Annotated in this window: 50 protein-coding genes and 1 pseudogene; 34 read left to right on the top strand and 17 right to left on the bottom strand. The window is 73.1% G+C overall.

The window, feature by feature from the left end:
• Both AB0C35_RS41310 and AB0C35_RS41305 read left to right on the top strand, forming a co-directional pair.
• Positions 1 to 219, top strand: a pseudogene (locus AB0C35_RS41310) (hypothetical protein); the annotation flags it as partial.
• A gap of 9 nt (positions 220 to 228) precedes the next feature.
• On the top strand, positions 229 to 801 hold the full coding sequence (locus AB0C35_RS41305; protein WP_358468463.1) for a GNAT family N-acetyltransferase: 573 nt from the start codon (positions 229 to 231) through the stop codon (positions 799 to 801).
• 18 nt (positions 802 to 819) lie between these two features.
• Here AB0C35_RS41305 and AB0C35_RS41300 read toward each other — a convergent pair whose 3' ends face one another.
• Positions 820 to 2604, bottom strand: a complete 1785-nt coding sequence (locus AB0C35_RS41300; RefSeq protein ID WP_358468460.1) for an FAD-dependent oxidoreductase — start codon at positions 2602 to 2604, stop codon at positions 820 to 822.
• A 39-nt stretch (positions 2605 to 2643) separates the two neighbouring features.
• Positions 2644 to 3735 carry a hypothetical protein gene (locus AB0C35_RS41295; protein WP_358468457.1) on the bottom strand — a complete coding sequence of 364 codons (1092 nt, stop codon included), beginning with the start codon at positions 3733 to 3735 and terminating at the stop codon, positions 2644 to 2646.
• A 143-nt stretch (positions 3736 to 3878) separates the two neighbouring features.
• Here AB0C35_RS41295 and AB0C35_RS41290 point away from each other — a divergent pair, with 143 nt between their 5' ends.
• The 7 genes from AB0C35_RS41290 to AB0C35_RS41260 all read left to right on the top strand — a co-directional run bounded on the left by AB0C35_RS41290 (position 3879) and on the right by AB0C35_RS41260 (position 13216).
• A complete protein-coding gene (locus AB0C35_RS41290) occupies positions 3879 to 4514 on the top strand; it encodes a TetR/AcrR family transcriptional regulator (protein WP_358468454.1) in 636 nt (211 codons plus the stop codon).
• A 78-nt stretch (positions 4515 to 4592) separates the two neighbouring features.
• The gene (locus AB0C35_RS41285) at positions 4593 to 5669 is read left to right on the top strand and encodes a TIGR03857 family LLM class F420-dependent oxidoreductase (RefSeq protein WP_358468451.1); all 1077 of its coding nucleotides are present in this window, start codon (positions 4593 to 4595) and stop codon (positions 5667 to 5669) included.
• Entirely contained in the window at positions 5666 to 6685 is a 1020-nt protein-coding gene (locus AB0C35_RS41280) for an oxidoreductase family protein (RefSeq protein WP_358468448.1), read from the top strand. The genes AB0C35_RS41285 and AB0C35_RS41280 overlap by 4 nt, the downstream gene beginning before the upstream one ends.
• Positions 6686 to 6859: 174 nt before the next feature.
• A complete protein-coding gene (locus AB0C35_RS41275) occupies positions 6860 to 8596 on the top strand; it encodes an ATP-binding protein (RefSeq protein ID WP_358468445.1) in 1737 nt (578 codons plus the stop codon).
• Between the two features lie 17 nt (positions 8597 to 8613).
• The gene (gene sbcD, locus AB0C35_RS41270) at positions 8614 to 9786 is read left to right on the top strand and encodes an exonuclease subunit SbcD (RefSeq protein WP_358468442.1); all 1173 of its coding nucleotides are present in this window, start codon (positions 8614 to 8616) and stop codon (positions 9784 to 9786) included.
• Complete coding sequence (locus AB0C35_RS41265; RefSeq protein WP_358468440.1) at positions 9786 to 12233, top strand: SMC family ATPase; 2448 nt, start codon at positions 9786 to 9788, stop codon at positions 12231 to 12233. Before sbcD ends, AB0C35_RS41265 begins: the two co-directional genes overlap by 1 nt.
• The gene (locus tag AB0C35_RS41260) at positions 12230 to 13216 is read left to right on the top strand and encodes a hypothetical protein (RefSeq protein ID WP_358468437.1); all 987 of its coding nucleotides are present in this window, start codon (positions 12230 to 12232) and stop codon (positions 13214 to 13216) included. Before AB0C35_RS41265 ends, AB0C35_RS41260 begins: the two co-directional genes overlap by 4 nt.
• 96 nt (positions 13217 to 13312) lie before the next feature.
• Here AB0C35_RS41260 and AB0C35_RS41255 read toward each other — a convergent pair whose 3' ends face one another.
• Both AB0C35_RS41255 and dacB read right to left on the bottom strand, forming a co-directional pair.
• Positions 13313 to 14890 carry a hypothetical protein gene (locus AB0C35_RS41255; RefSeq protein WP_358468434.1) on the bottom strand — a complete coding sequence of 526 codons (1578 nt, stop codon included), beginning with the start codon at positions 14888 to 14890 and terminating at the stop codon, positions 13313 to 13315.
• An 82-nt stretch (positions 14891 to 14972) separates the two neighbouring features.
• Entirely contained in the window at positions 14973 to 16496 is a 1524-nt protein-coding gene (dacB, locus tag AB0C35_RS41250; protein ID WP_358468431.1) for a D-alanyl-D-alanine carboxypeptidase/D-alanyl-D-alanine-endopeptidase, read from the bottom strand.
• A 194-nt stretch (positions 16497 to 16690) separates the two neighbouring features.
• On the opposite strand from dacB, the gene AB0C35_RS41245 reads away from it, so the two are divergent.
• The 5 genes from AB0C35_RS41245 to AB0C35_RS41225 are packed head-to-tail and all read left to right on the top strand — an operon-like array spanning position 16691 to position 23271.
• The gene (locus tag AB0C35_RS41245; RefSeq protein ID WP_358468428.1) at positions 16691 to 18379 is read left to right on the top strand and encodes an ATP-binding cassette domain-containing protein; all 1689 of its coding nucleotides are present in this window, start codon (positions 16691 to 16693) and stop codon (positions 18377 to 18379) included.
• Positions 18376 to 19266 (top strand): branched-chain amino acid ABC transporter permease, encoded by an 891-nt coding sequence (locus AB0C35_RS41240; RefSeq protein ID WP_358468425.1) that lies wholly within the window; start codon positions 18376 to 18378, stop codon positions 19264 to 19266. Before AB0C35_RS41245 ends, AB0C35_RS41240 begins: the two co-directional genes overlap by 4 nt.
• Positions 19259 to 20413, top strand: coding sequence for a branched-chain amino acid ABC transporter permease (locus AB0C35_RS41235; RefSeq protein WP_358468422.1), 1155 nt, complete (start codon positions 19259 to 19261; stop codon positions 20411 to 20413). The genes AB0C35_RS41240 and AB0C35_RS41235 overlap by 8 nt, the downstream gene beginning before the upstream one ends.
• Complete coding sequence (locus AB0C35_RS41230; protein WP_358468419.1) at positions 20410 to 21654, top strand: ABC transporter substrate-binding protein; 1245 nt, start codon at positions 20410 to 20412, stop codon at positions 21652 to 21654. The genes AB0C35_RS41235 and AB0C35_RS41230 overlap by 4 nt, the downstream gene beginning before the upstream one ends.
• Before the next feature lie 12 nt (positions 21655 to 21666).
• Positions 21667 to 23271 (top strand): class I adenylate-forming enzyme family protein, encoded by a 1605-nt coding sequence (locus tag AB0C35_RS41225; protein ID WP_358468416.1) that lies wholly within the window; start codon positions 21667 to 21669, stop codon positions 23269 to 23271.
• On the opposite strand, the gene AB0C35_RS41220 is transcribed toward AB0C35_RS41225, so the two are convergent.
• Positions 23268 to 24008: an aquaporin gene (locus tag AB0C35_RS41220; RefSeq protein WP_358468413.1), complete on the bottom strand. Its 741-nt coding sequence runs from the start codon at positions 24006 to 24008 to the stop codon at positions 23268 to 23270. The two genes, AB0C35_RS41225 and AB0C35_RS41220, sit on opposite strands and share 4 nt — an antisense overlap.
• 150 nt (positions 24009 to 24158) lie before the next feature.
• On the opposite strand from AB0C35_RS41220, the gene AB0C35_RS41215 reads away from it, so the two are divergent.
• Complete coding sequence (locus AB0C35_RS41215) at positions 24159 to 25106, top strand: universal stress protein (RefSeq protein WP_358468410.1); 948 nt, start codon at positions 24159 to 24161, stop codon at positions 25104 to 25106.
• 33 nt (positions 25107 to 25139) lie between these two features.
• Here AB0C35_RS41215 and AB0C35_RS41210 read toward each other — a convergent pair whose 3' ends face one another.
• On the bottom strand, positions 25140 to 25988 hold the full coding sequence (locus AB0C35_RS41210) for an SAM-dependent methyltransferase (protein WP_358468407.1): 849 nt from the start codon (positions 25986 to 25988) through the stop codon (positions 25140 to 25142).
• Positions 25989 to 26080: 92 nt separating this feature from the next.
• Positions 26081 to 26671, bottom strand: coding sequence for a TetR family transcriptional regulator C-terminal domain-containing protein (locus tag AB0C35_RS41205; RefSeq protein ID WP_358468404.1), 591 nt, complete (start codon positions 26669 to 26671; stop codon positions 26081 to 26083).
• 139 nt (positions 26672 to 26810) lie between these two features.
• Between AB0C35_RS41205 and AB0C35_RS41200 the strand changes: the two genes are divergently transcribed.
• The gene (locus AB0C35_RS41200; RefSeq protein WP_358468401.1) at positions 26811 to 27179 is read left to right on the top strand and encodes an STAS domain-containing protein; all 369 of its coding nucleotides are present in this window, start codon (positions 26811 to 26813) and stop codon (positions 27177 to 27179) included.
• Positions 27180 to 27249: 70 nt separating this feature from the next.
• Here AB0C35_RS41200 and dmpG read toward each other — a convergent pair whose 3' ends face one another.
• The 3 genes from dmpG to AB0C35_RS41185 are packed head-to-tail and all read right to left on the bottom strand — an operon-like array spanning position 27250 to position 29965.
• Positions 27250 to 28278, bottom strand: a complete 1029-nt coding sequence (gene dmpG / locus AB0C35_RS41195; RefSeq protein ID WP_358468398.1) for a 4-hydroxy-2-oxovalerate aldolase — start codon at positions 28276 to 28278, stop codon at positions 27250 to 27252.
• Positions 28275 to 29171 carry an acetaldehyde dehydrogenase (acetylating) gene (locus AB0C35_RS41190; RefSeq protein ID WP_358468395.1) on the bottom strand — a complete coding sequence of 299 codons (897 nt, stop codon included), beginning with the start codon at positions 29169 to 29171 and terminating at the stop codon, positions 28275 to 28277. The genes dmpG and AB0C35_RS41190 overlap by 4 nt, the downstream gene beginning before the upstream one ends.
• Positions 29168 to 29965, bottom strand: a complete 798-nt coding sequence (locus tag AB0C35_RS41185; RefSeq protein WP_358468392.1) for a 2-keto-4-pentenoate hydratase — start codon at positions 29963 to 29965, stop codon at positions 29168 to 29170. The genes AB0C35_RS41190 and AB0C35_RS41185 overlap by 4 nt, the downstream gene beginning before the upstream one ends.
• 120 nt (positions 29966 to 30085) lie before the next feature.
• Between AB0C35_RS41185 and AB0C35_RS41180 the strand changes: the two genes are divergently transcribed.
• On the top strand, positions 30086 to 30838 hold the full coding sequence (locus AB0C35_RS41180) for an IclR family transcriptional regulator (protein WP_358468390.1): 753 nt from the start codon (positions 30086 to 30088) through the stop codon (positions 30836 to 30838).
• Here AB0C35_RS41180 and AB0C35_RS41175 read toward each other — a convergent pair.
• The gene (locus tag AB0C35_RS41175; RefSeq protein ID WP_358468387.1) at positions 30835 to 33690 is read right to left on the bottom strand and encodes an FAD-linked oxidase C-terminal domain-containing protein; all 2856 of its coding nucleotides are present in this window, start codon (positions 33688 to 33690) and stop codon (positions 30835 to 30837) included. The two genes, AB0C35_RS41180 and AB0C35_RS41175, sit on opposite strands and share 4 nt — an antisense overlap.
• A gap of 133 nt (positions 33691 to 33823) precedes the next feature.
• Entirely contained in the window at positions 33824 to 34696 is an 873-nt protein-coding gene (locus tag AB0C35_RS41170; RefSeq protein WP_358468384.1) for an isocitrate lyase/PEP mutase family protein, read from the bottom strand.
• 154 nt (positions 34697 to 34850) lie between these two features.
• Here AB0C35_RS41170 and AB0C35_RS41165 point away from each other — a divergent pair, with 154 nt between their 5' ends.
• From AB0C35_RS41165 to narI, 5 genes are all read left to right on the top strand, one after another.
• Positions 34851 to 36092: an MFS transporter gene (locus AB0C35_RS41165; protein WP_358468381.1), complete on the top strand. Its 1242-nt coding sequence runs from the start codon at positions 34851 to 34853 to the stop codon at positions 36090 to 36092.
• An 85-nt stretch (positions 36093 to 36177) separates the two neighbouring features.
• Complete coding sequence (locus tag AB0C35_RS41160; protein WP_358468378.1) at positions 36178 to 39906, top strand: nitrate reductase subunit alpha; 3729 nt, start codon at positions 36178 to 36180, stop codon at positions 39904 to 39906.
• Positions 39907 to 39915: 9 nt separating this feature from the next.
• Positions 39916 to 41646: a nitrate reductase subunit beta gene (gene narH, locus AB0C35_RS41155; RefSeq protein ID WP_358468375.1), complete on the top strand. Its 1731-nt coding sequence runs from the start codon at positions 39916 to 39918 to the stop codon at positions 41644 to 41646.
• Positions 41643 to 42359, top strand: coding sequence for a nitrate reductase molybdenum cofactor assembly chaperone (narJ, locus tag AB0C35_RS41150; RefSeq protein WP_358468372.1), 717 nt, complete (start codon positions 41643 to 41645; stop codon positions 42357 to 42359). The genes narH and narJ overlap by 4 nt, the downstream gene beginning before the upstream one ends.
• A complete protein-coding gene (gene narI, locus AB0C35_RS41145) occupies positions 42356 to 43129 on the top strand; it encodes a respiratory nitrate reductase subunit gamma (RefSeq protein WP_358468369.1) in 774 nt (257 codons plus the stop codon). Before narJ ends, narI begins: the two co-directional genes overlap by 4 nt.
• Positions 43130 to 43176: 47 nt before the next feature.
• Here narI and AB0C35_RS41140 read toward each other — a convergent pair whose 3' ends face one another.
• On the bottom strand, positions 43177 to 43593 hold the full coding sequence (locus AB0C35_RS41140) for a pyridoxamine 5'-phosphate oxidase family protein (RefSeq protein WP_358468366.1): 417 nt from the start codon (positions 43591 to 43593) through the stop codon (positions 43177 to 43179).
• A 153-nt stretch (positions 43594 to 43746) separates the two neighbouring features.
• Between AB0C35_RS41140 and AB0C35_RS41135 the strand changes: the two genes are divergently transcribed.
• Positions 43747 to 44136 carry a hypothetical protein gene (locus AB0C35_RS41135; RefSeq protein WP_358468363.1) on the top strand — a complete coding sequence of 130 codons (390 nt, stop codon included), beginning with the start codon at positions 43747 to 43749 and terminating at the stop codon, positions 44134 to 44136.
• 166 nt (positions 44137 to 44302) lie between these two features.
• Complete coding sequence (locus AB0C35_RS41130; RefSeq protein WP_358468360.1) at positions 44303 to 44740, top strand: hypothetical protein; 438 nt, start codon at positions 44303 to 44305, stop codon at positions 44738 to 44740.
• Here AB0C35_RS41130 and AB0C35_RS41125 read toward each other — a convergent pair.
• Positions 44721 to 45674: a WYL domain-containing protein gene (locus AB0C35_RS41125; protein WP_358468357.1), complete on the bottom strand. Its 954-nt coding sequence runs from the start codon at positions 45672 to 45674 to the stop codon at positions 44721 to 44723. The two genes, AB0C35_RS41130 and AB0C35_RS41125, sit on opposite strands and share 20 nt — an antisense overlap.
• A 60-nt stretch (positions 45675 to 45734) precedes the next feature.
• Between AB0C35_RS41125 and AB0C35_RS41120 the strand changes: the two genes are divergently transcribed.
• The 10 genes from AB0C35_RS41120 to AB0C35_RS41075 all read left to right on the top strand — a co-directional run bounded on the left by AB0C35_RS41120 (position 45735) and on the right by AB0C35_RS41075 (position 54259).
• On the top strand, positions 45735 to 46853 hold the full coding sequence (locus tag AB0C35_RS41120) for an epoxide hydrolase family protein (RefSeq protein WP_358468354.1): 1119 nt from the start codon (positions 45735 to 45737) through the stop codon (positions 46851 to 46853).
• A gap of 18 nt (positions 46854 to 46871) precedes the next feature.
• The gene (locus tag AB0C35_RS41115) at positions 46872 to 47750 is read left to right on the top strand and encodes a Gfo/Idh/MocA family oxidoreductase (protein ID WP_358468352.1); all 879 of its coding nucleotides are present in this window, start codon (positions 46872 to 46874) and stop codon (positions 47748 to 47750) included.
• A gap of 20 nt (positions 47751 to 47770) precedes the next feature.
• Positions 47771 to 48163 (top strand): rhodanese-like domain-containing protein, encoded by a 393-nt coding sequence (locus AB0C35_RS41110; RefSeq protein WP_358468349.1) that lies wholly within the window; start codon positions 47771 to 47773, stop codon positions 48161 to 48163.
• On the top strand, positions 48160 to 48684 hold the full coding sequence (locus AB0C35_RS41105) for an NAD(P)H-dependent oxidoreductase (RefSeq protein WP_358468347.1): 525 nt from the start codon (positions 48160 to 48162) through the stop codon (positions 48682 to 48684). Before AB0C35_RS41110 ends, AB0C35_RS41105 begins: the two co-directional genes overlap by 4 nt.
• 280 nt (positions 48685 to 48964) lie before the next feature.
• The gene (locus AB0C35_RS41100) at positions 48965 to 49672 is read left to right on the top strand and encodes a hypothetical protein (RefSeq protein WP_358468344.1); all 708 of its coding nucleotides are present in this window, start codon (positions 48965 to 48967) and stop codon (positions 49670 to 49672) included.
• A 382-nt stretch (positions 49673 to 50054) separates the two neighbouring features.
• On the top strand, positions 50055 to 50996 hold the full coding sequence (locus AB0C35_RS41095; RefSeq protein WP_358468341.1) for an NAD(P)-dependent oxidoreductase: 942 nt from the start codon (positions 50055 to 50057) through the stop codon (positions 50994 to 50996).
• Between the two features lie 7 nt (positions 50997 to 51003).
• Complete coding sequence (gene sigJ, locus AB0C35_RS41090) at positions 51004 to 51885, top strand: RNA polymerase sigma factor SigJ (RefSeq protein WP_358468338.1); 882 nt, start codon at positions 51004 to 51006, stop codon at positions 51883 to 51885.
• 37 nt (positions 51886 to 51922) lie between these two features.
• The gene (locus tag AB0C35_RS41085; protein ID WP_358468335.1) at positions 51923 to 52423 is read left to right on the top strand and encodes a metallophosphoesterase family protein; all 501 of its coding nucleotides are present in this window, start codon (positions 51923 to 51925) and stop codon (positions 52421 to 52423) included.
• A 23-nt stretch (positions 52424 to 52446) separates the two neighbouring features.
• The gene (locus AB0C35_RS41080) at positions 52447 to 53388 is read left to right on the top strand and encodes an aminoglycoside phosphotransferase family protein (RefSeq protein WP_358468332.1); all 942 of its coding nucleotides are present in this window, start codon (positions 52447 to 52449) and stop codon (positions 53386 to 53388) included.
• A gap of 37 nt (positions 53389 to 53425) precedes the next feature.
• On the top strand, positions 53426 to 54259 hold the full coding sequence (locus AB0C35_RS41075; RefSeq protein ID WP_358468329.1) for a crotonase/enoyl-CoA hydratase family protein: 834 nt from the start codon (positions 53426 to 53428) through the stop codon (positions 54257 to 54259).
• Between the two features lie 10 nt (positions 54260 to 54269).
• Here AB0C35_RS41075 and AB0C35_RS41070 read toward each other — a convergent pair whose 3' ends face one another.
• From AB0C35_RS41070 to AB0C35_RS41060, 3 genes are all read right to left on the bottom strand, one after another.
• Positions 54270 to 55127 carry a patatin-like phospholipase family protein gene (locus AB0C35_RS41070; protein ID WP_358468326.1) on the bottom strand — a complete coding sequence of 286 codons (858 nt, stop codon included), beginning with the start codon at positions 55125 to 55127 and terminating at the stop codon, positions 54270 to 54272.
• A gap of 137 nt (positions 55128 to 55264) precedes the next feature.
• Positions 55265 to 55750 (bottom strand): DUF2752 domain-containing protein, encoded by a 486-nt coding sequence (locus AB0C35_RS41065; RefSeq protein WP_358468323.1) that lies wholly within the window; start codon positions 55748 to 55750, stop codon positions 55265 to 55267.
• Positions 55751 to 55763: 13 nt separating this feature from the next.
• On the bottom strand, positions 55764 to 56048 hold the full coding sequence (locus tag AB0C35_RS41060) for a CD225/dispanin family protein (RefSeq protein WP_358468320.1): 285 nt from the start codon (positions 56046 to 56048) through the stop codon (positions 55764 to 55766).
• Positions 56049 to 56587 lie beyond the last annotated feature (539 nt).

Genomic DNA, 56587 nt, shown 5'->3' with positions numbered 1-56587 from the left:
CTGGGGTTGCTGGACCGGCTGGTCGACTCGGGCAAGTCGGTGATCGTGATCGAGCATCACCAGGCGGTGATGGCGCACGCGGACTGGATCATCGACCTGGGCCCCGGCGCCGGCCACGACGGCGGCCAGATCGTCTTCCAGGGCACTCCCGCCGACCTGGTCGCCGACCGCACCACCCTCACCGGCCAGCACCTCGCCGACTACATCGTCACCACGTAAGGTCGGGCAGTGCCTTCGACGCTGCGGACCGACCGGCTACTCCTGCGTCGCTGGAAAGACGGCGACCGGGAGCCTTTCGCCGCGCTCAACGCCGATCCCGAGGTCATGGAGCATTTTCCGGCTCCATTGACCCGCCGTGAAAGCGACGCGCTCATCGACCGGATCGAGACCGATTTCGAAGAGGACGGTTTCGGTCTCTGGGCCCTGGAGGTCGCGCAGACGGGCCGGTTCATCGGATTCACCGGCCTGACCGTTGTGCGTTTCCAGGCGCCCTTCGTCCCCGCCGTGGAGATCGGCTGGCGGCTCGCCCGCTCCGCCTGGGGCCACGGCTACGCCACCGAGGCGGCCCGCCGCGCCCTGCGCGCCGGGTTCGACGACTTCCATCTCGACGAGGTGGTCTCGTTCACCAGCACCGCCAATCTGAAATCACAGGCCGTCATGAAACGCATCGGCATGACTCACGATCCCGCCGGCGACTTCGACCATCCCCTCGTCGACGACGGACACCGCCTGAAACGCCACGTCCTGTGGCGCACAACCGCCACCGCCCTCACCGACCCGGCCCGTTTCACCGCCATTTGAGCCGTCTACCGTCGCGGGTCACATCGTGTCGAACAGGTTGGGCCGGCCCTCGCGGAAGCGGCGGGCGTCGAGTTCCTTGAGGCCGTCCAGCTCCGGCGGCTGGTACAGCGGCCACACCCGAACCGGCTCGGCGGGGGAGTCGGCCGCGTCCAGCAGCGCGTTGACCGCGGCCCGCCCGGACTCGTTGGCGCCCTCCATGGTGGCGAGGTCGACGCCGGTCCGGACATAGTCGCCCGCCATGAACAGGTTCGGGATCCTCGTGCGGGGATGCGGCCGCTTCGCCCAGCTCCCGACCGTGTTGACCATGAGGGGCTCGTCGTTGGCGTTGCGCCCGGCGGAGCGGTCCCAGCTGATCGCCGGGTCGAGGAACCACGAGTGCACGAGGTCGCCGGGCAGGACGGAGCGGCCCGTGTCCTCAAGGTGGTCCTTCATCTGCGCCCACGCCTCCTCGGCGATCTGGGCGGGGGTGCACCTCTTGGCGGGCTTGCCGTGGACGATGCCCGGGGTGTCCCAGTCGGAGATGTCCAGGGACAGGCAGTCGGCGACGTTCCCGTCGCCGTACTCGCCCGGGATGTCGCGGTCCCACAGGCGGCTCTGCAGGACGGCGGTGAGCTGCCACGGCGAGTCCATGAAGTTGACCTCCTGCGGGATGCCGTCGGGGGTGCGGCGCAGGAAGAACTGCAGGCCGTTCATCCACTCGGTGTGCAGGTCCTTCAACGACTCCAGACCCGGGTCCAGGGCCAGGACGGCGGGGGACAGCAGCGCCCGCGCCCGCTCGACCGGCATCGCGCTGACGAACCAGTCGGCTTCGTGGACGCGGCGGCGGCCCGCGGCGTCCACCAGCCGGACGGACTGGACCCGCCCGGACGCGATCTCCAGGGCCTCGGCCGTCTGCCCGACCTCGAACCGCACCCCGCGGTCACGCAGGTGACGCACCCAGGGGTCGATCCACGCCTCGTTCGTCGGCGCGTTGAGCATCCGGGCCAGGCCGCCGTCGGCGCCGAGGCCGATGCCCGACAGCAGGAACGCCTGGCCCATGGCGCCGACCGTCCTGGTGCTGGCGACCTTCTCCTTGACGGCGACGAGACCGCGCGTCAGGAACCGCGCCACGATCGCCCGGTAGTCCTCGGACTTGCCCTCCGCTCGCACGTAGTCCCACCACGTGACGTGTTCCCACTGCCCCAGGCGCCGCTCGTCGCTGCTGGTCGCGTAGACGATGAAGCGGTTGACGAACAGGGCGATCTCGTCCGGGGGGAGGGCGGCCGCCTGCTCCATGAGGCCCTTCAGCGTCTCCGTGAGCAGGCCGAGGTCCAGGCCGCCGCCGTCCGGGGCGGTGAACTCGGGAACGATGATGTCGGAGCGGCCGCCGTTGCGGGAGATCCGCGTCGACGACAGCGGGAACATGTTGTCGTGGACGCCGTTCGCGTTGCCCGGGAACGGGATCCGCCGCATCGAGTCGGGGACGTTGCGGTAGAAGCCGGGGAAGAACCGGAAACCGTGCTCGCCCTGCAGATCCTTCCGGCCGCCCTTGCCGGTGCCCTCGACCGGGATGCTCCGCGCCTTCCCTCCGAGCGCCTTGCGTTCGAAGACGGTGACGTCGAAGCCCCGTTCCACCAGTTCCTGCGCGGCGGCCAGGCCGGACATGCCGCCGCCCAGCACCGCCACCGTCCGCTTCCGCCCCGGCGCCGCGTGCGCCGACGCGGCGGGCAGCAGCGTCGCCGCGCCCACGGCGGCCGTTCCGTACAGCATCCGCCGCCGCGAGATCGCCGCGTCGCCGCCATGTGTCGGGTGCTCATCGGGCATGGTCGCCGTCCTCTGGGGTGATGGAGTGCGAGCGGGGGGTCAGGAGCGCGGGAGCCGCGCCTTCAGCGTCCGGATGTGCTCGATGAGGCCGATCGAGCCGGGGACGGTGCGGCCGACCGACTCGGGCAGCGCGAGCAGGCCGACGTCCAGGATGAACGGGTCGACGACGTGGAAGCTGCGCTTGAGCCCCGGCCGTTTCCCGATGAGGCCCTCCGGCGTCGCGAGCAGGGACGATTCGCAGGTCAGCGTGGTCGTCTCCGGATAGGAGAACAGGCCGGACACCCGCCAGTCCGACAGCTTGATCGTGCTCATGCAGCCGTAGGTCTCGCGGTGCGTCACCCGGCCCACCACGCCCTGCCACGTCCCGTCGCCCTTCACCACGCCGCCGAGCAGGGTGGCCGTGCCGTCCGGCTCGTGGGAGACGCCCCATTCCCAGCCGGAGTAGCGCTGGTCGAGCACGTTGAAGTCGCCCCAGTTGTGGTCGTGGTAGCCGCGCCACCCGTCCACGTTGATGGGGGACGACGCCCCGGGAGGCTGGAGCCAACCGTCCACATGGCTCGTGGCCACGGGCGACGTCCAGTACATCGTCTGGCCGCCGTCATAGCGGATCGGGCCCCCGGTCACCCCTGGCAGCGCGTTGTCGAACCAGATGTCGGCCTTGGCGAAGAGGCCGTGCCACGTCAGGTGGTAGGCGCCGCGCTCCTCGTCGTAGACGAGGTCGCCGGCGCTGCTGCGCACGACCGGGCCGTCGGCGGCCGTCACGTCGAAGGCCGGCTCCGGCAGCACCGTCTTCCGCCCGTTCTCCGGGTACCAGAAGATCACCGCTATGGGGACCGGCGCGGTGAAGAGCATCGCGATGAACGTCCGTCCGGTCGCGGGGTCCATGACGTGCGTGTACCACCACTCGGTGGCGGACCCGGGATGCGGCCCGTCGTCGCTCGGCTCGGCGAGCTTGCCGGGCACCTGCGTCAGGTCCGAGCGCGTGATGTCGGTGCGCGGGATCCAGGAGCCGGGATCGTCCCCGGTCCCGGCGCGCGTGGGACTGGCTGTGACCGCGACCAGCGCCGTGACGGCCAGCACCAGTGCGAACAGGACGGCGAGGTGCCGGCGGGGGGTGCCGTGACGTACCACGTTGAGCCTCCTTGGCCGAGCCCCCCGTGACGTCCGGCCCCTGGTGTGGAGCCGTGGACCGAGTGTGATTCGGTCGCCGGACGCTGTCAAGCACTGTGTCGACACACTGTCCGATGGCGGCCGGTGCAGGGTACGCTGCCGCCATGGCATCCACCACGCGGCCGCGCCGGAAGGTCCGTGAACGGCGCGAGGACGTCCGGCAGCGCGTGCTGCGGACCGCCGCGGAGATGATGGCCGACGGGACCCCGTACACCGAACTGCCCGTCCAGCGCATCGCCGAGCGCGCCGACGTGGCCAGGTCCACCTTCTACCTGCACTTCCCCGACAAGAGCCTGCTGCTCATCGCGCTCGCGGAGCAGGCGGTCGAGGCGCTGTTCGGCGAGGCCGTGATCTGGTGGCGGGCCGACCACTCCGGGGGCGTCGACGGCGTCGCGCACGCCATGCGGCAGATGATCGCCGCCTACCGCGAGCACCGCCGCGTCCTGGACGCCCTGTCCGAGGTCGCCGGGTACGACCCCGACGTCGCGGCCTTCTGGCGCGACCGGATGCGGCGGTTCACCGAGGTCGTGCAGGACCGGCTCGACGCCGAGCGGCGCGCCGGCACCGTCGACCCCGGCATGGACGTCCCGACCACCGCGCTGGTGCTGATCTGGATGGTGGAACGGACCATTCAGGCGCACTGCCGCCATGACGAGGGCCCGGGCGACGAGCGGATCGCCCGCACCCTGGCCCGCTCGATCTGGCTCACGGTCTACGGCGCGCCCCCGCCCCCACCTTGATCTGGACAACTGTCCAGACTAAAGTCCGCTTATTCGCGAAGCGGCCGGGCCGACGCCCCCTGATCCAAGGAACAGCCCATGGACGACCTTCCTGAACTGGGCTTCTACGGTCTGGCCGGGCATTCGGCCACACCCCGCGACCTGCTCGCCGAGGTCGCCGAGGGCGAACGCCTGGGCCTCGGCTCGGTCTTCCTCTCCGAGCGGTTCGCGACCAAGGAGGCGGCCGCCCTGTCCGGCGCGGCGGCCGCCGTCAGCGAGCGGATCGGCATCGCGACCGCCGCCACCAACCACAACACCCGGCACCCACTGCTGACCGCCACCTTCGCGACGACCATGCACCGCCTGTCCGGCGGCCGCTTCGCGCTCGGCCTCGGCCGCGGCTTCGACATGCTCTTCGACGTCATGGGCCTGCCCCGCGTCACCACCGCGCAGCTTGAAGACGTCACCGGCATCCTGCGCCGCCTGTGGCGCGGCGAGGCGGTGGCCGGGCACGACGGCCCCGCCGGGAACTTCCCCTACCTCCTCCAGGACCCGTCCTTCGACGAGGACATCCCGATCATCCTGACCGCGATGGGGGAGCGGACCCTGGAGTTCGCCGGCCGCGTCGCCGACGGCGTCGTCCTGCACACCTTCTTCACCGACGAGACCCTCGCCAAGTCCGTCGCGACCATCCGCCGCGGGGCGCTCGAAGCCGGCCGCGACCCCGCGTCCGTCCGCGTCTGGTCCGTCCTGGCCACGGTCGGCGACCACCTCGACGAGGAGCTGCGCCTGCGCAAACTCGTCGGCCGCCTCGCCACCTACCTGCAGGGGTACGGCGACCTCCTGGTACGCGTCAACGGCTGGGACCCCGGCGTCCTGGCCCGCTTCCGCGCCGACGACCTCGTCACCGGCTACCCCGGCGCCTTCGACGCGATCGGCACGACCGAGGACCTGCTCAACGTGGCCGGCCTGATCCCGGACGAATGGCTCACCGCGTCCGCGACCGGGACCCCCGACCGGTGCGCCGCCCGCGTCGTCGACCAGTTCACCGCGGGCGCCGACGGCGTCATCCTGCACGGCGCGACCCCCGCCGAACTCGCCCCGATCCTCGACGCCTACCGCCGCGTCCGCCCACCCGGCCGCGCCGCCCACCCCCGCAACCCGGGCCGCTCGTGAAGATCATCGCCGGCCCGGAGGACCTGACCCCGGCGTGGCTCACCGAAGTCCTGAACACGAGAATCGACCGGGTCGACCTGGAGCCCGTCGGCACCGGCCAGATCGGCTCCTGCTTCCGCGTCACCCTGACCGGCGAGGCCCCCGCCCGCCTGATCGCCAAACTCCCCGCCGCCGACCCCGCCGCCCGCGCCCTCCTCGGCGGCGCCTACCGCACCGAACTGCTCTTCTACCGCGAGATCGCCGAAACGGTCACGATCCGCACCCCGCACTGCCACCACGCCGCCATCGACCCCGAGACCTCCAACTTCGTCCTCCTCCTGGAGGATCTCTCCCCGGCCGCCCAAGGCGACCAGCTGACCGGCTGCTCACCCCGGCAGGCCCACACGTGCATGCGCGCCCTGGCCGGCCTCCACGGTCCCCGCTGGTGCGACGAAACCCTCCTGGCCATCGACGGCCTGCACCACAACACCGAGACCGACGCCTCCACCCTCGCCGAGGTCTACGCCCCCGCCGTCGAAACGTTCATCGACCGCTTCGCCGACCGCCTCCACCCCGCCGACCGGGACACCCTGCGCCGGACCACCGAGACCATCGGCCCCTGGCTCCTGGCCCGCCCCGAACGCTTCGGCCTCGTCCACGGCGACTACCGCCTGGACAACCTGCTGTTCCCCCCGGACGACACCACCGCGACCACCGTCGACTGGCAGACCCTCACCATCGGCCTCCCCGCCCGCGACCTGTCGTACTTCCTGGCCACCAGCCTCACCACCGAGGACCGCCGCACCCACGAACGCGACCTGGTCGCCCGCTACCACGACGCCCTCCTCACCCACGGCGTCACCGACTACCCCCTGGGCCTCTGCTGGGACGACTACCGCTTCGCCCTCCTGCAGGCCCCCCTCATCACCGTCCTGGGCTGCGCCTACGGCACCCCCACCGAACGCGGCGACGCCATGTTCCTCACCATGGCCACCCGAGCCTGCACCACGATCCGCGACCTCGACACCTTGAACTAGAGCCCCTGCGCCACCGGGCCAGCGCCCAGAAACGGCCCGCCGGTGCCGGGCCGTGTCTCGGTGAAGCCTGGCGGTGGCTGGCGGATTGTGGTCTTCGTGAAGGTTCTCCGGTGGTCGGAGGGTGTGTATAGCCTGCGGTGAGCTGGTGGGATTCATGTGGTCTGGGTGGGGTGTATGGGTGAAACCGCTGAGCGCGGGCCGGTCGTCGGGCGGGTGCTGGGGACGCAGTCGGCGACGCCGCTGTCGTTCTGGGTGGGGCTGGAGCCCGGGACGGTCGTCCAGTTGGACGAGGTGATCGCCGCGCGGCGGGAGGTGCCGGGGCGGGGCGAGGTGCTGATCGCCGGGGTCGTCACGAACGTGGAGGCCAGGCATGAGGGCGCCGCCTACGACTCGGACGTGTTCCTCATCGCCCAGGGGGTGCTGCCCGCGGCGGTGGTCGAGTCGGCCGAGGTCACGGTGACGCGGGTCGAGCCCGAGGTGTACGTGCCGCCGCTGCCCGGCACCGAGGCGCGGCGGGCGGGCGCGCTGGACCGGGAGCGGGCGCTGTACTTCGACGTGATGGAGCGGCGGATCCCGGTCGGGCTCGGGCGCGACGGGGAGCCCATCCACGTGAACCTGGAGTTCCTGGACGGGACGCGCGGCGCGCACGTCTCCATCTCCGGGATCTCGGGCGTGGCGACCAAGACGTCGTTCGCCACGTTCCTGCTCTACTCGATCTTCAATTCGGGGGCGCTCGGCGCGGAGGCGCACAACACGAAGGCGCTGATCTTCTCGGTGAAGGGCGAGGATCTGCTCTTCCTCGACCACGCCAACAACCGCCTGGACGAGAACGCGCGGGCCGCGTACCGGCGGCTGGGGTTGCAGCCGGGGCCGTTCGGCAGCGTGCACGTGTTCGCGCCGCCCAGGCCGGGCGACCCCAACGGGACGCCCCACGTCACGGCCCGCACCCAGGACGTCAGCCCCTTCTACTGGACGCTCGCCGAGTTCTGCGAAGAGGAACTGCTGCGTTACGTGTTCGCCGACACCGAGGACGAGCGGGCGCAGTACACGATCCTGATCGGGCAGGTCGCCGCGAGGCTCGCCCGGGACGCCGAGCCCGTCGGAGGCGGCGGGGCGGTCCGGCTGGGGGACGGCGGCCAGGTCTGCCGCACCTATGAGGATCTGGTGCGGTTCATCGAGGAGACGCTGACGGACGAGGACACCCGCCGCGCCTGGGGCGCGCAGCTGATGGGGCTCGGCACCGTCAACGCGTTCCTGCGGCGGCTCCGTTCGTCGGTGCGTCCGCTGTCGCCGATCGTGCGGGGCGACCTGCCGGCGAGGAGCGGCCGGTCGATCGAGACCGATGCGCAGGTCACCGTGGTGGACCTGCACAACCTGCCCGAGCGCGCCCAGCGGTTCGTCGTCGGGGTGGTGCTGCGCGGCGAGTTCGCGCGCAAGGAGAGCACCGGCAGCGCGAGGCCGCTGCTGTTCGTGGTCCTGGACGAGCTGAACAAGTACGCGCCGCGCGAGGGCGACTCCCCGATCAAGGAGATCCTGCTGGACGTCGCCGAGCGGGGCCGTTCGCTCGGGGTGATCCTCATCGGGGCGCAGCAGACGGCGTCGGAGGTCGAGCGCCGCATCGTCGCGAACTGCGCGGTGCGGGTGGCGGGCAGGCTGGACGCGGCGGAGGCGACGCGGGGCGAGTACGGCTGGCTGCCGCCGGCCGCGCGGGCGCGGGCCACGATCGCCAAGCCCGGGACGATGTTCGTGGGGCAGCCGGAGCTGCCGGTGCCGCTGGCCGTGGAGTTCCCGTTCCCCGCCTGGGCGACGCGTCCCGCCGAGGCGGTCCCGCGTGCCGCGGCGCGTTCCGGGCCGTCCCGCGACCCGTTCGAGGGCCTCGGCGAGGACGACGACGAAGTACCCCCCTTCTGATCCACCGGGAGCGAACGATGAAGTTCCTGCACACCGCCGACTGGCACGTCGGCAAGGTGCTCCGGGGCCGGTCGCGGTTCGAGGAGCACGCGTCGGTGCTGGGCGAGCTGGTCGACGTCGCGCGGGAGGAGGATGTCGACGCGGTCATCGTCGCGGGGGACGTCTTCGACGGCGCGGTCCCGACGCCGCCGTCGCAGGCCCTGGTGATGAAGACGCTGCTGGCGCTCCAGGAGGGCGGCCGCGAGGTCGTCGTCCTCGCGGGCAACCACGACGATCCGCGCCTGCTGGACGACGTGTACCGGCCGGTGCTGCGGCAGCTCGGCATCCGCGTCGTCGGGAGGTTCCGGCGCCCGGGCGCGGGCGGGCTGCTGTCGTGGACGGCCCGCACCGGGGAGCCGGTCAGGCTCGCCGCCATGCCGTTCCTGTCGCAGCGTTACGTCGTCCGGGCCCTGGAGGCGCTGACCGGCACGCCCGACCAGCACAACCGCGACTACGCCCACCGGTTCGGGCAGCTCGCCGCGGCGCTCACCGAAGGGTTCAGCGCCGACACCGTGAACCTGATCGCGGCGCACGGGACGCTGCCGGGCGGCAGGCTCGGCGGCGGCGAACGCGAGGCGCAGACGATCTTCTCCTACTACTTCGAGTCGTCGGCGTTCCCGCCGACCGCCCACTACGCCGCGCTCGGCCACCTGCACCGGCGGCAGCGGATGCCGGGCCCCTGCCCCATCTGGTACAGCGGCTCCCCGATCGCCGTCGACTTCGGGGAGGAGCAGAACACGCCGGGCGCGCTGGTCGTCGACGTCGCGCCGGGACGTCCCGCCGACGTGCGGGAGGTGACGCTGAAGGGCGCCCGCATCCTGCGCACGGTCACCGGCTCCCTCGGCGCGCTGGAGGCGATGGCGGACGGTCTCGGGGACGCGTGGCTGCGCGTCGTGGTCGCGGAGAAGCCGCGCGCCGGGCTCGCCGACGACGTGCGGGAGCTACTCCCGAACGCGCTGACCGTCGACATCGACGAGGCGTTCCGCCCCACCTCCGCGCCGCGGAGCATGACCGTCGCGGGGCAGGACGCCCCGACGCCGCGCCGGCTGTTCCGCACCTACCTCGAGCAGCAGGGCCACGAGGACGAGAAGGTCGAGGCGTTGTTCGACCGGCTGTACGACGAAATCGACGGGCAAGAAGGGGACGGCTGATGCGGCCGCTGTGCGTCCACATGGACAACTTCTGCAGCTACCGGACGCCGACCTCGGTCGCCATGCACGACGTCGACTACTTCGTCCTGGTCGGCCCCACCGGATCGGGCAAGAGCACCGTCATCGACGCGATCTGCTTCGCGCTGTACGGGTCGGTGCCGCGCTGGGGCAAGGAGAACGTGATCCGGCTGGCGCTGGCGCCGTCGGTCAACTCCGGCAAGGTCGCGCTCGTCTTCGAGTCGGCGGGCCGCCGCTACGGGGTCGTCCGCGCGCTGGCCCGCGGCGCCCGCGGCGCGGTGACGACGAAGGAGGCGCGGCTGGACGAGCTCGACCCGTCCGTCGACCCCGCAGGCGGCATCGAGGAACTCCTGGCGGCCCAGGTCCGGACGGTCGCCGACGGCGACGGGGTGACGGCCGCCGTGCAGCGCATCACCGGGCTCGAGTACAAGTTCTTCACGCAGTGCGTCGTCCTCCCGCAGGGACGCTTCGCGGACTTCCTGCAAGCCGAACCGAGCAAGCGGCAGGACCTCCTCGTCCAGCTCCTCGACGCGAAGACCTTCGAGGTCATCATGCGGCGGGCGAACGATGAGGCCAAGGCCGCCGCGGCCCACGCGCAGGCGGCGCAGGTCCAGCGCGACAAGCTCACCGAGGCCGACGAGGCCGCCGAGAACGAGGCCGCGCGGCGGCTGGAGCGCCTGCACGCCCTCGCCGAGGAGGCCCGTTCGGCACTCGACGATCTCCACCGCATCGACGCGGGCATTCGGGAACGGGAGGCCGAGGCCACCGAGGCGGCACGTTCGCTCGCCGCCCTGACCGCGCTCGCCATGCCCGAGGACGTCCCCACCCTCGCCGACGACCTGAAGGCCGCGAAGGACGCGGCCGAGCGGCTCGCCCAGGAGGTGACCCGGCACGAAGAGGCCGAGTCCGAAGCCCGCGACAGGCTCGCCGACCTCGGCGACAAGACCGTCCTCGACCTGGCGATCAGCGCCCATCGCGAGCACGCCCGCCTCACCGGCGAGATCGCGACCGCCCGGACCGGTGTGGAGGAGGCGCGCCGAGAGGTGGACGACACCGGCGCGGACCTCGCCGTCGCCCGCGCGAACCTCGAACAGGCCGAGGCCGAGCGGCAGCGCGTCCGCGACGCCGACACCGCCGCCGATCTCGCCCGGCGGCTCTCCGTCGGCGAACCCTGCCCGGTCTGCCGGCGGGACGTCACCCACCTGCCCGAGCACCACGCCCCGCCCGCACTCGGCGCGGCGGACCGGAACGTTCAGGCCCGCAAGCGGGAACTCGACGACGCACAGGCGAGACTTCAAGAGTCGGAGCGGCAACTGTCGAGGCGGGAAGCAGACCTCGCCGCTCTCGGGCGGCAACGCGACGCCGAGGCCGAGCGCATCCGCGCCCACCCCGACCTCGACGACGCGCAGCGCCGCCGCGACGCCATCGACCTGGCAGGCCAAGAAGCGACCAGAGCACGGCAGGCCCTGCTCACCGCCCGAGCCGAACTGGCCAAGGCAGAAGACGGGCGCGCCGAACTGAACCGCGAGGCCGACAGGGCGCTCACCGAGCTGGACCGCGCCCGCGACACCGTGGTCGCGCTCGGCGCCCCGTCGGTCGACCGCACCGACCTGCACGCCGCCTGGACGGCCCTCCTCGCCTGGCGCGACGTGGAGACGGGCCGCCGGAGACGGGCCGCCGAGGCGATGAAGACCATGCTGAGCGACCTGCGCCGGCGGAGGGACGAGGGACACGAGGCGCTCGCCGCCGAACTGGACGCCCACGCGATCGCCGTGCCCGCGCCCATCGAGCCCGACACGGTCCGCGAAGCCGTCCTGAACGCCCGCAACCAGGCCGGGAACCGGCTGGAGCGCATCCGCCGGGACCGCAGGCTGGCCGCCGAACTGGGCGAGGAGATCCGCCGCCGAGGGCAGGACGCCCGGGTCGCGGGCGAACTGGCCCGGCACCTGCGGGCCAACAACTTCGAGAACTGGCTGTGCGGCGAGGCCCTGGCGCTGCTCGTCGACACCGCGTCCGGGACGCTGCGGGAACTGTCGGACGGCCAGTTCGAACTCGTCCTCGACGGCAAGAACGCCATCGAGGTGATCGACTACGCGGAGGCGGGGCTGCGGCGCAGCGTCCGGACGCTGTCGGGCGGCGAGACGTTCCAGGCGTCGCTCGCGCTCGCCCTGGCGCTGTCGGACCAGGTCGCGCGGTTCGGCGGCGGCGCGGCCCGGAGCCTGGACTCGATCTTCCTGGACGAGGGCTTCGGCACCCTCGACCCCGTCACCCTCGACACGGTCGCGACGACGCTCGAACGCCTGACGTCAGGGGGCGATCGTATGGTCGGCATCGTGACCCACGTTCCGGCGCTCGCCGAGCGCGTCCCCGTCCGCTTCGACGTGTCCCGCGACAACACCGGCTCGCATCTGGAGAAGAAGGCCACGTGACCACGGCACCGCCGGCCGCGACCGCCGCCATCACCGTCGACCCCTGGGACCCGGGGTACGCCACCTCGCTGACCGCCGAGGCGATCGGCGAGCTGGACCCCTCGTCCGTCAAGCTCGACCTCGAGGTGGAGCTGCCGCCGGACCGCTGGCGGCCGGTGTCCCCGGCCGCGGCGGGGCCGCCGCCCGGCGGGCTGATCGTGGCGGACGGGGTCCGCCGCGTCGAGGCGCGGGTGTGGGTCGGCGACCCGTCCGGGGGCATGCCCGCCCCCGGCATCGCCGCGTCCTGCGCCGCCGGCCTGGTGCGCTGCGCGCCCGGCGGGCTCGCCGAACTCGCCGAGGTGGACGTGCGCCGCTCGCTGTTCACCCCGTCTCCGCACGCCGCCGACCTGGCCACCTGGGCGGGCACGTACGTCGCGGCGCGGGCCCGCGGCGGCACCGCCGAGCAGCTGTCCCTCGCGCTCCAGGGGCAGCTCAGCGACCTGGAGGTGACCCTCGCCACCCGGTACCGGACGGCGTCCGGCCCCGACGACCTGCTCATCGTGGACGGCCCCCTGCGCGGCCGCGCCCACCTGCCGCGCACCATCGGCTACGTCAAGACCCACCATGCCGCCTACCTGGCCGACCCGCAGACGGCCGTCCTCACGGCGCTGCGGCCGGGCCAGCGCACGCCCGTCTTCCTCATGACGACGAGCTGGGCGCGGCACTCCTGGTATCTGCGGCTGCCGACCCCGTCCACCGCACCATGGGCGGGCATCGCCCGCTGCGAGGCCGCCGCCGACCTGTCCCGGGACGCGGTGACCGAGCTCGCCGACCACAGCGCGGCGATCATCCCGGGGCTGGCCGGGATCGGCTACAAGGATCCGCGCGCCCCGCAGAACCTCGTCCCGATCGGCGGCCTGGAGAAGGTTCTCCGGCACCGGCTGGGCGACCCCGGCCTGCTCTACCGCGCGCTCCGGACGGCCACGCGGCCCCGCGGCGGCTGATCCACCGGACGCGGCCGCGATATTCGGCTGGCTCTGACCTGTGACGACAAACTGTGACGACCCACGCCGCCGCCGAGGCCGCTTCGGGCGACGGGTTCAGTACCGGGCGTCGAGGACGCGTCCGTCCGCGGTGCCGATGAGGACACGGCCGTCCTCCGGTATCGCCAGCGATGTCCCGGACGCGGGCATGCCGTGGACGGTGAGCGACCGTCTCCAGCGGGGCCTGCCGTCCGCGGCGCCCAAGGCGACGACCTCGCCCGAGTCCAGCGCCGCCAGGACGGTGTCCCCGGCGGCGTCCATCGCCGTGATGACGGCTTCGCATGCGAAGACCCATCCGGGCTCGCCGTCCGCCTGCCGCCGCGCCACGAACGCCTCGACCCGCGGGTGCGGACCTGGGCGGCGGACGGCGCCGGCATGGACCAGCGCGTCCTGCAGCCGGACGCCGGGTCCGCCGGAGAACCGGGTACCGCGTCCGGTGTCCCAGTCCAGGGGGAACAGCGGCTGGACCGCGCCGGAAGGCTCCACGGCCGCGATCCACGCGCCGTGCGGTGTGGGCTGCAGGAACAGCAGCTCCGGGCTTCGGCGGATGACGAAGGTGGTGTTGTCGAACTCGTACCCTCCCAGGTCGAGGGGCGCCGACTCCTGCTGGTCAGGGGACACCAGGGTGGTGGCGGCCTCGGTGGGGGCGTGCCGGGTGTCCAGCAGCATCACCCAGCCGTCCTGCCTCCCGGTCACCGCGACAGGGGTCTGCGAACCGGCGGGACGCAGGACCTCGCCGTTCTGGAGCGACAGGCGTTCGGCGCCGTTCGGCCGGTACCGCACCCGGGGCCCGTCCCAGCCGGGCGCCCACTGGACCTCCACCCAGGCGGCCCGCTGGTCCGGGGTGACCACGATCCGCCTGCCACCGCCACCGGGCACCGGCGCCGCCCACTCCCGCCGGCCGGACGGCAGCCACGACTCCAGCCGCACGCCGTCCAGCGCGGCCAGGACCCGGCCGTCGCGCAGCGGCTCCACCGCCCGGACCTGGCGGCGCGGCGTGAATGTCACGTTCCGGCACGCGGCGCTGAGCGATTCCAGGGTGCGCAGTGCCGCCTCCGGAGCGCCCGGGGGCACCGACGGCACGCGGTCTCCGGCCAGCTCGGCCGGGCCGACCGCCTTCGCGGGCGTGGCCGCCCAGTCGTCACGGGCGATGGACGGAGCGAAACCCCAGGTGTCGTGCTCGCCGCTCTCATCGTCGACCGCGGCGAGGACGAGGTCGAGGCGGTGTTCGTTCCGCCACCGCGCGGACCGGACCTCCCTCTCCGAGGCGAAGGCGGAGACGGCCTCACCCGAGAGCAGGTCGAGCAGGAGCAGCTCGCCTTTGTAGAAGAAGCCGCCGTCGTAGTCTCCGGTACCGATGGCCGCCAGCGGCAGCACCGGATGGAACGCGATGGTGTTGACCGGCCACCGCGACGGCAGGAGGAACCGGCAGCGCAGGTCGTCCAGGCCGTAGACCCCGATGCGGTGGGTACTCCGCCCGCTGGTGAGGACGCCGGGCTGCCACCCGGGAGGGCCGACCGCGCCGCCGGCGACGACGAGCCCCCTCCGCTCGCCGACGGCCGCCACCGACGGAAAACCGATCTCGGCGAAGGGACGGTCGCCGAGAACGCGATCGACGATCAGCGAATCCGGCACGGGGCGCCCTCCGGGGGTCGGCGAGTCGGGCCCATCCTCGCAGGTGTGCCTCGAAGCCGGGGCCGCTTGAGACATGCCCCGGCTAGGGCCGGAGGCCGCCGGTCCAGGTGCTTTCGAGGTGTCCGCCGTCGACCGGGGCCATCCGGCGCAGGGCGGCGCGGGCGCCGTCGCCGCCGGTGGCGAGGCGCACGGCGATCTCGTCCTCGATGTCCTTCGGCGCCCCTCCGGAGTAGCCGTTGAAGACGCTGGAGAAGATCAGCATGCGGCCGCGGGGGTCCGTCACGTAGCCGGACAGGGCGGTGACGCCGGTCAGCGTCCCGGTCTTGGCGTGCACGTTCCCGGCCGCGGCGGTACCCCGCATGCGGTTCGCGAGCGTCCCGCCGGTCAGCGGGTCCGGCTGCCCGGCGACGGGCAGCGCCGAGTACCAGGCGGGGAACCACGGCCGCTTCCGGACGTTCCTCAGCAGCGTGCTGAGCTGCACGGCCGTCGTGCGGTTGCCGCGCGACAGGCCCGAGCCGTCCGTCATGGTCACCTGGGAGGTGTCGACGCCGAGGCGCCGGATGTGGGCGGTGACGGCGGGCAGCCCCGCCGCCCAGGTGCCTTCGCCCCGCACCTTGCGGCCGATCGCCTTGACGAGGGTCTCGGCCATGACGTTGTTGCTGAGCTTCAGGAACGGCTTGGCGAGCCGCGACAGCGGCATCGACGTCCGGGTGGCGACCGTCCGGGCGCCCGGCGGCGTCCTGCCGCGCTCGGTCGTGCCGGACACCCGGACGCCGTGCGCCTTCAGCGCCCTGCGGAACACGTCCGCCGCGTACAGCGTGGGCCCCTCGACCGTCCGCAGGACGCTGGTGGGCGCCGCGCCCGCCGGGTGGGAGCCGGTGATGACGATGGTGTTGGCGCCGTTGCTCCGGTCGACCGCGAGGGTGGACGGCGATCCGGGCGGGCCGGTGACCGCCCTGTTGTCGATCTTCACGACGCCGGTGCCGGGGGTCAGCCCGGCCCGGACGGGGTCCCCTTCGCGGGCGGCGGGGGAGAGGGAGATCTCGATCGAGCCCGCGTCGAAGTCGTCGTTGGGCGAGACGGTGAGCGCGGACGTCTGCCCGGCGTAGGCGTACTGGAGGTCCGCGGGATCCCAGTCGTCGGGGGTCCGCTTGGCGCCGAACCACGTGTCGTCGGCGACGAGGTCGCCCTTGATCTCGGTGATGCCCGCGGCGGCGACGGCCGCGGCGAGGCGGTCGTATTCGGCGGCCCGCATGGTGGTGTCGCCGGTGCCCTTGAGGTAGAGGTTTCCGCCCTTGACGCTCACCGTCGTGCGGAACCGGTAGCCGGGGCCGAGAATGCCGAAGGCCGCCGCCGCGGTCTGCAGCTTGTTGTTGGACGCCGGGGTGACCTGCCCGCCGCCGTCGCGGTCGTAGAGGAACTCGCCGGTCCTGGCGTCGCGTACGACCACGTCGACGGCCGCGCCCTGGAGGCGCCCGTCGCGGAGTACGGCGTCCAGGTCCTCCGCCAGGCCATCGGCGGGGGCGGCGTGGGCGGGGACGGCGGCGGCGCCGCCCAGGACCGTGCTTCCGCCCAGCAGCAGGGCGACCCCGACGTTTCTGATCATGACATCCGAGTCTAGGAAGGCGGCGCCGGGCCCCCAAGCACCTCCGCGACCCCGGGGCGTCCGCGCAGGTGGCCGCTAGAGTGATCTTAATCACATTAATATACAAACAACCCTTGACGCGCGACACTACTTTGTCTAGCGTTCCTCGCGGTCGAGGTAAGCGTCCCGATTTCCCCGCGTGGAGGGAAGGCCTCATGCCCACCAAGTCCGAACCTGATCGGGACACCGTCGCCGTCCCCGACGATCCGCTGCTCGCCGTCGAGGGTCTCGACGTCGGCTACGACGGTGCCGTGCGCGCTCTGCGCGGAGTGTCCCTGCAGGTCCCGAGGGGCGGCGTCGTCGCCGTGCTCGGCGGCAACGGCGCCGGGAAGACCACCCTCCTGCGCGCCGTCTCCGGATCGCTGGGCTCCGTCGGCGGCGGCATCACCGCGGGGACCGTCCGCCTCGACGGACGCGACATCGGCGGCCTGCCGACCGCGGAGATCGTGCGGGCGGGCGTGGCGCAGGTCCCCGAGGGGCGGCGGGTGTTCCGCGACCTGACGGTGGAGGAGAACCTGCGGGCCGGCGGGTTCACCGCGGCGGAACGCGCCAAGCGCGAGGCCCTCGACCGGGTCTTCGAGCTGTTCCCCGATCTGGCCGGTCGGCGCCGGCAGCGGGCGGGGCTGCTGTCCGGGGGCCAGCAGCAGATGCTCGCCATCGGCCGCGGGCTGATGAGCCGGCCCCGGCTGCTGCTCCTGGACGAGCCGTCGCTCGGCCTGGCGCCGCAGCTGGTCACCCAGATCGGCGAGATCATCACGGAGATCAACCGGCAGGGCACGGCGGTGCTGCTGATCGAGCAGAACGCCGTGATGGGGCTGCGGGTCGCGGGCAGCGCCTACGTGCTGGAGGTGGGGAAGGTCGCCGCGTCCGGCCCCGCCGAGGTGCTGGCCGGCACCGACGAGATCCGCAGCCGCTACCTCGGCGGCGGCACGACCGAAGCCGCCGACACCGACACCGGCACCGAGGCCGAGGCCGACACCGAATCGGACGCCGCCGGCACCGGGGACGGCGGGCTGACCGGGCTGACCGGCCTGGCCAAGGCCATGCGCGCCGGCGCGGGCGACCGCGCCGTGCGCGCGGAGGCGCTGCGCGTGGACGGGGTGACGGTCCGGTTCGGCGGCGTCACCGCGCTCATGGACGTGTCCTTCGAGATCGCGCCCGGCACGGTGCACGCCCTCATCGGCCCGAACGGGGCCGGCAAGTCGACCTGCATCAACGTCCTCGGCGGCGCGTACAAGGTCGCCGAGGGCACCGTCCGGTACGGCGACCGGGTCCTCACCGGGCTGCGGGCGGACCAGATCGCCGGGCTCGGCGTCGCGCGGACCTTCCAGAACATCTCGCTGTCCCTGGACGCGACGGTCGCCGACAACCTGCTCACCGGACGGCACCGGCTGATGCGGTCCGGCGTCCTCGGCGGCGCGCTCGGCCTGCCGCGCGCCCGCCGCGAGGACCGCGAGCACCGCGCCCAGATCGGCCGGGTCGCCGACCTGCTCGGCATCGCCGGGCTGCTCGGCCGGGCCGTGCACACCCTCTCCTACGGCGACCGCAAGCGGGTCGAGCTGGGACGCGCGCTGTGCGCCGAGCCGACCCTGCTGCTCCTGGACGAGCCGGTCGCCGGGATGAACCACGGCGAGTCCGCCGAGATGGCCGAGACGATCATGGCGGTCCAGCGCGAGCTCGGGATCTCCATCCTGCTCGTCGAGCACGACATGCCGTTCGTGATGGGCCTGGCCGAGCGCGTCACCGTGCTCGACTTCGGCCGCCTCATCGCCGACGGCACGCCCGCCGAGGTCCAGCGCGACCCCGAAGTCCTGCGGGCCTACCTCGGGTCGGAGGCGGCATGAGTTATCTGCTGACACAGCTGGTCAACGGCGTGTCGCTCGGGCTGGTCCTCGGGCTGATCGCGGTCGGCTTCGTGGTCGTGTTCAAGTCGACCGGGGTGCTGAACTTCGCGCACGGCTCGGTGCTGCTGCTCGGCGCCTACCTGGTGGCGCGGCTGCAGTCGCCGCTCGGGTTCTGGCTCGCGCTCGCGGCCGGGGTCCTGGGCGCCGCCCTGGTCGCGGCGCTGATCAACGCGCTGCTGGTCCGGAACGTCGCCGAACGCGACCCCGGGGTGTTCGCGATCTTGACGATCGGCGTGGACATCCTGCTGCTCACCGAGCTGACCAGGCAGATCGGCAACGACGTCCTCAGCAACGGCGCGCCGTGGGGCGCGTCGGTGGTCACGGTGGCCGGGGTCAGCCTGCCGGCGTCCCGGGCGATCGCGGCCGGGGCGGCGCTGGTGCTGTTCGGCACCCTCGGGGTGCTGGCGGCCCGCACCGACTGGGGCGTCGCGATGCGCGCGGCGGCGGCCGACCCCGACACCGCGTCGCTGATGGGCATCCGGCTCAGCCGCACCAGCGCGATCGGGTGGGGGATCGCCGGTGCGCTCGCGGCCGTCGCCGGGGTGTTCCTCACCTCCTACCCGACGCCCGGCGTGGAGCCCGGCATCTCCGTCATCGCCTTCGCCGCCATCCCCGCCTGGGTGCTGGGCGGCTTCGACTCCGTCCCGGGCGCCGTCGTCGGCGGGCTCGTCATCGGCGTCGCGCAGGCGCTCGCGGTGGGTTACGAGTCCGATCTGCACTTCCTCGGCAGCGGCTTCGGCGAGGTCGTCCCGTACGCGGTGATGGTCCTGGTCCTGCTGCTGCGCCCGCACGGGCTGTTCGGCCAGAAGGAGGCCATTCGTGTCTGATCGGCCGCACGCTCTCGGGCTCGCCCGGTTCCAGCGGGTCACGCCGTCCCGGGCCGTCGGCGGCGCCCTGCTGCTCGCCGCCGTCGCCGGGCCGCTGTGGCTCACCGACTTCTGGCTCCAGGCCGGGCTGTTCGCGATGGCGGCGGTGGTCGGGGCCATCGGCCTCACCCTGCTGGTCGGCGTCGCGGGCCAGCTCTCGCTCGGGCACGCGTTCTTCCTCGGCGTCGGCGCCTACACCTACACCCTCCTCGCCGGCGCGCAGGAGGACGACATGTCCGGCTTCGGGTTGCCGCCGGTGCTGGCCCTGATCGCCGCCGCGGTGGTCTCGGGCGCGGCGGGCGCCCTGTTCAGCCCCATCGCGGGACGGCTGCGCGGCATCTACCTCGGCCTGGCCTCCCTCGGGCTGGTGTTCCTCGGCCGGCACGTCTGGCTCAACGCCGACGACGTCACCGGCGGGTACAACGGCCGCACCGTCGAGGCGTTCGCGGTGCCCGGCTTCAGCTTCAGCGACGAGAACCCCGAGTACCTCGCGGTGCTCGGGACGCCGTTCGGGGAGCTGCACCGCCTCTGGTACCTGTTCCTGGTCATCGCGCTGCTGGCGGCGCTCCTCGGCCGGGGCATCAAGGCCGGGCGGGCGGGACGGGCGATGGCCGGCGTCCGCGACGGCGAGACCGCAGCCGCGTCCGTCGGGATCCAGGTCGCCCGGGTCAAGGCCACCGCGTTCACCGTCTCCTCGGTCTACGCCGGGATCGCCGGCGCGCTGACGGCGCTGGCGTTCGGCCGGATCGCGCCGGACTCGTTCGCGCTGACGGTGTCCATCGACTACCTGGTGATGATCGTGCTCGGCGGGGCCGGCTCGATCGCGGGCGCCTCCGCCGGGGCGGTGTTCGTCTCGGTGCTGCCGCTGCTGCTCGTCCAGTACAGCTCGCAGCTGCCCTTCCTCTCCGCGCCCGGCTCCGGCGGCCTCGACGCCGCCACGCTGAGCCGGTTCGTCTACGGCGTCGCGATCATCGCCGTCCTGATCTTCCTGCGCGGCGGGCTCTCCGGGGCCCTGCGCCGTGCGGGGGTCCGCACCGAACGGACCGGGGGGCCGGCCCGGTCCACGCGTCCTGCCGAACGTTCCAGCCTGAAGGAGACCACCCCATGACATTCCGTCCCCTCGCAGCGGCGGCCGTGTGCCTGGTCGCGCTAGCGGCATGCAGCACCACCGACCCCAACGCCGGATCCGGAGGAGACGACAAGGGCGTCCGCACCGGCAACGGCGTCACCGACTCCGAGATCAAGATCGGCGTCCTCACCGACCTGTCCGGGCCGTTCAAGGCCGGCGCCGCCGTCCAGGTCGCGGAGAAGAAGGCGTACTGGGCGGCCAAGAGCGCCGAGGGCGGCATCTGCGGCCGCAAGATCACGGTCGACGTGCGCGACCACGGCTACAACCCGCAGCGCGCCGTGTCGCTCTACCGGAGCATGTCGCCGGACGTCGTGGCGCTCCAGCAGGTGCTCGGCTCGCCCGTCGTCGCGGCCATCCTCCCGCTCGCGGAGAAGGACGACCTCTACGTCGGCGGCATGGGCTGGGCCAGCGTCGCCCTCAAGTACAAGGTGGCGCAGGTCCCCGGCACCACCTACAGCATCGAGGCCGCCAACGCCATCGACTACCTCGTCGACACCCTGAAGGTCCCCGAGGGCAGCACGATCGGGCACGTCTACTTCGAGGGCGACTTCGGCGGCGACTCCCTCGCCGGCGCTCAGCACGCCGCCAAGGAGCGCGGGCTGAAGATCCACCCGATCAAGATCACCCCGCAGGACTCCGACATGTCCGCCCAGGCGACCGCGCTGGAGCGGGCCGGCGTCAAGGGCGTCATCCTGGGCGCCGCCCCGTCGCAGCTGTCCTCGCTGGCCAGCGTCCTCGCCTCCAACGGGGTGAACGTCCCCCTCATCGGGAACACGCCCACGTTCAACCCGGCGCTGCTCGACACCCCCGCCAGGGAAGGGCTGATCAAGAACTTCTACACGGTGACCAGCGTCGCGCCGTACAGCGGCGAGGGCGCCGGGGTGAAGAAGTCCACCGCGATGTTCGAGAAGGCCGCGCCGGACGGCGCCAAGGGCTGGGAGGTCCCGCTCGCCTACGGGCAGGCGGAGCTGCTCGCCGCGGCGCTGGAGGCGGCGTGCAAGAGCGGTGACCTCACGCCCAAGGGCGTCGTCGAGGCGATGCGCAAGACGTCCGACCTGGACACCCAGGGCCTGTTCGCCGGGAAGCTGAACTTCACCGAGGTGGGCAAGCCCCCGACGCGCACGGTGTTCGTCTCCAAGGTCGACGCGAAGGCGCCGGGCGGGCTGAAGGTGCTGGACACCATCGAGGGCCCGAGCGCCCTCAGCTACAAGTTCGACTGAGCGGACGGCACCATGACGGACACGCTCCGGCGGTCGGAAATCCGCGGCGCGCCGAGCCCGCGGCTCGAGGAGGCGGTGGTCGGCGACGTGCTCCGCCGGGCCGCCCGGCTGGGACCGGACGACGTCGTCCTGACCGTCCCGGCCGGGCGGGGCCCGGGGAGCCGGCCGGCGGAGAGCTGGACGGCGGCGGAGCTGCTGGCCGACGCCACCGCCGTGGCGGCGTCGCTGCTGCTCCGCCATCCGCCCGGCACGCGCGTCGCCACGTACCTGGCCAACGGGCCCGAGGCGGTCCTTCTGCAGTTCGGCGTGGCGCTGGCCGGCATGGTGCTGGTACCGGTCAACCCGAAGGCCCGGCCGGACGAGCTGGCGCACGCGCTCGGCCTGTCGGAGGCCGCGCGACTGTACGTCCGCGAGGAGGACGCGGACGTGGCCGGCGAGGCCGCGTCCAGGGCGGCGCGGCTCGAAACGGTGGTGCGCCTCGGCGGGGACTGGCGGGAACTGCGGGCGGAAGGGCCGGCGCCGGTCCTCCCGCCGGTCGCCCCGGACTCGCCGGCGCAGATCCAGTTCACCTCAGGGACGAGCGGACGGCCCAAGGGCGTACTGATCCACCACCAGGGCATGGTGCTCACCTCCCATGCGTTCGCCGGGCGCATCGGCTTGCCGCCGGGGGGTGTGTGGGTCAACCCGATGCCGCTGTTCCACACCGCGGGCAACGTCCTCGGGACGATGGGCGCGCTGTGGCAGCGCGCCGAGCACGTCGTGCTGCGGTTCGAGCCCGCCGCCGTGCTGGAGGCCGTGGCCGCCCGGCGGGCGACACTGCTGTCCGCCGCGCCGACGCTGCTGCACCTGCTGATGGACCATCCGGACTTCGCCGGCACCGACACGCGCGACCTGCGGGTGGTGTTCACCGGCGGGATGCCCCTGACGCCCGCGATGGTCGACACGATCGAGGCGCGCTTCGGCGCGCCGCTGTCGGTCACGTTCGGCATGACGGAGACGTGCGGCTGCGCCTTGCAGACGGCGCCCCTGGCCGATGGCGCCGAGGTCCGCCGCACCACGGTCGGCACCCCTATCGAGGGCACCGACGTGCGGGTGGTGGACCCCGCCGGCGAGGTCGTCCCGATCGGCCGGGCCGGGGAGCTGCTGCTCCGCGGCGCACGGCTGACCCGCGGCTACCACGGCGACCCGGAGGCGACCGCCCGCGCCATCGATGCCGGCGGCTGGCTGCACACCGGCGACCTCGCCGTGATGGACGCCGGGGGACGCCTGCGCATCGCCGGGCGGCTCAAGGACATGATCAAGACCGGGGGCGAGAACGTCGCCCCCGAGGAGGTCGAGGAGGTCCTCACCGGCCACCCCGCCGTGGCGCGCGCGGCGGTCGTGGGCGTTCCGGACACCCGGTGGGGTGAGCTGGTGGTCGCCTTCGTCGTCCCCGAGCCCGGCGTGGACTTCGACGCGGACGCGGTCACCGCGCACTGTCGTGAGCGGCTCAGCCCGTTCAAGGTGCCCCGCCGCTGGACCGTCGTCGACGAACTGCCGCTGACCGCCTCGGCCAAGGTCAGGCGCGCGGAACTGCGCCGCCGCGCCGCGGCCGGCGCGGGCCGGGGCCGCGGCTAGCGCGGGCCGGGCTCCGTAGGCGGCAGCGGGGTCTCCTTGGTCGGCTCAAGGTAGTTGTGCGCCGCCGCGGCGAGGACGGCGCCGGTCATCGGGGCCACGATGAACAGCCAGACCCCTTCCAGGGCCGAGCCGCCGGTGATCAGGGCCGGGCCCAGGCTCCGCGCCGGGTTGACCGACGTTCCCGTCATCGGGACCCCGATCAGGTGGACGAGGGTGAGCGCCAGCCCGATGGCCACGCCGCTGACGGAGGGGATGGCGGTCGAGCTCGTCATGGACAGGACGACGAACACGAACAGCGCGGTCAGGATCGCCTCGGCGAGGAACGCGCCGCCCGCGTTGATCTGGATGAGGCTGTCCTCGCCCCACCCGTTCGCCCCCAGGCCGGTCGTGGACCGGCTGTAGATCGCGGAGCCGGAGAAGGTGAGCCAGAGCAGGAGGGCGCCGAGGATCCCGCCGACGAACTGGGCGATCCAGTAGCCGCCCGCGTCCCCGGGCGAGATCCGGCGGGCGAGCAGCACGCCCAGCGTGACCGCCGGATTGATGTGGCAGCCCGAAACCGGGCCGATCGCGTAGACCAGGACCAGCAGCACCAAGCCGAACGCCAGTGCCGTGGCCACGACCCCCGCGGAGGGGCTGTTGCCCGCCACGCCGAATCCGAACGACAGGGTCGCCACCCCCACCGCGAAATAGACGAGGAGCAGGGTGCCCACGAGTTCCGCCGCGACTCTTCTGACCACGCGTCCCCCTCTTCGATCAGCCGGTTCGCTCCACCTATCCCCGGGAGACGCGGGACATCCGCGCCGAATGATCATTTCTGCCGGAGATTTGGCGTCCGGTTGACCTTCCGTGAGGGCGCCGGGACCTTCGCCTCTTCTGGAGCGCGCCCGATGAGCGCAGACTGGACGGAGGAGGGCAGGCACATGGACGGCTCAGAGGGGATTCGAAGACCGCACGTCCTGTTCGGCTACGACGGGACGCTGGAGAACGACGACGCGCTGCGCTGGGCGGTGGAGGAGGCGCGGCGACGCGACCTCGACCTGGTGATCTGCCACTGCTGGCACTGGCCGTACGCGAGCGGCCACGAGGACCCGGACGCCGAAGCGATCATGAAGCGGGCGGGGGAGAACCTGCTGGAGCGGGGCGTGCGCCGCGCGCGGAGGCTGGGCGCGCCGGGCACGGTGCGCCGGCGCCTGATGCGGGGGCCGGTGACCGAGGCGCTGCTGCACGCGTCCGGCGCGGCGGAACTCCTCGTGATCGGCTCGAACGATCGGCTGGAGGAGGGGGCGACGGCGCTCGAGGTGCCGGCGCGGTCGGAGCGGCCGGTGATCGTGGTCGCCGGCGGACGGTCCCGGCCCCGCCTGGTGGTGGTGGGCACGGACGGGACGGCGGGCTGCGACTCCGCGCTCGGCTTCGCCTTCGTGGAGGCGGCGTTGCGCGGCTGGGGCCTGCACGTCGTCTACGGATGCTGGGAGCCGGCGGCGGTGAGCGAACCGGAGCTGGCGCTGTTCAACGACAGGGAACTGCTGGAGAAGACGCGCGCCGCCGAACTGGAGGAGGCCGTCGCGCCGTGGCGGGAACGCCGCCCGGAGGTCGACGTGACGGTCTCCCTGCTGCTGGAACGCCCGAGCGAGGTGCTGCGGGACGCGGCGGACGGCGCCGGGCTCCTCGTGCTGGGCGACCGCGGAACCGGCTCCGAGCGGCTGGGCGCGACGAGTTCCGGGATGCTCCGCGAGGCGCGGTGCCCCGTCGCGGTCGTCCCGGGCCGGCACTCCCGGGACGCCTGGGCCCACACCTTCGACCGGGACACCGCACCCGACGACTGGCCCGTCCAATAACCGGCCCCGCTGATGGCCGGCCGCGGCCGGCGGCTACGACTTGCGGAGGATGCCGCCGTACTCGGTGAGGTCGCGTCCCACCTTGGAGGCCCCGGCGTACGGCAGCAGCTCGTCCGGGACGGGAGCGAGCGGCGGCTGGTCGGGGTCGGGGCGCCAGTTCACGACGTCCACCAGGCCCGGTTCGACGGGCTCCAGGTAGTTCCGGAAGAGCGCGTCGACCTCCGCGCGGTTGCGGCCGCGCCACGGCATTCCGGCGTTGTTCGCGTTGGCCTCCACCTCGGCGCCGCGTACGGGGTCGTCGCAGACGACCTGGCTGAAGGCCAGGTGGCTGCCGGGGACGGCGCGGTCGATCGCGTGGTGCAGGACGCCGGGCGGGTCGTCGGCGTCGAGCAGATGGTGGCCGATGGACAGGAACAGCACGGCGACGGGCTCGTCGAAGTCGATGAGGCGCCTGGTCTCCTCGTGCTCCAGGACGGCCGTCTGGTCGCGCATGTCGGCCGTGATCACGACCGTGGAGCCGTCGCCGGCCAGCAGCGCGCGGGCGTGCGCGAGCACGATGGGGTCGATGTCGACGTAGACGACGCGGGCGTCGGGCGCGAACTTCTGCGCGACCTGGTGGACGTTGTCGTCGGTGGGCAGCCCGCAGCCCATGTCGATGAACTGCCTGATCCCCGCCTCCTCCGTCAGGTACCGGACGGCCCGGTACAGGAACAGGCGGTTCGCCCGCGTGATGTCGACGAACTCGGGGAACGAGGGCAGGCTGCGCAGCGCGAACTGCCGGTCGACCTCGTAGTTGTCCTTGCTGCCCAGCGACCACGCGTAGACGCGGGCGGACGTGGGGATGTCGTGGGGGATCTCGGCCGGGACTTCGTCTGTGCCCACCGTGCGCTCCTGACCGTCCGAAAGATGCGCTTATAGGGGCTTTCAGGCTAGTGGCCCCGTGCCCGTTCCGCCTCCGATCCGGCGAAGAACGATCATGGCTTCGCGACCAGCGCGGCGGTCGCGTCCAGCGCCGGGTCGGTCGGCAGGTCGGGGTCGAGGATCAGCTGGAGCAGCAGGCCGTCCAGGACGGCGGTGAACAGCATGGCGGTGCCCTCGCGGCGCTCGACCGGCCAGTCCGGGCACAGCTGCGCCAGCCGCTCGGCGATCCGGCTCCGCAGGGCGCGCGACCAGTCCCGGCGCTCGGCGCCCATCCGCGGGTCGCGCAGCGCCCTGACCAGCAGTTCGGCGGCCAGCCTGAGGTTGCGTTCGCCGGCCACCATGTCCGGGACGAGATCGCGCAGCGCCCGCACCGCGGCCGGGGTGTCCGGCGCCGCCAGCAGTGCGTCCACCACCGGATCGACGATCATTTCGCTGGCCCGCTGCGCGACGGCGACGTGCAGCCCCGGCAGCCCGTTGAAGTAGTGGTGGAGCAGGCCCGGACGGGTGCGGGCGCGGTCCGCGACGGCCCGGGCCGTGATCGCCGCCCAGCCGCCCTCGGCGAGCAGATCGAGGCCGATCCGCACGAGCTGTTCCCGGCGCGCCCGCCCGCGAGGAGTCGACGCGCGATGGTCCTCGTGGGTCATGCCGCCAAGCTATCCCAACGGTTGCATCGTGCAAAGATCATCAGCGCGGACTTCGGGCGTTGCGGTTCCGGCCATCCTTGCACTGTGCAAGGATGAAACGTCCCAAGATGGAACGCGGTGGTCCGCTCGGAGGCGTGCTGTGAGCGACGACGCCGCGACCGCCTTGCCGCTGTCGATCGACATCACCATCGAGCGGCGCTGCATCGTCGTCCGGCTCGGCGGGCACCTGGTCATCGGCAACGTCCCCAGGCTGAACCGCTGGATCGACCGCATCGGGAGACTGGAGGGCCGCGTCCTGGTCGCCATGGACCTCCAGGGCGTCGTCGGCTGCGACTCCGTCGGCGTCGACGCGCTGGCCGACGGCGCGGGCCGCATCCGCCGCGCGGGCGGCCACGTCATCGCCGCGCACTACCCCGGAACCTGCGCGGACCTCCGGGGACGGGCCGTCCTGGAGACCCGCCCCACCGTCCAGGACGCCATCGACGAACTCCACGACCGGCGCCCGTAGCGCCGGACGGGAGCCCCCGGCCCCTTCGGCCGAGCGGCTCCCGTCCCTGAGCGGGCTCCCGTCCTCGCCGCTACGAGGCGCGCTCGCGTTCGGCGGCGAGCTGCAGCGCAACGTCGATGATCATGTCTTCCTGGCCGCCGACGTAACCGGCCTCGCCGACCTTCTGCAGGATCTCGTGCGCCGGGACGCCGTAGCGTTCGGCGGCGCGCTCGGCGTGCAGCAGGAAGCTGGAGTACACGCCCGCGTACCCCTGCGTGATCGCGCCCCGGTCCGCGAACGGCAGCCGGTGCAGGAACGGCTTCACCACGTCGTCGGCGGCGGCCATCACGCCCTGCACGTCCACTCCCGTCGGGACGCCGAGCCGCTCGAACGTCGGGACGAGCACCTCGGTGGGGGAGTTGCCCGCCCCCGCGCCCAGCGCGCACAGCGCCCCGTCGATCTGCAGGGCGCCGTTCTGCTGCGCCAGCACCGAGTTCGCGACGCCCAGCGACAGGTTCTGGTGGCCGTGGAACCCGACCTGCGCCTCCCGCCCGATCTCCTTGACGAGCGCGCTGATCCGCTCCTGCGCCTCGCCGAGGACGAGGGCGCCCGCGGAGTCGACGACGTAGACGCACTGCGCGCCGCCGTCCACCATGATCCGGGCCTGCTTCGCCAGCTCCTCCGGTTCGACGCGGTGCGCCATCATCAGGAACCCGACGGTCTCCATGCCGAGGTCGCGCGCGGCGGCGAAGTGCTGGAGCGACACGTCCGCCTCGGTGCAGTGCGTCGCGATCCGGGCGACGGCCGCGCCGGCGTCGTGGGCCAGCTTCAGGTCCTCGACCGTGCCGACGCCCGGCAGCATCAGCACGGCGATCTTGGCGCGGGCCGCCTCGTCCACGGCGGCGGCGACGAGCTTGACGTCGTCCTCCAGCGAGAAGCCGTAGTTGAACGACGAGCCGCCGAGGCCGTCGCCGTGCGTGACCTCGATGACCTCCACCCCGGCGCCGTCGAGGGCGTGCACGACCCCGCGGACCTGCTCCTCGGTGAAGCGGTGCGCCATCGCGTGGCTGCCGTCCCGCAGCGTCGAGTCGGTGATCCTGATCTTCTGGGCGTCGCTCATGAGGTGGCCTTCCTGCGTGCGAGCTGCTCACCGACGCGGGCGGCGGCCGCGGTCATGATGTCGAGGTTGCCGGCCCAGGGCGGCAGGTAGTCGCCGTTGCCGCGGACCTCCAGGAACACCGCGACGCGGGCCATCCCGTTCCAGATTTCGCGGGGCTCGTCGAACTGCGGCTCGGCGCGCAGCGTGTAGCCGGGCACGTAGGCGGCGACCTCGGCGACCATCTTCTCGACCGAGTCGGTGATCGCCTTGGTGTCGGCGTCCGCCGGGATCGCGCAGAACACCGTGTCCCGCATGATCATCGGCGGGTCGACCGGGTTCAGGATGATGATCGCCTTGCCCCGGCCCGCGCCGCCGACCCGCTCGATGGCGTCGGCCGTGGTCACGGTGAACTCGTCGATGTTGGCGCGGGTGCCCGGCCCCGCCGAGCGGGACGCGATCGACGCGACGATCTCCGCGTACGGCACCGGGACCACCGAGGAGACGGCGTGCACGATCGGGATCGTCGCCTGCCCGCCGCACGTGATCATGTTGAGGTTGGGGGCGTCCGACAGCGTGTCCAGGTTCACCGGCGGGCACACCAGCGGCCCCGTCGCCGCGGGCGTCAGGTCGACCGCGGTGATCCCCGCCTCCTCGTAGCGCGGGGCGTTGGCCAGATGCGCCTTCGCGGACGTCGCCTCGAACACGATGTCCGGGAGGGACGGCTGCGCCAGCAGCCAGTCCACGCCCTCCGCCGACGCCGGGACGCCCAGCTTGCGGGCGCGCTCCAGGCCGTCCGAGCCCGGGATCACCCCCACCATCGAGTGGACGTCGATCAGCTCACTGCGCATCAGCTTGACCAGCAGGTCGGTGCCGATGTTGCCGGGACCGACGATCGCGGCGCTCAGCTTGCTCATGCCTGTGCCTCCTTTCCGAACCGGGCAGTCACAGAACCGATCCCGGCGAATGTGGCGGTGAGGGTCTCACCGGGTGCGACCGGCACCGCGGCGGTGATCGAGCCGGGCAGCACCACATGGCCCGCCTCCAGCGACACGCCGCGTTCACCGAGGACGTTGGCCAGCCAGACCAGCGCGTTGATCGGCGAGCCCAGCACCGCGCCGCCCGCGCCGGTGTCGATCAGGTCGCCGTCGCGGCGCAGCAGGCAGCCCATCAGCGACAGGTCCAGGCCGTCCAGCCGGACGGGGCGGGTGCCGAGCACGACACCGCCGCTGGAGGCGTTGTCGGCGATCGTGTCCGGGAGCGTGATCTTCCAGTCGGCGATCCGGGAGTCGATGACCTCCAGCGCCGGCAGCACGTACTCCACGGCGCCGACCGCGTCGGCGGCCGTCGCGCCCGGCCCGGCCAGCGGACGCCCCAGCACGAACGCGATCTCCGGCTCGATGCGGGGCTGCAGGAACCGGCCGGTGTCGATCGGGGCGCTGTCCTGGAAGAACATCGAGTCCAGCAGCACGCCGAAGTCCGGCTGGTCCACCCCCATCTGCCGCTGCATCGCCGCCGAGGTCAGCCCGACCTTGTGGCCCTTGATCCGCGCGCCCGCGCCCGTCCACGCCTCCACCTGCGCGAGCTGGACCGCGTACGCGTCGGCGACCGACATGTCCGGATGGTTCGCCGTCAGCGGCGAGATGGGAGTGCCGGTCGCGTACGCGTCGAGCAGCGCCGCCGCGGCCTTCTCCACCGAACCCGGGTCCATGGGCTGTCCTTTCCTCGTCTGCGCAGGTGGTCGTCCGCGCAGGGCGAGCCTCTCCCGCCCGGGGCGCCGCGGGCAACGCGGCCGTCCCGCGTGGTGGGACACCTCTTCTACATTGGGGCCATGCCGTCCGACGACACCTTCCTGCGCCGCGCCGTCGCGGTGCTGACCGCCTTCCGCGCGGACGACGACGGCCTCGGCGCCGCCGAACTCGCCCGCCGCAGCGGCCTGCCCCGGTCGACGGCGCACCGCATCGCCGCCGACCTCGTCGAGGCCGGGCTGCTGGAACGGCGGGGCACGCGCGTCCGGCTCGGCCTGAAGCTGTTCGAGATCGGGCAGCGGGTGCCGCGCCAGCGGGTCCTGCGGGACGCGGCCGTCCCGTACATGTCGGACCTGCGGGAGGCGACCCGGCAGACCGTCCACCTCGCGGTGCTGGAGGGCGGCGAGGTCGTCTACGTGGAGATCCTCGGCTCGTCCGGCGGGCCCCGGCTGCCGTCCCAGGTGGGCGGCCGGCTGCCCGCGCACGTCACCGGCGTCGGCAAGGCGATCCTGGCGTTCTCCCCGCCGGAGGTGGTGAAGGCCGTCCTGGACGCGGGGCTCGTCAAGACCAGCGAGCGCAGCGTCGTCGCGCCGGGGCTGCTGGCGAAGGAGCTGGAGACGATTCACCGCGAGGGCGTCGCCTACGACCGGGAGGAGTCCGGCCGCGGCATCGTCTGCGCGGCCAGCCCCGTCCTCGGCCCCGACGGCCTGGTCCTCGGCGCCCTGTCGGTGTCGGGATGGTCGAACCGGATGCGCCTCGCCGCGGTCGCCCCCGCCGTCCACACCGCCGCCCTCACCCTGTCCCGCACCCTCGGCCAGCGGCAGCGAGCCCGCTAGGGCAGATGCCGGGCCAGCAACTGCGCGAGGTGCTCGCCGTCACGGCCCGCCAGTTCGCGCAGCTGCGTGCGGCAGCTGAACCCGTCGGCCAGGACGACGTCGCCCTCGCCGGTTCTCCGCACGGCCGGGAGCAGCTGGTACTCGGCGACGGCGACGGACACGTCGTGATGGCCCTTCTCGACGCCGAAGTTGCCCGCGAGCCCGCAGCAGTTCCCGAGCCTGCCGACGTTGGCTCCCGCCTCCTTGAGCAGCGCGGCGTCCTTCGTCCAGCCCATGACGGCGTGGTGGTGGCAGTGCGGCTGCGCGATCCCGGTGACCTGTGACAGATCGGGCGGCGTCCAGTCATCGGTCTCGGCGAGCAGCTCGGCGAGGGTGCGGGTCGCGGCGGCCACCTCCCGCGCCGCGGCCGCGTCCACCCCGCTCAGCAGCTCCTCCGCGTCCGACCGCAGCACGCCCGTGCAGGACGGCTCCATCCCGACGACCTTCGCGCCGCGCCGGACGTGGGGGAGCAGCGCGTGCACGGTGCGGCGGGCCTGCGCGCGCGCCCCGTCCAGCTGCCCGGTCGAGATCCACGTGATCCCGCAGCACACGGGACGTTCGGTGACGGTGACGCGGTATCCGGCGTGTTCCAGCACCTTCACGGTCGCCTTGCCGACGTCGGGCGAGAACGCGTCGGTGAAGCTGTCCACGAACAGGACGACCTCGCCGTGGCGACCCAGCTCCTCGTCATCGGGCCCGGCGCTCGCATGCGACGCGAACCAGCGCCGGAACGTCACGGGGGCGAAGGCGGGCAGCGTCCGGCGCCGGTCGATGCCCGCGCTCCACGCGACCAGGGGCCTCAGCGCCCTCGACCGCATCCCGGCGTTCACGACCTTGATCATCGCGGGGGCCCGGCCGAGCAGCCGCGTCCAGCGGGGCAGCCAGCCCAGCGCGTAATGGGCGCGCGGCCTGACCCGCCGCCGGTACCTGCGGTGCAGCGCCTCCGCCTTGTAGGACGCCATGTCGACGCCGGTCGGGCAGTCGGACGCGCACCCCTTGCAGGAAAGGCACAGGTCGAGCACGTCGTGCAGGGCGTCGGACTTCCAGCCGTCCGGCCCGAGCTTCCCGCTGACGACCTCCTGCAGCACCCGGGACCGTCCGCGCGTGGAGTCCTTCTCCTCCCGGGTCGCCAGATACGACGGGCACATGACGCCGCCCGACGCGGTGTTGTCGGCGCGGCACTTGCCCACCCCGGTGCACCGGTGCACGGCCCGCGACAGGTCGCCGCGATCGTCGCGATGGGCGAGCTTCAGGCCGCGAGTGAGCGGGACGGCCTGCACCGCGCGCAGATCGGCGTCCACGGGCGCCGGACGGACGATGATGCCCGGATTGAGCACGTCATCGGGATCGAAGACGTCCTTGACGGCCGAGAACAGCGCCAGCGCCTCGGGGGAGTACATGTGCGGCAGCAGTTCACTCCGCGCACGCCCGTCGCCGTGCTCCCCGGACATGGTGCCGCCGTGCCGGGCCGCCAGCGCCGCCGCCTCGCCCAGGAAATCGCGGAAGACCCCGCGCCCGCCGGGCCGCCCGAGCGGGAAGTCGATGCGGACGTGGATGCAGCCGTCCCCGAAATGCCCGTACGGGACGCCGAAGAGCCCGTACCCGCCGAGCAGCGCCTCGAACTCGCGCAGGTAGACGCCCAGCCGCTCCGGCGGCACCGCGGCGTCCTCCCACCCGGCGTGGGCCTGCTCGCCGCCGGGCGTCCGCGCCACGAGACCCGACCCGTCCTCGCGGATCCGCCACAGCGCGTCGGCGAGCGCCATGTCCTCGACCAGCATCGAGTCGACGCAGCCGGACTCACCGGCGACCTTCCGCGCGGCCGCCCGCAGCGCCCCGGCCTCCGGCCCGGCGAGCTCCACGAGCAGCCATCCCGACCCGCGCGGCAGCGGCGGCACCGCGCCGGCTCCCCGCCGCTCCCGCACGACGCCGGTGATCCGGGAGTCGAGCCCCTCGCACGCCACCGGCCCGTGCGGCAGGATCGCCGGGACGGCGTCGGCGGCCTCCGCCATCGACCCGAACCCGAGGACGGCCAGCACCCGGCATCCGGGCTCGCGCACCATCCGCACCCGCGCCGCCAGCGTCAGCGCGAGCGTCCCCTCGCTGCCCACCAGCGCCCGCGCGACGTCGAAGCCCTTCTCCGGCAGCAGATGCTCGAGCGAGTAGCCGGAGACCTGCCGTCCGAACCGCCCGAATTCCGTCCGGACCAGGGCGAGGTTGTCACCCGCCAGCCCTCGCAGCCGTTCGAGCAGGGCGGAGCCTCCGCCGCCGCCGGGGACGTCCCCGAGCCGCAGCCGCTCTCCGGAACCGGTGACGACGTCCAGGCCGAGCACGTTGTCGCTCGTCCGCCCGTATCCGAGCGCCCGCGACCCGCACGCGTTGTTCCCGATCATGCCGCCGAGCGTGGCCCGCGTCCGCGTGGACGGATCGGGCCCGAACCGCAGCCCGTGCCGTGCCGCCTCCCGATGCAGCCGCGCCTGCACGATGCCCGGCTCGACCAGCGCCGTCCCCGCGTCCGGGTCGATCTCCAGCACCCGGTTCAGGTGCCGGCTCACGTCCGCCACCACACCGGCCCCGACCGCGTTGCCCGCGATGGACGTCCCGGCGCCCCGCATCGTCAGCGGCACCCCGAACTCCCGGCACACGCCGAGCACCGCCGGCAGCTCGTCCGCCTCCCGCGGCGTCACCACGACCTGCGGAGGCACCCGGTACAGCGAGGCGTCCGACGAGTACATCGACCGCGCGAGCGCGGAGTCGTCGACCCCGCTCACCCCGGCCCGCCGCAGCGCCCCCACCAGCTCGCGATGACCGCTCAAGCCCCCGCCTCCGTCTCCGGGGGCCGTGCTGCCCGGACCCCGCGATCGACTCATGATGGACGGTTATAACGGTAGGTCATGGCGGCGTGCGCCACGCGGCGGCCGTGCGGGCCCGCCGGCCGTCCGGCGGAGGTCATCCGGCGGGGTCGGCGAAGCGGTCGTTCAGCTCCGGCAGGCCCAGCAGGTCGTTGAGCTCCGTCCAGGTCATGGCGGGGGCGGGGGCGCGGCCGTCGCGCAGGATGGCGCGGTAGGCGGCGGCCATCGCGGCGGCGCCGTCCAATGCCGCCGTCACCGGGTACAGCACCAGCCGCGCACCGGCCTCGCCGAGGACGTCCAGGGGGTCGGCGGCGGGACCGGCCGCGGAGCAGTTGACGACCAGCGGCAGCCCGCCCGCCGCCTCGCGGACGCGGCCGACCGTCGCCGCGTCCACCGCCCCCTCGACCATGATCGCGTCGGCGCCGGCCGCGGCGAACGCGGCGACCCGGCGCAGCGCTTCGTTCGGCCCGGCCGCCGCGAGCGCGTCGGTGCGGGCGATCACGATCAGCCGGCGGCGGGCCGCGACGGCCGCGCGCAGCCGGGCGAGCGCGACGGGCAGGTCCACCAGCCGGACGCCGGGCGAGTGGCCGCAGCGCTTGGGCTGCACCTGGTCTTCGAGGTGCAGCGCCGCGGCGCCCTCCCGCTCGTAGCGGCGGACGGTCTCGGCGACCTGCGGCGGGTCCCCGTAGCCGGTGTCGGCGTCGGCGACGACGGGCAGTCCGGTGCCGGCGACGACGCGACGCAGCGCGTCCAGCATGTCGCCGGCTCCGGCGAAGCCGAGGTCGGGCAGGCCGAGCGCGGTGGCGCTGACCAGCGCGCCCGACAGGTGCACCGCGGTGAAACCGGCGGCCTCGGCCAGCCGTGCCGAGAGCGCGTCGTGGCAGCCGGCGACGGCGACGGGAGGTCCCGCGTGCAGTCTCGCCCGCAGCAGATCGGGCGCCGGGAGGTCGGGGGTCGGGAGGTCGGGCATCGATCCACCTTCCGTTTTCCGGGACGAAGGTCCCTGGCTGGGGACGAGTCCGTCCGCCAGGGTGATTATCGGTGGAAGCCGATCATGGTTACCCGGTCGGGGGCCGGGAAGATGCACTGGGAATTGGGCGGCTATGACGGAAGTGGTGCGGGACGTGACGGAGACGCGTCGGGACGCCGGTCCCGGTCCGGGCGGCCCGGGACGCGCCGCGGACGCCCGCCGGCCGATGCTCATGCTGGTGATGGCCACGCTCGGGTTCGCGGTGAACTTCTGGGCGTGGGCGCTGCTGAGCCCGCTCGCCCCCCGGTTCCAGGAGTCGCTGGGGCTGACGTCGTTCGAGCAGGCGCTGCTCGTCGCGGTCCCCGTGGTGGTCGGGTCGCTCGGGCGGATTCCGGTGGGGGCGCTGACCGACAGGTTCGGCGGGCGGGTGATGTTCCCCGCGCTGTCGGTCATCACGATCGCGCCCGTCCTGTATCTGGGGCTTCTCGGGCATTCGTCGCTCGGGGCGCTGCTGGCGGGCGGGTTCTTCCTCGGCGTCGGCGGCACCGTTTTCGCCGTGGGCGTGCCGTTCATCAGCGCGTGGTTCCCGCCGGAGCGGCGGGGCCTGGCGCTCGGGATCTTCGGCGCCGGGATGGGCGGCACGGCCGTCAGCGCGCTGACGACGGTCCCCGAGGTCGACGCCTACGGGATGGAGTTCCCGTTCGAGGTGATGGCCGTCCTGCTCGCCGTCTACGCGGTGGCGGCGTGGCTCGTCCTGCGGGAGGCGCCGGGACGCGCGGCGCCGGCCGCGTCGATGGCCGAGCGGCTGGCGGCCACGGCCCGGCTCGGCGTCACCTGGCAGATGTCGGCCCTGTACGCGGTGGCCTTCGGCGGCTACGTGGCCTTCTCGGTGTACCTGCCCACCTATCTGAAGGCGGAGTACGGGCTCGAGCAGGCGGACGCGGCGAGCCGGATGGGCGGGTTCGTGCTGCTGGCCGTGGTGATGCGCCCCCTCGGCGGCTGGCTGTCGGACCGGATCGGCGCGGTCACGGTGCTGACCGCCTCGCTGGGCCTGACGGCGGCGGGCGCGGCGGCCCAGTCGTTCGCCCCGGCGCTGATGCCGTGGGGGACGATCGCGTTCCTGACCATGGCCGCCGCGCTCGGCTCCGGCAGCGGTGCGACGTTCGCGCTGGTCGGGCGGCTCGCCCCGGGGAACATGGTCGGCGCGGTCACCGGTGTGGTCGGCGCCGCGGGCGGCCTCGGCGGGTTCGTCCCGCCGCTGGTGATGGGGGTGCTCTGGGGCAGCCTCGGGTCCTACCGGATCGGCCTGATGCTGCTCGCGCTCGTGGCGGCGTCGGCCGGACTGTTCACCGCGACGACCGTCCGCCGCGCCGTCGCGATGCAGCAGGACATCTGAATGCGCAGGTCCCGCCGGGGAAGAGGAGGCAAGGACGCGCCCTGCGGTGTTTCATCCCCGCTGATGTGGAAGAAGGGATTCGAGGGTGAGTTCGACCAAGGGGCGGCCCGGTCTGGACGGGCCGCTGGAAGAGGCACTGGTGGGGACCCGCAGGTTCTTCACCCGCGCCCGGGTGTCGCCCGACCTGCGGACGATGACGAAGACGGGCGGACGTGAGGCCGACTCGTTCTACCGGGACCGCTGGTCGCACGACAAGGTGGTGCGTTCCACGCACGGGGTGAACTGCACCGGGTCGTGCTCCTGGAAGGTGTACGTCAAGGACGGCATCATCACCTGGGAGGCGCAGCAGACCGACTACCCGTCGGTCGGCCCCGACCGGCCGGAGTACGAGCCGCGCGGTTGCCCGAGAGGCGCCGCATTCTCCTGGTACACCTATTCGCCCACGCGGGTGCGGTACCCGTACGTCCGCGGCGTCCTCCTGGAGATGTACCGGGAGGCCAAGGCCCGGACGGGCGACCCCGTGCAGGCGTGGCGGGAGATCGTCTCCGACCCGGAGAGGGCCCGCGCGTACAAGGCGGCGCGCGGCCGCGGCGGGCTGGTGCGCGCGACGTGGGACGAGGCGACGGAGATGATCGCCGCCGCGCACGTGCACACGATCGCCGAGCACGGCCCGGACCGCGTCGCCGGGTTCTCCCCCATCCCCGCGATGTCGATGGTGTCGCACGCGTCCGGTTCGCGGTTCATGTCGCTGATCGGCGGGACAATGCTGTCGTTCTACGACTGGTACGCCGACCTGCCCGTCGCGTCCCCGCAGGTGTTCGGCGACCAGACCGACGTCCCCGAGTCGGGGGACTGGTGGGACGCCGGGTACCTCATCATGTGGGGATCCAACCTGCCGGTCACGCGCACGCCCGACGCGCACTGGATGACCGAGGCCCGCTACCGCGGCCAGAAGGTCGTGGCGGTCTCCCCGGACTACGCCGACAACGTCAAGTTCGCCGACGAGTGGCTCGCCGCGCAGCCCGGCACGGACGGCGCCCTCGCGATGGCGATGGGGCACGTCGTCCTCAAGGAGTTCTTCGTCGACCGGCAGGTCCCGTACTTCACCGACTACGTCAAGCGCTACAGCGACCTGCCGTTCCTGGTGCGGGTCGAGAAGCGCGGCGACGGTTACGTGCCGTCCAAGTTCCTCACCGCGGCGGACCTGCCGGGCGCCGAGGCCGGCGCCGAGAACGCCGCGTTCAAGACCGTGATCCTGGACGCGAACACCGGCCGCCCCCTCGTCCCGAACGGGTCGCTGGGGTTCCGGTACGGCGAGTCGGGCGAGGGCAGGTGGAACCTCGACCTCGGGGACGCCGACCCGCTGCTGTCCGTCGAGGGCGGCGCCGGCCAAGGCGGCGGCGAGGGGGACGCCGTGGAGGTCGAACTGGCCCGCTTCGACGCCCCCGGCGGCTCACCGGGGACGCTGCGGCGCGGCGTGCCCGTCCGGAACGTGGGCGGTCACCTGGTCACGACCGTCTTCGACCTGCTGCTCGCCCAGTACGGGGTGGGACGCGACGGGCTGCCCGGTTCGTGGCCGTCCGGGTACGACGACGCGTCCGAGCCGTGCACCCCGGCGTGGCAGGAGGGCATCACGGGCGTCCCGGCGCAGGCGGCCGAGCGCATCGGGCGCGAGTTCGCCGCGAACGCCGAGGAGTCCCGCGGCCGCTCGATGATCATCATGGGGGCGGGCACCAACCACTGGTTCCACTCCGACACGATCTACCGGGCGTTCCTGGCGCTGACCACGCTGACCGGCTGCCAGGGCGTCAACGGCGGCGGCTGGGCGCACTACGTCGGGCAGGAGAAGGTCCGCCCGATCACCGGGTGGGCGCAGCTCGCGGGGGCGCTGGACTGGGGCCGGCCGCCCCGCCAGATGATCGGCACCGCGTACTGGTACCTGCACACCGACCAGTTCCGCTACGACCACTTCGGCGCCGACACCCTGTCCGCGGCCCGGCCGGCGGACGGCGCCGCCGGGCAGCTGGCGGGCCGGACCACCGCCGATGTGATCGCGCAGGCGGCGCGGCTCGGCTGGATGCCGTCCTACCCCACGTTCGACCGCAATCCCCTGGACCTCGCCGACGAGGCGGAGGCGGCCGGCAGGCAGGCCGGCGACCACGTCGTCGACGAGCTGAAGGCGGGACGGCTCAGGTTCGCCTGCCAGGACCCCGACGCCCCCGAGAACTTCCCCCGCGTCCTGACGGTCTGGCGGGCCAACCTGCTCGGCTCGTCCGCCAAGGGCAACGAGTACTTCCTCAAGCACCTGCTCGGCACCGACAACGCCGTCCGCGCGCAGGAGACACTGCCTCCCGACCGGCCCAAGGAGGTGGTCTGGCACGAGGAGGCCCCGGCCGGCAAGCTCGACCTGCTGCTGTCGCTGGACTTCCGGATGACCAGCACCACGATCTACTCCGACGTCGTGCTGCCGGCGGCGACCTGGTACGAGAAGCACGACCTCAACACCACCGACATGCACCCGTTCGTGCACTCGTTCAACCCGGCGATCTCGCCGCCCTGGCAGACCCGCAGCGACTGGCGGGCGTTCCAGGACATCGCGGACGCGTTCAGCCGGCTCGCCGGACGGCACCTGGGCGTCCGCAAGGACGTCGTCGCGGTGCCGCTGCTGCACGACACCCCGGACGAGATGGCCACGCCGCACGGCCGCGTCGCCGACTGGGCGAAGGGCGAGTGCGAGCCGGTGCCCGGCGTGACGATGCCGAAGCTCGTCACGGTGGAGCGCGACTACCCCGCGGTCGCCGCGAAGATGAAGGCGCTCGGCCCGCTCGCCGAGCGGCTCGGCGCCACCACCAAGGGCGTCACGTTCGACCTGGCGCGCGAGGTCGAGTACCTGCGGCACAAGAACGGCGTCGTGCGGGGCGGCCCGGCGGACGGCCGACCGTCGCTGGTACGGGACGTGCAGGCCTGCGAGACGATCCTCGCGCTGTCCGGCACGACGAACGGGCACCTGGCCACCCAGGGGTTCCGCACGGTGGAGAAACGCACCGGCACCCGGCTCGCCGACCTCGCCGCCGAGCACGAGGGCAAGCAGATCACGTTCGCCGACACCCAGGCCCGTCCCGTCCCGGTCATCACCTCGCCGGAGTGGTCCGGGTCGGAGAGCGGGGGACGCCGCTACTCGCCGTTCACCATCAACGTCGAGCGGCTCAAGCCGTGGCACACCCTCACCGGGCGGCAGCACTTCTACCTCGACCACGACTGGATGGAGGAGATCGGCGAGCAGATGCCGACGTTCCGGCCGCCGCTCAACATGACCGCGCTGTTCGGCGAGCCGGTGGTGGGGGAGACGGGCGAGCTGGGGCTGGCGGTCCGGTACCTCACCCCGCACAACAAATGGTCGATCCACTCCGAGTACCAGGACAACCTTTTCATGCTGTCGCTGTCGCGGGGCGGCCCGGTGATCTGGATGAGCGGCGTTGACGCGGCGAAGATCGGCGTCCGCGACAACGACTGGATCGAGGCCGTCAACCGCAACGGCGTCGTCGTCGCCCGCGCGATCGTGTCCCACCGGATGCCGGAGGGGACGGTGTACATGTACCACGCGCAGGACCGGCTGATCGACGTCCCGCGTTCGGAGACCTCCGGCCGCCGCGGCGGCATCCACAACTCCCTGACCCGGCTGATGATCAAGCCGAGCCATCTGATCGGCGGGTACGCGCAGCTGTCGTTCGCGTTCAACTATCTCGGCCCGACCGGCAACCAGCGCGACGAGGTCACCGTGATCCGCCGCCGTTCCCAGGAGGTGACCTACTAGGTGCGCGTCATGGCCCAGATGTCGATGGTGATGAACCTCGACAAGTGCATCGGCTGCCACACCTGCTCGGTCACCTGCAAGCAGGCGTGGACGAACCGCAGCGGCGTCGAGTACGTGTGGTTCAACAACGTCGAGACCCGCCCCGGGCAGGGCTACCCCCGCCGGTACGAGGACCAGGAGCGCTGGAAGGGCGGCTGGACGCTCAACCGGGCCGGCCGCCTCACGCTCAAGGGCGGCGGCCGGTTCCGCAAGCTGCTGACGATCTTCGCGAACCCGAAGCTGCCCGGCATCGACGACTACTACGAGCCCTGGACCTACGACTACGAGACCCTGACCGACGCCCCGCTCCAGGAGCACACCCCGGTGGCGCGGCCGAAGTCGCTGCTGTCCGGCAAGGACATGCGGATCTCGTGGTCGGCGAACTGGGACGACGACCTCGGCGGGTCGATCGAGCACGGCGACAAGGACGTCCTGCTCAAGGACATCTCCGACAAGGTGAAGATGGAGTTCGACCAGACCTTCATGTTCTACCTGCCGCGGATCTGCGAGCACTGCCTCAACCCGAGCTGCGCGGCGTCCTGCCCGTCCGGCGCGATCTACAAGCGGACCGAGGACGGCATCGTCCTCGTCGACCAGGACCGCTGCCGCGGCTGGCGGATGTGCGTGTCCGGCTGCCCGTACAAGAAGATGTACTTCAACCACCGGACCGGCAAGGCCGAGAAGTGCACGTTCTGCTTCCCGCGCATCGAGGTCGGCATCCCCACGGTGTGCGCGGAGACCTGCGTGGGCCGGCTCCGCTACATCGGCCTGATCCTCTACGACGCCGACAAGGTGCTGGAGGCCGCGTCCGTCCCCGACGACACCGACCTGTACGAGGCGCAGCGCGGCGTGTTCCTCGACCCGAACGACCCGCGGGTCGTCGCGGCCGCGGAGCGGGACGGCATCCCCGCCGACTGGATCGAGGCGGCGCAGCGGTCCCCGATCCACGCGCTGATCAACACCTACAAGGTGGCGCTGCCGCTGCACCCGGAGTACCGGACGATGCCGATGGTCTGGTACATCCCGCCGCTGTCGCCGGTCGTCGACGTCGTCCGCGACACCGGCCACGACGCCGAGGACCCCCGGAACCTGTTCGCGGCGATCGACGCGCTGCGCATCCCCGTCGAGTACCTGGCGGAGCTGTTCACCGCCGGGGACACCGCGCCGGTCGACGCCGTCCTGCGCCGGCTGGCCGCGATGCGGTCCTACATGCGCGACCTCAACCTGGGCCGCGACGCCGACGAGGCCATCCCCGAGAGCGTCGGGATGACGGGTGAGGACATGTACGACATGTACCGGCTGCTGGCCCTCGCCAAGTACGACGAGCGGTACGTGATCCCGACGGCGCACGCCGAGCAGGCGCACGGCCTGGAGGAGCTCGCCACCGACTGCAGCCTGAACTACGAGGGCGGGCCCGGCATGGGCGGCTCCGGCCTGGGCGGCGGCTCGGGCCCGTTCGGCGAAGGGTCCGGCGGCCCGAACCCGGTCGCCGTGGAGAACTTCCAGATGCTGCAGCAGCGCCAGACCGCCGACAGCCCCGTCGACCCGGCGGACAAGCACAAGCGCGTCAACCTGCTCAACTGGGACGGCAAGGGCGCCCCGGCCGGGTTGTTCCCCGAACGCGGGACGGAGGGCCCGGGACCGGACGGCACGAACCCGCCCGCCGACTCCGGCGACGCCGAAACGGAGCCCAAGCCGTGAGACTCAACCCCGCCAAGCTCAACCCGGCCAAGCTCAAGCCCACGAGGAGGCCGGGGCTCAGCGAGGCCGAGACGGCCACGGCCTGGCAGGTCGCGTCGCTGCTGCTCGGCTACCCCGACGCCGAGTTGCTGGAGCGGCGCCCGCTGCTGCGCCGGGCCGCCGGGGGATTGCCCGCGTCCGCCGGGGCGCCGCTGGGCGGCTTCCTCGACCATCTGGACGCGACGCCGCCGCCGGACCTGGAGGCCGACTACGTCGCCACGTTCGACCACCGCAGGCGCTGCTGCCTCTACCTGAGCTACTACGCCTACGGCGACACCCGCAAGCGGGGCATGGCCCTGCTGCGCTTCAAGCAGGCCTACGGGGCGGCCGGGCTCGTCCTGGACGAGGGGGAACTGCCCGACCATCTGGCCGTGGTGCTGGAGTTCGCCGCGACGGGAGACTTCAAGGAGGGGCGGCGCCTGCTGCTGGAGCACCGCGCCGGCCTGGAGCTGCTGCGGCTCGCGCTCACCGAGGCCGGGTCGCCGTGGCTGGCGGTCCTGGAGGCGGTCTCGGCGACGCTGCCGCCGCTGACCGGCCGCACCGAGGACGCCGTCGCCCGCCTCATCGCCGAGGGGCCGCCCGACGAGGAGGTCGGCCTCGCGCCGTACGGGAGCGACGCCGCGACCTCCGGTCCCGTCTTCCTGCCCGACCCGGTCCTGGAGGCCCGTTCATGACCAGTCACCTGCCCGTCCTCGCCGCGGAGAACGGCGGTGAACCGGGCGTCGCCGGCATCCTGCTGTGGGTGGCCCTGCCGTACGTCGCCATCGCGGTGTTCGTCCTCGGGCACATCTGGCGGTACCGCTACGACAAGTTCGGCTGGACGACGCGTTCGTCGCAGCTGTACGAGCGGCGGCTGCTGCGCATCGGGAGCCCGCTGTTCCATTTCGGGATCCTCGTCGTAGCGCTCGGCCACGTCGGCGGCCTGCTGATCCCCGACGGCTGGACGGAGGCCGTCGGCATCACCGAGCACATGTACCACATCGTCGCCGTGGTGCTCGGCACCATCGCCGGCTTCTGCACCCTCGCCGGCCTCGCGATCCTCATCTACCGGCGCCGGACGGTCGGCCCCGTGTTCGCCGCGACGACCCGCAACGACAAGATGATGTACGCGGTCCTCGCGCTGACGATCCTGCTCGGGCTGGCCGCGACCGTGGCCGCCAACATCGTCGGCGGGGGCTACAACTACCGGGAGACGGTGTCCCCCTGGTTCCGGTCGATCTTCTACCTGCGGCCGGACCCGGACCTGATGACCGGCGTGCCGATCCTGTTCCAGCTGCACGCCCTCAGCGCGCTGGCGCTGTTCTGCATCTGGCCGTTCACGCGGCTGGTGCACATGCTCACCGCCCCGCTCGGCTACCTGACCCGCCCCTACATCGTGTACCGCAGCCGCGACGAGCAGCTGGGCATGCACCAGCCCCGCCGCGGCTGGGAACGGACGGGCTGAGATCAGGGCGTGGCCGCCGGCCGGCGTCGCCGGACCGGCGGCGTCGCCTAGCGGGGGGCGCGGCCGATCCGGCGGCCGGTGATGAGCTCGGGGCGGATGCGGATGAAGTGGTCGCGTTCGCCCGGTGCCCAGGTGCGCAGCGGCAGGGCCTCCAGCGCGGCGACGGCGGCGGGATCCGCGACGTGCCGGGCGCGCCCGACGGCGACCACCGACCAGCCCGCCATCGCGTCGGCGTCGAACTCGTCGATCTCGAACGCGACGACGGTGCCGGCGGCGGCGCCGGCCAGCCTCGACCTCCCCGACGTCCTGATCACGATGGCACCGCCGCTGAACGCGAAGTTGACCGGCTGGATGGCCGGGAGCGCCTGATGGGTATAGACGATCCGCCCGATCGTGGCCTGGGCGAGAAGGTCGCGGCACTCGTCCTCGCCGAGGATCTCGAGGCCGCTCTGGTCGAGCTTCATCCGTCCAGCGTGCGGTACCCGCGGACGGAAGCGTAGGGACGAAGGTCCCCTTCGGGCGACGCGCGGGGTGGTGCGCGATCCGGCCGGGGCGGGCGGTAACGTCCCGGTGAACCGATCCCGGTCAACGTCCGGCCCGTCCAGGGAGGCACCCCCGTGCTCGAGGTCACCACCGCCGATGTGCGGCTCTTCCTTCACGTTCTCGCCGCCACGATCTGGGTCGGCGGGCAGATCACGCTCGGCGCGCTCGTCCCGGCGCTGCGCGGCTTCGAGGGCGTCACCAAGGTCGCCGCCCGCCGCTACAACATGGTCGCCTGGCCCGCGTTCGCCGTCCTGGTCCTCACGGGGGCCTGGAACATCACCGCGGGCGACATGGGCGACGCGGCGCAGCGCACCCTGGAGGTGAAGCTCGTCTTCGTCCTCCTGTCGGGCGTGGCGGCGTTCCTGCACACCAGGGCCCGCTCGAAGGCCGGTCTCGCCGTCTGGGGCGCCCTCGGTGCGGTGGGCGCGCTGGCCGCCCTGTTCTTCGGCGTCCAACTCGGCTGATCATGTGCCCGAAATATACTGAAGTATCCCGTTGTATCCAGGACGTCTGCCTCTGTTCATCCTGACCCGCTGACGCGCATGCTGGTGTTGTCGGGCCTCGCTCAATGGCGAGGGATGGGCGAGACCTTGCCCTGTTCTCCCTCGCGACTGCCCATCGGGGGACGACATGAGGCAGATCATCATCGTGGCGGCCGCCGCGCTGATCGCCGCGGTCCTGGCGATCGCCGGCGCCGTCGCGTTCATCGAGCTGAGCCCGGAGGAGTCGCGCGACGCCGGCCGGGTCGGCGAGACCCGGACGTCGGCGCCGCCCGCCCAGGAACCGGAGAGGCGGGCGCCGCCCGAGCCGCGGCCCACCGTCACCGTCACCGAACCCCGGAACCCGGCTCCGGCGCAGCCCGGCTACAGCACCGCCGACGCGAACTTCCTGGCGCTGATCGCCGCCGACGGCATCACCGCCCCGGACGACTGGGCGATCGAGGCGGGGCGGGCGACGTGCGGCCAGGACTACGCGTCCGCGCGTGAGTACCTCACCGACGGCGGCCTCTACGACCACCACGTCCAAGTGTTCCTGGACGACTGGATGATCACGCACGGCGGCTGCTGACGCCGGACGCGGCCTGGCCGGCGATCACGTCCAGGGCGTCCAGCAGCTCGGGCGGCCCGTCGACCTCGAAGCCGGCGTCGAGCATGAGCAGGTTCAGCGCCAGCCGGTACGGGGTGTCGCCGCCGGCGTGGACCACGCACGTGCCCTCGTCCACCGGCTCGACGAGAACGGACGCCGGGACGCGCTCCGCGATCTCCCCGGCCGGCGCGTGGACGGTGACGCGCGCCCGGTGACGGGCGAGCGCCGCGTCCACCCCGCGCGGAACCAGGTCGGCGGGCGGGTCGTCGCGCGGCGTGAAACGCGGCCCTTCCGGGGTGCGCGGGGTCAGCCGGTCGACGCGGAAGGTGCGCCAGCCGTCGCGGGAGACGTCCCATCCGACCAGGTACCAGCGGCGGCCGGTGTGCACCAGCCGGTAGGGCTCGACCTCGCGGACGGTCTCGGTGCCGTCATGGCGCCGGTAGCCGAACCTGAGCCGGCGGTGGTCGCGGCAGGCGGCGGCGATCGCGGCGAGGGTGCCCGCCGCCACCGTGGGGCCTCCGGGCGTCAGCGGGGTCGTGTATCCGTGCAGCGCGGAGACGCGGCGCCGCAGCCGGGACGGGAGAACCTGCTCCAGCTTGGCCAGCGCCCGGACGCAGGTCTCCTCGATCCCCGCGACCGTGCCGCCGGCCGCCGTGCGCAGGCTGACGGCGACGGCCACGGCCTCCTCGTCGTCCAGCAGCAGCGGCGGCAGGGCGGCACCCGCGCCGAGCCGGTACCCGCCCGCCGCCCCCGGCACGGCGTGCACCGGGTAGCCGAGGCCGCGCAGCTTGCCGATGTCGTAGCGGATGGTCCTCGGGCTGACCTGAAGGCGTTCGGCGAGCTCGGCGCCCGTCCAGTCCGCGCGGGTCTGCAGCAGCGACAGAAGGCGCAGCAGGCGGGCCGAAGTTTCCAGCATGCTCGCATTCTCCCGCGATCGCGGCAGGAATCTTGCCGCATTGGGAGAGAGGGTTCTTCCATGAGCGAAGACATCCGTCCCTTCCGCATCGAGATTCCGCAGGCCGACCTCGACGATCTCCGCGAGCGGCTCACCCGGACCCGGCTCCCCGGCCAGGTCCCCGGCACCGGCGCCGAACGCGGCGTCCCCGAGGACCGGGTGCGCGAGCTGACCGGCCACTGGGCCGCCGGCTACGACTGGCGCGAGCACGAGGCGCGGCTGAACGAGCACCCCCAGTTCGTCACCGCGATCGACGGGCAGCGGATCCACTTCCTGCACGTCCGCTCGCCCGAGCCGGACGCGACGCCGCTGATCCTCACGCACGGCTGGCCCGGCTCGGTCGTCGAGTTCCTCGACGTCATCGGCCCGCTGACCGACCCGGCCGCCCACGGCGGCGACCCCGCGGACGCGTTCCACCTCGTCATCCCGTCGCTGCCGGGATACGGGTTCTCGTCCCCGCTCGCCGGCGGAGGCTGGACGCTGCCGCGCATCGCCGGGGCGTGGGCCGAACTGATGGACCGCCTCGGCTACGACCGGTACGGCGCGCAGGGCGGCGACTGGGGGTCGGGCGTGTCCCGCGAGCTGGGCCGCCTCGCCCCCGACCGGGTGATCGGCGTGCACGTCAACTTCCTGCTCACCTTCGGCTCCCCCGAGGGCCTGGACGAGGCCGACCGGGAGCGCCTGGCCGGGATGGAGCGCTTCACCTCCGAGATGGGCGGCTACATGGCGATCCAGTCGACCCGCCCGCAGACCCTCGCCTACGGGCTCGCCGACTCCCCGGCCGGGCAGCTCGCGTGGATCGCCGAGAAGTTCTCCGAGTGGACCGAGAACGGCGTCGACCGCGACGCGCTCCTGACCAACGTCACCCTCTACTGGCTGACCAACACGGCGGGCTCGTCGGCGCAGCTCTACTACGAGTTCGCCCACGCCTGGGGGGAGAGCGAGCCGTCCCCGGTCCCGACGGGCGTCGCCGTGTTCCCCTTCGAGGCGGCCCTGCCGGTCCGCGCGCTGGCCGAGCGCACCGACAAGATCGTCCGGTGGACGGAGTTCGACCGCGGCGGCCACTTCGCCGCCATGGAGCAGCCCGGCCTGCTCGTAGCCGACATCAGGGACTTCTTCCGTGATCTGACCCGCGGGTAGATCGTCTAGGTTTGCCCCATGAGCGATTCTGTGGCGGTGGGGCTGGTCGGGGCGGGGCCCTGGGCCGGGATGGTGCACGCTCCGACGCTGGCGGCGGGGCCGTCCACCCGGCTCGCGGGGGTCTGGGCCCGGCGGCCGGAGGCGTCCGCGGAACTGGCCGGCAGGCACGGCGCGCCCTCGTTCGGGCGGATCGAGGAGCTGTTCGACGCCTGCGAGGCCGTGGCGTTCTCCGTCCCGCCGGACGTCCAGGCCGACCTCGCCGCGCGGGCCGCCCGCGCGGGCAAGGCCGTCCTGCTGGAAAAGCCCCTCGCCATGGACCTCGACGGCGCCCGCCGGGCGGCCGGCGCCATCGCCGAGGCGGGCGTCGTCTCCCAGATGGTCTTCACCCTGCGCTACTCGCGCGCCGCCCGCGCCTTCCTCGGCCGGGTCCGGGATCTCGACCCGTTCGGCGGCTACGGCTCGTTCGTCTCCTCGGTGCTGAGCGGCGGGCCGTTCGCCACGCCGTGGCGGCTGGAGAAGGGCGCGCTGCTCGACCTCGGCCCCCACATCGTCGACCTGCTGGACGCCTCGCTCGGCCGGGTCGCCGGCGTCCGCGCGCACGGCGACCCGCTCGGCTGGCTGGGGCTGACGCTGGAGCACGAGGGCGGCGCGGTCAGCCAGGCCTCGGTCTCGATGGCGGGGACGGGGGAGCTGCCGCCCGCCCACGTCGAGGTGTACGGGCGCAACGGGCACGCCCGGCTCGACTGGTCCGAACTCGGCGACGACGCGTTCGCGACCATGGTCGCGGAGTTCGCCGGTGCGGTGCGCGGCGAGCCCGGCGGCACGCTCGACGCCGCGCACGGCCTGCGCATCCAGGAGATCCTCGCCTCGGCCGAGGCGCAGCTCGCGGCGGAATGACGTCTGCCATGCTGGATCCCATGGCTCGTACGATCGATCAGATCCTCGCCGACGCGCGCGTCCGGCTGGAACGCCTCCACCCCGGCCAGGCCCACGCCGAGACGCGCGACGGCGCGCTGCTGGTCGACATCCGGCCCGCGGCCCAGCGCGCGGACGAGGGCGAGGTGCCCGGCGCGCTGATCGTGGAACGCAACGTCCTCGAATGGCGCCTCGACCCGGTCTCCGCCTCCCGGCTCCCCGTGGCCACCGGCCACGATCTGCGCGTCATCGTGTTCTGCTCGGAGGGCTACACCTCCAGCCTCGCCGCGGCGTCCCTGCACGACCTGGGCCTGACCCGCGCCACCGACGTCGTCGGCGGCTTCCGGGCGTGGCGGGCCGCGGGCCTGCCGACGACCGGGGGAGCGGGCGCGTGAGCACCGTCGTGCTCGCGGGCAACCCGCGGCCGAAGTCGCGCACCCTCGGCGCGGCGCTCCAGGCCGCCGAGGCGATCGACGAGCGGATCGGGGTCACCGCCGGCGCCGCGACCGTCGACCTGTCGGTGCTGGCGCCCGACCTGCTGAGCGCGGTGCCGCCGCCCGGTGTGCAGCACGCCCTCGACACCGTCGGCGGCGCGGACGTCCTCATCGTGGCGACCCCGACGTACAAGGCCACCTACACCGGGCTGCTGAAGGTGTTCCTCGACCGCTTCGGCGCGGGCTCGCTGGCGTCGGCGGCCGCCCTGCCCCTCATGGTGATGGGCGACCCCAGGCACTCCCTCGCCGTGGAGACGCATCTGCGTCCGCTCCTCGTCGAACTGGGCGCGAACGTCCCGACCCCCGGCCTGGCGCTGCTCGAAGCACAGCTCGCGGACGCCGAGGACGTCATCGGGGCCTGGGCCGACCGCGTCGCCCCGCAGGTCGCCGGCTTCCTCGCCAACAGATCCGCCGCCACCTGACCTGCCGCGGAGACCCGCAATTCCCTGGGCCATTCTCTTAGCGCGTACGGCCGATTTCACAGGGTGATTTCACGTTCAACTTAGTGATCTTCTCCGCCGTTTTAGCGGAATTCGATAAGACATGAACGTATTTCTGGTCGGGTCTTTGTTTTGTTGGATCACTCGGGTACAAACAAGTTGTATTCCGCGCGGTCATGGCTCCCCGCTCACCGCGCGAAGGGGGCCGTGTGCGGGCGTGCCGCACCCGGAAGCACAAAGGCCTCTCCGAGGAGGAGACCCCGTGAAAGCTCCCATCAGACTCGCCGCTCCGATGGTGGCCGCGTCCGCCGCGCTGGCCCTGGCGGCGGGCACCGCGTCCGCCGCCACCACCACCGTCCGCGAGGAGACCGCCACCGGAGCGCCCTACTCAGGAAACTGGCAGGTCTCCACGGTCGGGCCGCTCACCTTCTCCGTCGACTTCCTGGGCTCGGAGGTGACCGGGTCGTGTGAGAGCGCGACGCTGGAGGGCACCGTCGTGTCCACCGGCGCCGGCGAGCTGACCGCGGCGTCGATCGGCGCGTGCGAGACCTCCAACGGGCTCAGCTCGCCCGCCACCGACCTCGACCTGAGCGAAGTGCCCGACAAGAGCGGCCAGGTCGCCTACGACCCGGTCGCGGGCGGACGCGACGGCACGCTGACCATCAACGCCGGCCTCAGCTTCAAGATCGAAGGCAAGATCCTCGGCTTCACCGTCACCTGCTACTACGGCTTCCAGACCGGCGGCACCCCGGGGCTCGCCTTCGACGTCTACAACCGCGACAACCCGAACCGCCCGCTCCCCGGCCTCGACGACGCGCAGGGCGCATCCGACGACATCACGCTCGTCCGGCAGTCGGGAAGCAGCGGCCTGTGCCCGTCCAACGGCACCGGCAGCGGCGCCGCCACCGCCCGCGGCGAGACCACCCCCGGCTCAGGCGTCTTCGACCGCAAGCTCTACCTGACCTCGTAAACCGCGGAGGAACGGGAAAGACGGCCGGGCCCCGGGGCCGGTGCAAGGGAGTGGTCATCCTCCTCGGGGCCCGGCCGCCCCTCTGCCCTCGCGATGCTGGGTCGCCGCGTCGGAACGACCGGGGGCGTACGGCCGGAATCCTCCTGGGCGAACGCGAGGAGTTCGAGCGTAACTCCGCAGGTCAGCGCACGGTAATGACAGCTTGCTTACAGTTGTTTCCCACCGGTGTCCGGATCCCCGCGTGGCAAAATCACCCGGCCTCGCGCCGGGGATGTGGCCTGAATCACGTCCGGGTACGTCACGACCGGCGGCCCTGGCCCGTCCTGATGCAGAAACCGTCATGTCCCGGCGACGCGGCCGGGGCGCATCAGGGGAGGTCGTCATGCGAGTTCTCGTCGCCGGGTCCACCGGGGTCATCGGGCGCCGGCTCGTCCCGCTGCTGGAGGCCGTCGGGCACGAGGTGACCGGGCTGGCCCGCACCCGGCGCCCGGCCGCCGGGCGCACCGTGACCGCCGACGCGCTCGACCGGGACGCGCTCGCCCGCGCCGTCGCGGACGCCGCGCCGGACGCCGTCGTCAACCTGCTCACCGCGATCCCCGCCGCACCCGACCCGAGACGCCTGGCCCGCGACTTCGCCGCCACCAACCGGCTCCGCACCGAGGGCGCCCGCAACCTGTACGACGCGGCCGCGCAGGCCGGCGTCACCCGCGTCCTCGCGGAGGGACTCGCCTACGCCTACCAGCCGGGCGACGGCCTGGCCGACGAGGACGCCCCCCTCTGGACCGACCGGACGCCCGGGCAGTTCGCCCCCGTCCTCGCCGCCCTCATCGAACTCGAACGGCTGACCGCCGAGGCCGGGGGACTGGTCCTGCGGTTCGGCCACCTGTACGGGCCGGGCTCCGCCTTCGCCGGGGACGGGGCGTTCACCGGCCGGGTCCGCGCCGGCAAGGTCCCCGTGGTCGGCGGAGGCAACTCGACCCTGTCGTTCACCCACGCCGACGACGCCGCGACCGCCCTCGTCGCCGCGCTCGACAAGGAACTGACCGGCGTCCTGAACGTCGTGGACGACACGCCCGTCACCATGGCCGAGTTCCTGCCCGCGTTCGCGCAGGCGATCGACGCGCCCGCGCCCAAGCGCGTCCCCGCGGCCCTCGCCCGGCTCGCCGTCGGGGGCTGGGGCGTCGCGTACATGAACGGGCTGCGCGGCGCCCGCAACGCCCGCGCCCGCCTCCGCCTCGACTGGCGACCCAGGCACGCGTCCTGGGCGGACGGCCTCGCGGCGGGCCCCGGCCCGGCGGGCGGCGACCCCGCCCGCGCGGCATGATCGCCCCATGGACCCGACGACCGGGGCCGCCGAGGAGCCCGCGATCTTCGAGAGGCACCGGCCGCTGCTCCTCGGCCTCGCCTACCGCCTGCTCGGCAGCATGTGGGACGCCGAGGACGTCGTCCAGGAGGCCTACCTGCGCTGGACCCGGACCGGCGCCGCCGGCATCAGGGACCCGCGCGCCTTCCTCGTCACGATCGTGTCGCGGCTCGCCCTCGACCAGCTCCGCTCCGCCCGCGTCACCCGCGAGGCCTACACCGGGCCGTGGCTGCCCGAACCCGTCCCCGCCGGCGCGTTCGGGCCGCTGGAGACCGCAGAGATGACCGACACCCTCGCCTACGCGACCCTGCACATGATGGAGCGGCTGTCGCCGCCCGAACGCGCCGTGTTCGTCCTGCGCGAGGCGTTCGAGCTGCCCTACGAGCAGATCGCGGGCGTCCTCGGCGTCCCCGCCGCGACGTGCCGCCAGCACCACCACCGGGCCGCCGCACGCCTCGCGGAGGGCCGCGACAGGTTCCGCCCGGCCGCCGCCGACCACACCGAGCTGCTCGGACGGTTCCTGGACGCCGCGCGCGGCGGCGACCTCGGCGCCCTCACCGAACTGCTCGCCGACGACGTCGTCGCCTGGAACGACGGCGGCGGCCGCACCCGCGCTGCGCTGTACCCCGTCGAGGGCCCCGCGCGCGTCGCGGCGTTCATCGCGGGCCTCGCGTCCCGCTACGGGCTCGGCGCGACCGAGATCGTCGAGGCCAACGGCGGCCCCGCCGTGTGGACGCGCATCGACGGGCACGGGCAGCTCGCCGTGTTCGACATCCGGGACGGCCTGATCCACGCGATCTACGGCGTCCTCAACCCGGACAAGCTCAGCCGCGTCCGGCCGCCCGGATGACGGCCCGCGAAGCCGCCCGCCCGGCACATGCGGGACAATGGGAGGCGTGAGAGCGGTGGCCATCTCCGACACCCACGCGCCCCGGCGCTGGAAGGCGTGCCCGCCGCGGGTGGCCGCGCACCTGCGGGACGCCGACGTGATCCTGCACGCCGGCGACGTGTGCACCGCCTCCGTCCTCGACGAGCTGGCCGAGTACGCGCCCGTCCACGCCGTCCTCGGCAACAACGACGGACCGGACGTCGCCGCGTGGGGCGCCCCCGAACGCCTCGAACTCGACCTCGGCGGCCTCGCGGTCGCCATGGTCCACGACAGCGGCCAGGCCCGGGGCCGGACCGCCCGGATGCGCCGCTGGTTCCCAGCGGCCGACCTCGTCGTCTTCGGGCATTCGCACATCCCGCTGGACGAGACCGGCGACGGCATCCGCATTTTCAACCCGGGATCGCCCACCGACCGCCGCCGCCAGCCCCACGGCACCCTCGGCCTCCTGGACATCCAGGACGGGCGGCTCACCGGCGCGAAAATCGTTCCCGTCACCTGACCGCGGCCCACGAGAATGCGTGAATGGACGCCGCACCGCACGGACGCCTTCCCTGGGAAGGAACACCCGCGCATGTCCGCGCAGACGTAGAAGGGCTGCTCGGCGCCCGCGTCATCGACGCCGCAACCCAGCCCGGCGGTTTCTCCCCCGGCGTCGCCGCACGCCTACGGCTGGACGACGGAAGGCGCGCGTTCGTCAAAATCGCAGGCCCCGAACCCAACCCGGACACCTCCGCCCTGCATCGCGCCGAAGCCCGCATCTCCGCCGCCCTGCCCGCGTCCGCGCCGGTGCCCCGGCTGCTCGGCTCCTTCGACCGGGACGGCTGGGTGACCCTCGTCTTCGAAGACGTCGACGGCCGCCACCCACGCGAACCCTGGGACGCCGCCGAACTCGACCGTGTCCTGGGCGCGCTCGGCGAACTCGCGTCCGCCATGACCCCGGCGCCCATCGACGCGCCCACCGCCGCCGAACGGTTCGGCGCCGTGTTCCGGGGGTGGCGGCTCCTGACCGCCGGCGAGGACCTCACCGGCCTCGACCCGTGGGTCCGCCGCAACCTCACCCGGCTGGCCGCCCTGGAGGACGCCTGGGAAGAGGCGTCCGCTGGCCCGGCACTCGCCCACGCCGACCTCCGCGCCGACAACCTCCTCCTCACCGCCGACCGGGTCGTCGTCGTCGACTGGCCGTGGGCCTGCCTCGCGGCGCCGTGGTTCGACCTGGTCACGACGCTCCCGAGCATCCGCATGCAGGGCGGCCCTCCGCCCGCCGGCGTCTTCGCCGCCCATCCCGTCGCCCGGCACGCCGATGACGCCGCGGTGACGTCCGTTCTCGCCGCGCTGGCGGGATATTTCGTCCGGTCGGGCAGGCAGCCGCCGCCCCCGGGCCTGCCCACCCTCCGCGCGTTTCAGAAGGCCCAGGGCGACGCCGCCCTCGACTGGCTGCGGCGGCGCATGGAATCGTCACCCTGAGACGATGAGACGATCGCCGACAGATGAGGATTCCGGCATGACCGACCGCGTGACCGTGAACGTCCACGAGGGAGTCGCCGACGTGCGGCTCAACCGCCCCGACAAGCTGAACGCCCTCGACATGGCCACGTTCGAGGCGCTCGCCGAGGCCGGGGAGACGGTCGGCGCGGACCCGTCCGTCCGGTCCGTGGTCCTGTCCGGCGAGGGCCGCGCGTTCTGCGCCGGGCTCGACTTCGCCAACTTCGCCGCCATGGCCGGTGACTCCGCCCGCGACGAGGGCGCCGACCGGTTCCGCCGGCTGGCGCAGGACATCACCGCCCGCGAGCCGGGACGCATCACCAACCTCGGCCAGCAGGCGGTGCACGCCTGGCGGGAGATGCCGCAGCCCGTCATCGCCGCCGTCCACGGCCACGCCCTCGGCGGCGGCCTGCAGATCGCGCTCGGTGCCGACATCCGCATCGTCGCCCCCGACGCGAAACTGTCGGTCCTGGAGATCCGCTGGGGCCTGGTGCCCGACATGACGGGAACCGCCGCCCTGATCCGCCTCGTCGGTGAGGACGTCGCGAAGGAACTCACCTTCACCGGCCGCACGATCAGCGGCGAGGAGGCCGCCCGCATCGGCCTCGCCACCCGCACGGCCGCCGACCCGCACGCCGCCGCGACCGAACTCGCCCGGGAGATCGCCGGCCACAGCCCCGACGCCGTCCGCGGCGCGAAACGCCTGCTCAACCGCGCGGCGGACGTCGACCTGGCCGGCCAGTTCCTCGAAGAGTCGCGGACGCTCGGCGCACTGCGCGGCGCCCCCAACCAGGTCGAGGCCGTCCGCGCCTACTTCGAGAAGCGCCCGCCCGCCTTCACCGACCCGTCCTGACGCGGCGGGCCTAAGAGCCGTCCGGCCCGCCCCGGCCCCAGAACCGGGCGATGCCCGCGGCCAGGGCACGGCCCTGCGCGACGCCCGCGAGCGCCGCCGGTGTACGCGTGGACGGGGACAGCGGGTCGGTGCCGAACGCCTCCAGGGACGCCTCGTCCGGACTGATCACCTCGACGCGTCCGCCCTCGTCGTTCACCGCGGCGATGTCCGCGTCAAGCCCCGGGTCCTCCATCGGCGCGATGACCAGCACACGCTCGTGGCCGGCGGCGAGGTCGGCGTTGGTCAGCGACCGCACGCCGCCGTCCACGTACCGGACGGCGTCGATCGTCACCGCCGGCCAGATCATCGGGACGGCGCAGCTCGCCGCGACCGCGTCGACGAGCCCGACCCCCGAGTCGCGGTCGAAGACGCGGAGATCACCGGTCAGGGCGTTCACCGCCGTCACCTTCAGCGCCCGTGACGGCCACTCGTGACGGGGCAGCCGCCCCTCGATCACCGCCCGCCGCTCGGCCTCCGCGACGGTGTCGGCGGCCAGCGCCCTGGCACCGAGCGCCCGCCGGATCATGACGGGATCGTCGTTCTCCTCCGCGAGCCGCATCCAGATCTCCGCGAACTCGGCGACGGTCACGCCGCCGGACGGAACCAGCTCGCGGTTCTGCAGCTCGGGATCCACCTGCCGCGCCAGCAGTTCCGCGACCGGCAGGCCGCTCCCGAGCTGCGCGCCCACCGCGGCGCCCGCCGACGTCCCGACCAGCAGATCGGCGCCGGTCACGTCCGCCCCGTCCTGGGCGAGCCCGGCGATGACGCCCGTCAGCCAGGCGATGCCCGCGACACCGCCACCACCGAGAACCAGGGCACGTCCGCTCATCAGCGGCCTCCGGGAAGGTACCCGCTCACAGGCGGGACGACGTCGATGCGCACAGGGGGCGGGAGTGTCACCAGGAAGTTTCCGCGTTTCACCCGCCAGAGCGTAAGGGGGCCCGGTGCGGTCCCCGGCGGCCGGGGTCAGGCTGCGAGGAAGGAACCGAACGGCAGGTTCCGCACCAGCCAGAAGAGGAGGACCGCTCCGAAGAACGCCCAGATGAACGCGGGGTGAGCCGCCTTCGTGCGGGTGGGACGGTCCCGAACCAGGGCCCTCGCCCACCGGAACCAGAAGAACGCCAGTACCGGGACCATCGCCACAGCGAAGACGTTCAGCCCCAGCGCATCATCGACGCGACCGTGCGCGAGGGCGTGAATGGTCCGCATCGCTCCGCAGCCCGGGCACTGCAAGCCGGTCAGCGACAGGAACGGGCAGGTCGGATAGTGACCTTCCTCATTCGGATCGACCGCGGCGATGTAGGAGACGACCGCGGCGGTGAGGACCAGGACACCGCCCGGCCGGAGCAGCCGGACCGCCACCGCGGCCGCGGAACGGCCGCTGTGGCCGCCCCGCCGCCCGGTGGGGGGCCCGCCCGGCAGAACCAGGGCGGACCGGCGCTCGTGCGTCATGACTCGGGAGCCGTCAACTCGCGAGGGACAACTGGATGATGAAGGAGATGATGCCGCCGATGACACCGACGACCGCGGCCACGATGGCCCAGGTCTTCGCGTTGCCGGACGCCTTCTGGGCCCCGGCCTGGTCTCCGGCCTGCCACTTGGAGTTGACCTGCGCGGCGAAGACGATGGACACGACCCCGGCGGGCAGGCAGCAGAAGATCGTCGAGAGGATCGCCCACACCAGGTGGTTCGGGGGCGGGCTGCCGGCGCCGTAGGGGTTCGGCGGCGGGGGAGCGGGCGGGTAGGCCATGGTCGTACCTCCGTGCATATGGGCTGGGTAATCCAAGAAGATAGATGGTTACCAGTCCCGGTGGGTTCCCGCCTAGACGGCACGTTCGTCTCGATGTGGGGTCCGCGACCCCTCCGAGTTGACGTGGCCGCCCCGAACCCGTAAGTTAACCCCTCGTCCCCACACGGATGCAGGACGCCCGCACGGCGGCCGGCCGACTCCGGGGAAACCACTACTGAACCAGCCGACACGGCATCGCCGTGCCCGGCCTCCTGTGGTGGGTTGGAAAAGGTCGATTTTGACAATCGCGCCGGATCTGATGAAATAGCTGCACCGCCCGGAAGGCGCCGCGCAAGCGGCAGCGGAAGGGCGTTATCGGAAAATGGCCTGAAATTGACAGGCGGCCCGGATCCGGTAAAGTAAGGCGAGTCGCCCCGGGGCGGGACACGCGAAAGCGGGTCCAGCACGGTGGGTGTCCGTTTCTTGAGAACTCAACAGCGTGTTAAAAGCCAGTGCCTTTATCGGTCCGGTTGTTGTTTGGCCGGGCCGCCCCGTGCCGC

Origin of the sequence: Spirillospora sp. NPDC048819 (genome assembly GCF_040650055.1) — a bacterium.
Taxonomy (GTDB): domain Bacteria; phylum Actinomycetota; class Actinomycetes; order Streptosporangiales; family Streptosporangiaceae; genus Spirillospora.
The sequence above is the reverse complement of the archived record's forward strand: the minus strand, read 5'-3'. Positions and strand labels throughout refer to the sequence as shown.

Excerpts from the sequence above, each read along its gene's own strand:
- AB0C35_RS41300 (WP_358468460.1), bottom strand. The coding sequence starts at position 2,604 with ATGCCCGATGAGCACCCGACACATGGCGGCGACGCGGCGATCTCGCGG.
- AB0C35_RS41290 (WP_358468454.1), top strand. The coding sequence starts at position 3,879 with ATGGCATCCACCACGCGGCCGCGCCGGAAGGTCCGTGAACGGCGCGAG.
- AB0C35_RS41285 (WP_358468451.1), top strand. The coding sequence starts at position 4,593 with ATGGACGACCTTCCTGAACTGGGCTTCTACGGTCTGGCCGGGCATTCG.
- AB0C35_RS41275 (WP_358468445.1), top strand. The coding sequence starts at position 6,860 with ATGGGTGAAACCGCTGAGCGCGGGCCGGTCGTCGGGCGGGTGCTGGGG.
- sbcD (WP_358468442.1), top strand. The coding sequence starts at position 8,614 with ATGAAGTTCCTGCACACCGCCGACTGGCACGTCGGCAAGGTGCTCCGG.
- AB0C35_RS41265 (WP_358468440.1), top strand. The coding sequence starts at position 9,786 with ATGCGGCCGCTGTGCGTCCACATGGACAACTTCTGCAGCTACCGGACG.
- dacB (WP_358468431.1), bottom strand. The coding sequence starts at position 16,496 with ATGATCAGAAACGTCGGGGTCGCCCTGCTGCTGGGCGGAAGCACGGTC.
- AB0C35_RS41245 (WP_358468428.1), top strand. The coding sequence starts at position 16,691 with ATGCCCACCAAGTCCGAACCTGATCGGGACACCGTCGCCGTCCCCGAC.
- AB0C35_RS41240 (WP_358468425.1), top strand. The coding sequence starts at position 18,376 with ATGAGTTATCTGCTGACACAGCTGGTCAACGGCGTGTCGCTCGGGCTG.
- AB0C35_RS41230 (WP_358468419.1), top strand. The coding sequence starts at position 20,410 with ATGACATTCCGTCCCCTCGCAGCGGCGGCCGTGTGCCTGGTCGCGCTA.
- AB0C35_RS41225 (WP_358468416.1), top strand. The coding sequence starts at position 21,667 with ATGACGGACACGCTCCGGCGGTCGGAAATCCGCGGCGCGCCGAGCCCG.
- AB0C35_RS41215 (WP_358468410.1), top strand. The coding sequence starts at position 24,159 with ATGAGCGCAGACTGGACGGAGGAGGGCAGGCACATGGACGGCTCAGAG.
- AB0C35_RS41205 (WP_358468404.1), bottom strand. The coding sequence starts at position 26,671 with ATGACCCACGAGGACCATCGCGCGTCGACTCCTCGCGGGCGGGCGCGC.
- dmpG (WP_358468398.1), bottom strand. The coding sequence starts at position 28,278 with ATGAGCGACGCCCAGAAGATCAGGATCACCGACTCGACGCTGCGGGAC.
- AB0C35_RS41190 (WP_358468395.1), bottom strand. The coding sequence starts at position 29,171 with ATGAGCAAGCTGAGCGCCGCGATCGTCGGTCCCGGCAACATCGGCACC.
- AB0C35_RS41185 (WP_358468392.1), bottom strand. The coding sequence starts at position 29,965 with ATGGACCCGGGTTCGGTGGAGAAGGCCGCGGCGGCGCTGCTCGACGCG.
- AB0C35_RS41180 (WP_358468390.1), top strand. The coding sequence starts at position 30,086 with ATGCCGTCCGACGACACCTTCCTGCGCCGCGCCGTCGCGGTGCTGACC.
- AB0C35_RS41170 (WP_358468384.1), bottom strand. The coding sequence starts at position 34,696 with ATGCCCGACCTCCCGACCCCCGACCTCCCGGCGCCCGATCTGCTGCGG.
- narH (WP_358468375.1), top strand. The coding sequence starts at position 39,916 with ATGGCCCAGATGTCGATGGTGATGAACCTCGACAAGTGCATCGGCTGC.
- narI (WP_358468369.1), top strand. The coding sequence starts at position 42,356 with ATGACCAGTCACCTGCCCGTCCTCGCCGCGGAGAACGGCGGTGAACCG.
- AB0C35_RS41140 (WP_358468366.1), bottom strand. The coding sequence starts at position 43,593 with ATGAAGCTCGACCAGAGCGGCCTCGAGATCCTCGGCGAGGACGAGTGC.
- AB0C35_RS41130 (WP_358468360.1), top strand. The coding sequence starts at position 44,303 with ATGAGGCAGATCATCATCGTGGCGGCCGCCGCGCTGATCGCCGCGGTC.
- AB0C35_RS41125 (WP_358468357.1), bottom strand. The coding sequence starts at position 45,674 with ATGCTGGAAACTTCGGCCCGCCTGCTGCGCCTTCTGTCGCTGCTGCAG.
- AB0C35_RS41120 (WP_358468354.1), top strand. The coding sequence starts at position 45,735 with ATGAGCGAAGACATCCGTCCCTTCCGCATCGAGATTCCGCAGGCCGAC.
- AB0C35_RS41115 (WP_358468352.1), top strand. The coding sequence starts at position 46,872 with ATGAGCGATTCTGTGGCGGTGGGGCTGGTCGGGGCGGGGCCCTGGGCC.
- AB0C35_RS41110 (WP_358468349.1), top strand. The coding sequence starts at position 47,771 with ATGGCTCGTACGATCGATCAGATCCTCGCCGACGCGCGCGTCCGGCTG.
- AB0C35_RS41095 (WP_358468341.1), top strand. The coding sequence starts at position 50,055 with ATGCGAGTTCTCGTCGCCGGGTCCACCGGGGTCATCGGGCGCCGGCTC.
- sigJ (WP_358468338.1), top strand. The coding sequence starts at position 51,004 with ATGGACCCGACGACCGGGGCCGCCGAGGAGCCCGCGATCTTCGAGAGG.
- AB0C35_RS41085 (WP_358468335.1), top strand. The coding sequence starts at position 51,923 with ATGGGAGGCGTGAGAGCGGTGGCCATCTCCGACACCCACGCGCCCCGG.
- AB0C35_RS41080 (WP_358468332.1), top strand. The coding sequence starts at position 52,447 with ATGGACGCCGCACCGCACGGACGCCTTCCCTGGGAAGGAACACCCGCG.
- AB0C35_RS41075 (WP_358468329.1), top strand. The coding sequence starts at position 53,426 with ATGACCGACCGCGTGACCGTGAACGTCCACGAGGGAGTCGCCGACGTG.
- AB0C35_RS41070 (WP_358468326.1), bottom strand. The coding sequence starts at position 55,127 with ATGAGCGGACGTGCCCTGGTTCTCGGTGGTGGCGGTGTCGCGGGCATC.
- AB0C35_RS41065 (WP_358468323.1), bottom strand. The coding sequence starts at position 55,750 with ATGACGCACGAGCGCCGGTCCGCCCTGGTTCTGCCGGGCGGGCCCCCC.
- AB0C35_RS41060 (WP_358468320.1), bottom strand. The coding sequence starts at position 56,048 with ATGGCCTACCCGCCCGCTCCCCCGCCGCCGAACCCCTACGGCGCCGGC.